The organism is Mycoplasma sp. CSL10166, assembly GCF_017116885.1.
Lineage (GTDB): Bacteria > Bacillota_I > Bacilli_A > Mycoplasmatales > Metamycoplasmataceae > Mycoplasmopsis.
Genome location: NZ_JAFIRF010000001.1, coordinates 1 through 57,671 on the forward strand (window position 1 = coordinate 1; position 57,671 = coordinate 57,671).

General features: G+C 25.6%; 36 protein-coding genes, 3 tRNA genes, 2 rRNA genes and 1 CRISPR repeat array (1 of these 42 running past the window's edge). Of the genes, 16 read left to right on the forward strand and 25 right to left on the reverse strand.

Annotation, left to right across the window (positions count from 1 at the left end; all coding sequences use genetic code 4):
- A 16S ribosomal RNA gene (locus tag JXZ93_RS00005) occupies positions 1-82 on the reverse strand; the annotation flags it as partial.
- Between the two features lie 124 nt (positions 83-206).
- The gene (locus JXZ93_RS00010; RefSeq protein WP_205852372.1) at positions 207-1,040 is read right to left on the reverse strand and encodes a TIGR00282 family metallophosphoesterase; all 834 of its coding nucleotides are present in this window, start codon (positions 1,038-1,040) and stop codon (positions 207-209) included.
- Between the two features lie 223 nt (positions 1,041-1,263).
- Here JXZ93_RS00010 and JXZ93_RS00015 point away from each other — a divergent pair.
- Both JXZ93_RS00015 and JXZ93_RS00020 read left to right on the forward strand, forming a co-directional pair.
- Positions 1,264-1,349 (forward strand) — tRNA-Leu (locus JXZ93_RS00015).
- Between the two features lie 7 nt (positions 1,350-1,356).
- Positions 1,357-1,432, forward strand: a tRNA-Lys gene (locus JXZ93_RS00020).
- A 65-nt stretch (positions 1,433-1,497) separates the two neighbouring features.
- On the opposite strand, the gene JXZ93_RS00025 is transcribed toward JXZ93_RS00020, so the two are convergent.
- The 10 genes from JXZ93_RS00025 to JXZ93_RS00070 all read right to left on the reverse strand — a co-directional run bounded on the left by JXZ93_RS00025 (position 1,498) and on the right by JXZ93_RS00070 (position 13,878).
- Positions 1,498-2,982 carry an APC family permease gene (locus JXZ93_RS00025; RefSeq protein WP_205852189.1) on the reverse strand — a complete coding sequence of 495 codons (1,485 nt, stop codon included), beginning with the start codon at positions 2,980-2,982 and terminating at the stop codon, positions 1,498-1,500.
- Positions 2,983-3,094: 112 nt separating this feature from the next.
- Positions 3,095-3,171, reverse strand: a tRNA-Ile gene (locus tag JXZ93_RS00030).
- Positions 3,172-3,233: 62 nt separating this feature from the next.
- Complete coding sequence (gene rpsI, locus JXZ93_RS00035) at positions 3,234-3,629, reverse strand: 30S ribosomal protein S9 (protein WP_174892553.1); 396 nt, start codon at positions 3,627-3,629, stop codon at positions 3,234-3,236.
- A 2-nt stretch (positions 3,630-3,631) separates the two neighbouring features.
- Complete coding sequence (gene rplM, locus JXZ93_RS00040; RefSeq protein ID WP_205852188.1) at positions 3,632-4,066, reverse strand: 50S ribosomal protein L13; 435 nt, start codon at positions 4,064-4,066, stop codon at positions 3,632-3,634.
- Between the two features lie 57 nt (positions 4,067-4,123).
- Complete coding sequence (locus JXZ93_RS00045) at positions 4,124-6,826, reverse strand: cation-translocating P-type ATPase (RefSeq protein ID WP_205852373.1); 2,703 nt, start codon at positions 6,824-6,826, stop codon at positions 4,124-4,126.
- Between the two features lie 44 nt (positions 6,827-6,870).
- Positions 6,871-7,800 carry an FAD-dependent oxidoreductase gene (locus JXZ93_RS00050; protein WP_241007085.1) on the reverse strand — a complete coding sequence of 310 codons (930 nt, stop codon included), beginning with the start codon at positions 7,798-7,800 and terminating at the stop codon, positions 6,871-6,873.
- A gap of 7 nt (positions 7,801-7,807) precedes the next feature.
- Positions 7,808-8,797, reverse strand: coding sequence for a prolipoprotein diacylglyceryl transferase (gene lgt, locus JXZ93_RS00055; RefSeq protein WP_205852186.1), 990 nt, complete (start codon positions 8,795-8,797; stop codon positions 7,808-7,810).
- A complete protein-coding gene (hprK, locus tag JXZ93_RS00060; protein WP_205852185.1) occupies positions 8,790-9,725 on the reverse strand; it encodes an HPr(Ser) kinase/phosphatase in 936 nt (311 codons plus the stop codon). Before hprK ends, lgt begins: the two co-directional genes overlap by 8 nt.
- 45 nt (positions 9,726-9,770) lie before the next feature.
- Positions 9,771-12,623, reverse strand: coding sequence for an excinuclease ABC subunit UvrA (gene uvrA / locus JXZ93_RS00065; protein WP_205852374.1), 2,853 nt, complete (start codon positions 12,621-12,623; stop codon positions 9,771-9,773).
- Between the two features lie 91 nt (positions 12,624-12,714).
- A complete protein-coding gene (locus JXZ93_RS00070; protein ID WP_205852375.1) occupies positions 12,715-13,878 on the reverse strand; it encodes a hypothetical protein in 1,164 nt (387 codons plus the stop codon).
- A gap of 911 nt (positions 13,879-14,789) precedes the next feature.
- Between JXZ93_RS00070 and JXZ93_RS00075 the strand changes: the two genes are divergently transcribed.
- Positions 14,790-15,836: a hypothetical protein gene (locus JXZ93_RS00075; protein ID WP_205852376.1), complete on the forward strand. Its 1,047-nt coding sequence runs from the start codon at positions 14,790-14,792 to the stop codon at positions 15,834-15,836.
- A 450-nt stretch (positions 15,837-16,286) separates the two neighbouring features.
- A CRISPR array of direct repeats spans positions 16,287-18,962; the repeat unit is 36 nt; unit sequence GTGTTGTATTGCTTAAAAATAGTATAGCACTAAAGT.
- Between the two features lie 31 nt (positions 18,963-18,993).
- Here JXZ93_RS00075 and JXZ93_RS00080 read toward each other — a convergent pair.
- From JXZ93_RS00080 to JXZ93_RS00120, 9 genes are all read right to left on the reverse strand, one after another.
- The gene (locus tag JXZ93_RS00080; protein ID WP_205852377.1) at positions 18,994-19,755 is read right to left on the reverse strand and encodes a hypothetical protein; all 762 of its coding nucleotides are present in this window, start codon (positions 19,753-19,755) and stop codon (positions 18,994-18,996) included.
- Positions 19,755-20,084 (reverse strand): CRISPR-associated endonuclease Cas2, encoded by a 330-nt coding sequence (cas2, locus tag JXZ93_RS00085; protein ID WP_205852378.1) that lies wholly within the window; start codon positions 20,082-20,084, stop codon positions 19,755-19,757. The genes JXZ93_RS00080 and cas2 overlap by 1 nt, the downstream gene beginning before the upstream one ends.
- Entirely contained in the window at positions 20,065-20,961 is an 897-nt protein-coding gene (gene cas1 / locus JXZ93_RS00090; RefSeq protein WP_205852379.1) for a type II CRISPR-associated endonuclease Cas1, read from the reverse strand. The genes cas2 and cas1 overlap by 20 nt, the downstream gene beginning before the upstream one ends.
- An 87-nt stretch (positions 20,962-21,048) precedes the next feature.
- A complete protein-coding gene (gene cas9, locus JXZ93_RS00095) occupies positions 21,049-24,621 on the reverse strand; it encodes a type II CRISPR RNA-guided endonuclease Cas9 (RefSeq protein ID WP_205852380.1) in 3,573 nt (1,190 codons plus the stop codon).
- A gap of 229 nt (positions 24,622-24,850) precedes the next feature.
- Positions 24,851-26,449, reverse strand: coding sequence for a DUF2130 domain-containing protein (locus JXZ93_RS04025; protein WP_205852381.1), 1,599 nt, complete (start codon positions 26,447-26,449; stop codon positions 24,851-24,853).
- 157 nt (positions 26,450-26,606) lie between these two features.
- Positions 26,607-27,044 (reverse strand): DpnII family type II restriction endonuclease, encoded by a 438-nt coding sequence (locus JXZ93_RS00105; RefSeq protein ID WP_205852177.1) that lies wholly within the window; start codon positions 27,042-27,044, stop codon positions 26,607-26,609.
- A gap of 3 nt (positions 27,045-27,047) precedes the next feature.
- Entirely contained in the window at positions 27,048-27,260 is a 213-nt protein-coding gene (locus JXZ93_RS00110) for an RNA-binding S4 domain-containing protein (RefSeq protein WP_205852176.1), read from the reverse strand.
- Complete coding sequence (locus JXZ93_RS00115) at positions 27,260-28,381, reverse strand: DNA polymerase III subunit beta (RefSeq protein WP_205852382.1); 1,122 nt, start codon at positions 28,379-28,381, stop codon at positions 27,260-27,262. The genes JXZ93_RS00110 and JXZ93_RS00115 overlap by 1 nt, the downstream gene beginning before the upstream one ends.
- A gap of 143 nt (positions 28,382-28,524) precedes the next feature.
- Positions 28,525-29,943, reverse strand: coding sequence for a DnaA ATPase domain-containing protein (locus tag JXZ93_RS00120; protein WP_205852174.1), 1,419 nt, complete (start codon positions 29,941-29,943; stop codon positions 28,525-28,527).
- A gap of 252 nt (positions 29,944-30,195) precedes the next feature.
- Between JXZ93_RS00120 and JXZ93_RS04030 the strand changes: the two genes are divergently transcribed.
- The 7 genes from JXZ93_RS04030 to JXZ93_RS00155 all read left to right on the forward strand — a co-directional run bounded on the left by JXZ93_RS04030 (position 30,196) and on the right by JXZ93_RS00155 (position 46,265).
- Positions 30,196-32,604 (forward strand): ATP-dependent RecD-like DNA helicase, encoded by a 2,409-nt coding sequence (locus JXZ93_RS04030; RefSeq protein WP_205852383.1) that lies wholly within the window; start codon positions 30,196-30,198, stop codon positions 32,602-32,604.
- Positions 32,604-33,158, forward strand: coding sequence for an aminoacyl-tRNA hydrolase (gene pth / locus JXZ93_RS00130; RefSeq protein ID WP_205852172.1), 555 nt, complete (start codon positions 32,604-32,606; stop codon positions 33,156-33,158). The genes JXZ93_RS04030 and pth overlap by 1 nt, the downstream gene beginning before the upstream one ends.
- Entirely contained in the window at positions 33,142-34,029 is an 888-nt protein-coding gene (tilS, locus tag JXZ93_RS00135; RefSeq protein WP_205852384.1) for a tRNA lysidine(34) synthetase TilS, read from the forward strand. The genes pth and tilS overlap by 17 nt, the downstream gene beginning before the upstream one ends.
- A gap of 22 nt (positions 34,030-34,051) precedes the next feature.
- Positions 34,052-36,067, forward strand: a complete 2,016-nt coding sequence (gene ftsH, locus JXZ93_RS00140; RefSeq protein ID WP_205852170.1) for an ATP-dependent zinc metalloprotease FtsH — start codon at positions 34,052-34,054, stop codon at positions 36,065-36,067.
- 141 nt (positions 36,068-36,208) lie between these two features.
- Positions 36,209-44,239: an ABC transporter permease gene (locus tag JXZ93_RS00145; protein ID WP_205852385.1), complete on the forward strand. Its 8,031-nt coding sequence runs from the start codon at positions 36,209-36,211 to the stop codon at positions 44,237-44,239.
- Positions 44,239-45,195 carry an ABC transporter ATP-binding protein gene (locus JXZ93_RS00150; RefSeq protein ID WP_205852168.1) on the forward strand — a complete coding sequence of 319 codons (957 nt, stop codon included), beginning with the start codon at positions 44,239-44,241 and terminating at the stop codon, positions 45,193-45,195. The genes JXZ93_RS00145 and JXZ93_RS00150 overlap by 1 nt, the downstream gene beginning before the upstream one ends.
- Positions 45,196-45,290: 95 nt before the next feature.
- A complete protein-coding gene (locus tag JXZ93_RS00155) occupies positions 45,291-46,265 on the forward strand; it encodes a ribose-phosphate pyrophosphokinase (protein ID WP_205852167.1) in 975 nt (324 codons plus the stop codon).
- Positions 46,266-46,724: 459 nt separating this feature from the next.
- Here JXZ93_RS00155 and JXZ93_RS00160 read toward each other — a convergent pair whose 3' ends face one another.
- The 3 genes from JXZ93_RS00160 to msrB form a co-directional block, all read right to left on the reverse strand.
- Positions 46,725-47,756 carry an endonuclease gene (locus JXZ93_RS00160; protein ID WP_205852386.1) on the reverse strand — a complete coding sequence of 344 codons (1,032 nt, stop codon included), beginning with the start codon at positions 47,754-47,756 and terminating at the stop codon, positions 46,725-46,727.
- A gap of 88 nt (positions 47,757-47,844) precedes the next feature.
- Positions 47,845-49,776, reverse strand: a complete 1,932-nt coding sequence (locus JXZ93_RS00165; RefSeq protein ID WP_205852387.1) for a type IIA DNA topoisomerase subunit B — start codon at positions 49,774-49,776, stop codon at positions 47,845-47,847.
- A 66-nt stretch (positions 49,777-49,842) separates the two neighbouring features.
- On the reverse strand, positions 49,843-50,265 hold the full coding sequence (msrB, locus tag JXZ93_RS00170) for a peptide-methionine (R)-S-oxide reductase MsrB (RefSeq protein ID WP_205852164.1): 423 nt from the start codon (positions 50,263-50,265) through the stop codon (positions 49,843-49,845).
- 505 nt (positions 50,266-50,770) lie between these two features.
- On the opposite strand from msrB, the gene rrf reads away from it, so the two are divergent.
- The 3 genes from rrf (at position 50,771) to JXZ93_RS00185 (ending at position 52,732) form a co-directional block, all read left to right on the forward strand.
- Positions 50,771-50,876: ribosomal RNA gene (gene rrf / locus JXZ93_RS00175) — 5S ribosomal RNA — on the forward strand.
- Positions 50,877-50,946: 70 nt separating this feature from the next.
- Positions 50,947-52,056 carry a DnaJ C-terminal domain-containing protein gene (locus JXZ93_RS00180; protein ID WP_241007086.1) on the forward strand — a complete coding sequence of 370 codons (1,110 nt, stop codon included), beginning with the start codon at positions 50,947-50,949 and terminating at the stop codon, positions 52,054-52,056.
- Between the two features lie 94 nt (positions 52,057-52,150).
- Entirely contained in the window at positions 52,151-52,732 is a 582-nt protein-coding gene (locus JXZ93_RS00185; RefSeq protein WP_205852163.1) for an FMN-dependent NADH-azoreductase, read from the forward strand.
- Between the two features lie 51 nt (positions 52,733-52,783).
- Here the strand turns inward: JXZ93_RS00185 and JXZ93_RS00190 are convergent, their stop codons facing one another.
- A complete protein-coding gene (locus tag JXZ93_RS00190) occupies positions 52,784-53,533 on the reverse strand; it encodes a phosphotransferase (protein WP_205852162.1) in 750 nt (249 codons plus the stop codon).
- Between the two features lie 63 nt (positions 53,534-53,596).
- Here JXZ93_RS00190 and JXZ93_RS00195 point away from each other — a divergent pair, with 63 nt between their 5' ends.
- From JXZ93_RS00195 to JXZ93_RS00205, 3 genes are all read left to right on the forward strand, one after another.
- Positions 53,597-54,382 (forward strand): type III pantothenate kinase, encoded by a 786-nt coding sequence (locus JXZ93_RS00195; protein ID WP_205852161.1) that lies wholly within the window; start codon positions 53,597-53,599, stop codon positions 54,380-54,382.
- Positions 54,383-54,529: 147 nt separating this feature from the next.
- On the forward strand, positions 54,530-55,591 hold the full coding sequence (locus JXZ93_RS00200; protein ID WP_205852160.1) for a phosphatidate cytidylyltransferase: 1,062 nt from the start codon (positions 54,530-54,532) through the stop codon (positions 55,589-55,591).
- Positions 55,592-55,601: 10 nt separating this feature from the next.
- A protein-coding gene (locus tag JXZ93_RS00205; RefSeq protein ID WP_205852388.1) for a PolC-type DNA polymerase III crosses the window boundary here: on the forward strand, positions 55,602-57,671 show its beginning. Its footprint extends 2,316 nt past the window's final position; 2,070 of the gene's 4,386 nt are visible here — the first part of the coding sequence; the start codon lies at positions 55,602-55,604; its stop codon lies beyond the right edge, outside the window.

Consider the following 57,671-nt stretch of genomic DNA (forward strand, 5'->3'; position numbering starts at 1 on the left):
GTTCCGAAGAACTCCGCTCGACATGCATGTATTAGGCACACAGCCAGCGTTCATCCTGAGCCAGGATCAAACTCTCGAAAAAATTGACTGTCATGTTTATTGTATATATCTAGTTTTCAAAGAACTTAATGCATCATTCTAACTTATCGTTTTGAGTGATTGCCTAACTATTATAACACCATATTTAGAAATATAAAAATATTTTTTTATTTTTTTTCATAAATATCGATATCAAAAATATTTATCTTTTTAATTGAGTTTGTTTTTTTCTTCAAACCGTTTTTTTGTAATGTTATTATCACTGCATTAAATTGTGTATTATTTGGACTAACTTGAAATCTTTTTCTAGAACTAGGATCCAACATCTTATCACGCACCTCTTGAAAATTTGCACCAATAGCTGAATCAATTGGTCCAACAGTACCTGCATCAGTTATATAACAAGTACCTTTTGGTAAAATATGGTCATCATTTGTTTGAACATGAGTATGTGTTCCGCAAACTGCATCTATTGTTCCATCAACTTCTAGTCCAAGTACATATTTTTCACTTGTTGTTTCTGCATGAAAATCGATAAAGTGAAAATCTGTATCATTATATTCCATTAATTTATGTGCTGATTTTAGAAACGGTAAAGCTACAGACTCATTTCATGGATGGTTTAATTCGTTAAAAGTATTTCCGAGTAATGAACTAACTCTTAATAAAAAATCTTTTACTTTAAAAACTGAAGTGCCGTGCCCCGGATAACTAGAATCAATATTGAAAGGTCTTATAATATCTTTATTATTTATAATATTATATATATCTTCATTCGCTCAAACATGGTTCCCCATTGTGAAACAATTAACACCAATTTTTTTTAATTTATTATAGTCCTCTTGATCAAGACCTTTTCTACCTGTTACATTCTCACCCTGAGCAATAACAAAATCTATATTATTTTTTTTAATTAAATCTGGTAATATCTTTTCTACCGTTAATATTCCAGGAGCTCCAAAGATATCTCCTATAAAAAGTATATTTATTTTATCTTGCATTTTATTCCTAACTATATTATAAAAAAATAATTTAAATAGTCTGATTAATTTAATCTTTGTTAATATTATATAATTTAATTAAATTTAAATAATAGAGATTTTATTTTATTGTTCTAATTTATAACGTTAATTTTTTTAAATTTAAAAAATAAAAAAATATTTTTAAAATTTCTTTGATTTTTTTTTATTGTGTTATAATAATTTAGCAACGAACGCAAAATATGCCCAGGTGGCGGAATGGTAGACGCAAGGGACTTAAAATCCCTCGATTGCAAAATCGTGCTGGTTCAAGTCCAGTTCTGGGTACCATTGTTATGCGTCCTTAGCTCAGCAGGTAGAGCAAATGGCTTTTAACCATTGGGTCAGAGGTTCGAATCCTCTAGGACGTACCATTTCAAGAAATTGACCAAATAAGCCATCTGGCTTATTTTTTTTATTAAAAAACTACACTGTTTATTTAGTGTAGTTTTTTAATATGACTAATTAAATCTCTTTTAAAAATTATTTTTTCCAAATAATAATTTAAAACAGGTATAGATATAGCAAATATTATAAATACAAAATAAATCATTAATTCAAATCAACCCGGAAATAATATATTTGATCCTTTGTAAAAAACACCATAATTGTTTTTAAATTCTGAATTTAATAAATTAGAAAATATTGTCGAAAAATATGCTAATTCAATTGTTATGATTCCTAAAAAAGAAATTATTGATGCACTATAAAAAATAACTTTATTTATTTTGTTTGTCTCATTAATATTTTTTCTATTTTTAGAATATAAAACAATAATATATAAATATACTCCAAAAAATAAAACCGTAGGATAATTACTAAATAAATCTAAAAAAGCATCTGTATCTAATATTGAGCTTAGGGTGAATAAAATTATAAAGTAAAACAAAAATATAACAGAACAATAAAGTAAAGTACCTTTTTTTAGGCTCATTTTTTTTAAAACATAATTTGAACCAAATAATAATTCATTTGAAACCATAGATTCAATTTCGTTTTTATACGCAAATGTTAATCCATTAATAACACCAAAAGTAGAAATTAATAATAATGTGTAAATAATTTTTTCTATAACCTTACTTAATGATTGTGGTAAAGAATCTAACAAAATATCTTCAACTGTCTTTGCGTTATGCAATATAGAAGATAAAGCTATCAATGTATATAATATAGTAATTGATACCATACCAACTATAACTATAATTGGCAATCTTTTTTCCGATTTTTTTATTTTCTTACCGAACGATCCTACTAACAAAAAAGCATCATAAGAAAATAATACGGCGGGCAACGCAATTATTACACCCTTAAGAGTAAATGAACCATTTATGAAAGCATTTACTGGTTGATTTTCATTCGATAAATTGTGGGTCTTTGCTAAAAAAATACCAATTAACATTACTGCAAATAGCGGAATAAACTTTAAAATTGTAACTACTGATTGAAATATACCAGACGCACGTTGAGAGATTAACACTAGCGATAAAAAATAAAAACTAATAAATGCACCAACAATTAGATGAATTCAAATTTTTATTTTATTAAAATCAATTATTTTCATAACTGATAAGAAATAAAAAAATATTTCTGAAGCAAAACTACCTAATATTGTAAAAAGTAAACCAAAATAGAAAACTGCATAAGTTACCGAAATACCGTAAGATGTGCAACCAGGCTTTAATTTATGTATTCAATTAGATATTCCTGAAAAACTTTTGTTACGCATTGATCCTATTTCAGAAAAGCAAAGAGCAACCGAAATAGATATTACTCCTCCAATAATTCATGTTATTAATCAGCTTAAACCGTTATAATCTACCGCTTTTCCAACGGATATATTTTTGAAAAAAATCCCGATACCTACAACTGTACCAATTAACATCATCAATGATAGTAAAAATCCTATTTTTCTGTCACTCTTCATTTTACTCCTTAAGAATTATAATATTATTATAACTTTAAACAGGAATAACTTTATTTTTTAATTAAAAAATAAAAAAATAAGCCAAACGGCTTATTTGGTCAATTTCTTGAAATGGTGCGAACGAATGGACTCGAACCATCGACCTCACGATTATCAGTCGTGTGCTCTAACCAGCTGAGCTACGCTCGCATATATTGCTTTACTATTATAGCATATAAAGCACAATAGCAAAGCATTTTATTATTATAAAATTAACGTTTTGAGAATTGTCTTGCACGACGAGCAGCACGAAGTCCAGGTTTTTTACGTTCTTTAGCTCTAGCATCTCTTGTTAGCATTCCAGCTGCCTTAAGAGTTGAACGATAGTCAGCACTTGCTTCTAATAAAGCACGAGCGATACCTAATCTAATTGCTCCAGCTTGACCGCTTAATCCACCACCCGCAACAACTACTGAAACATCAAATGTTCCTTTTGTTTCAGTTAAATCAAATGGTTGGTTAGCGTCTTTTAAGTAAATATCTGATGTTAAGTATTCACGAGCTTCACGTTTATTAATTACGAATTTACCTGTTCCTGGTGTTAATCTAACACGTGCAACAGATGATTTTCTTCTTCCTAATCCACGATATTCAATATTTTTACTCATAATTATTTAACCTCTAATCTTTCTGGGTTTTGTGCTTGTTGTTTATGTTCTGGTCCTGCATATACAAATAAGTTACGACGTTGTTTGTTACCAAGTTTTGTATGAGGAAGCATACCACTTACAGCTTTTTCGATTAAAGCTGTAGGTCTTTTTACTCTTAATTTAGCTGCTGTGATACTTTTTAACCCACCAGGGTATCCTGAGTGTGAGTAGTAAATTTTTTGTTCTTCTTTTTTAGCAGTTAAAACGATTTTTTCAGCGTTAATAATAACTACATTATCACCCATGTCAGCATTTGGAGTAAAATCAGGTTTATTTTTTCCTCTTAATACAGAAGCAACATATGCTGCTAAACGCCCTAAAACTTGACCTTCAGCATCAATAACATATCACTTTTTATTTGCTTTTTGTGTATTAACAATTGTTGTTTGTCTCATACAACCTCCTACGTTAATTTTGAATTTTTTATGTTTTAATATTAAGTTGCCTTTTTATTATATCATAGATTTATTATTTAAATAATTTTTAATAACAAAATATATTTTTTTAAATTCTGAATAAATTACTAGGTTAATTGAAAGAATTATTGGTACAAATCAATATAATCAATTTTGACCATAAATATCTAACGAAATAATTTTAAAAACGCTTGATATTCCTGGTATAAAAGTGACCATTAGCATAGACAAAACAGAAAATGAACTTGCAAGATAAACTAACTTATATTTTTTAAATTTTGAAAAAACAATTGAAGATTTACTCATTAAATTTAATGAATTTAAACTTGCGCCTACGCCTAATGTAATGAACATGGCACTTGAAGTTAATTTAACAAAATCTTCTGAACTTATCTTTGTATTTTTTGCTAACATTCCAACTAATCCGTATGATAATAACGAAGCAAAAGAAAGAACAATACTTTGAATTATAAGCTCTTTAAACATACCATTAGCAAAAATACTCTCATCTCTCTTTGTGGGTTTATTTTTCATAACATTCACATCTGTTGGAGTCATACCTAATGCTATAGAAGGTAAACCATGAGTTAATAGATTTATCCACAATAATTGAGATGCAGACAAAATTATTACATCTGTGTTTTTAAATTCTTCTTTAAAAACAAAAGAAAATACAAATAACCCAAATAACATAACAATAATTTCAGTTATTGAAGAAATTAATAAATTTAATATAACAGATTTTATTCTATAGTATGTTTCTCTCCCACTTTTAACAGCTTTAACTATTGTACTAAAATTGTCGTCGGTTAAAATCATATCAGCAGCTTGTTTAGAAACATCTGTCCCGGTTATACCCATTGCTATACCACTATCACTACGTTTAAGAGCAGGAGCATCATTTACACCATCACCAGTCATAGCAACAACTTGGTTATGTGATTGTCAAGCATTTACAATTCTTAACTTATCTGAAGGAGTGACACGAGCATAAACTGAAATATGTTTAACTTCATTTTTTAGTTCTTCTTCATCCATGTTCGACAATTCCAAACCAGTTATTGCTCTATCTCCTTCAACAAAAATACCTAATTCTTTTGCAATTGCAACAGCTGTTGTCAAATGATCTCCGGTAATCATTATAGGCTTAATTCCAGCTTCAAAACCTTGTTGAATGCTTTCTTTAACTCCTGCTCTCGCAGGATCAACCATTGCAATCAAACCAACAAATTCTAGGTCATTTTCGTCATCAAAATCAATAACATCTTTTTCTATCATTTTTTTGGCAATCGCCAATACTCTATAACTTTTATTTGATAATTCTTCAACCTTTTCTTTGTATGATTTATCTAAATTTTTTACTTTTGAGAAAATAACATCAGGAGCACCCTTTGTTACTAAAAAGTTTTGATTATTTTCTTTTAATAATACTGACATTAATTTTCTATCACTATCAAACGGTAAAGAATGTATTTTTTTAAAATTATCATAAATATTTTGGTCATTTATATTATGATCGTTTGCATAATATAAAATTCCTATTTCTGTTTGATCTCCGACTTCAACGAATTCACCTTTTTCGTTTTTATGAATTGTCGCGTCACAACACGCAACAAAGTATTCTAAAACTTTATTGTCAGTTAATGTTTTATTGTAGTTTATGAAATCTACAACTTTCATTTTATTTTCTGTTAATGTGCCTGTTTTATCAGAACATATTATGCTTGTAGAACCAATTGTTTCTATCGCAGAGAATGATTTAATAATAACTTTCTCTCTAGTCATTCTTGCTACACCAATAGCTAATAAAACTGTTGTAAATGTTATTAAGCCTTCGGGTATAGCAGCAACTGCTAGAGATATCCCTATAACTGTTGCGTTTGAATATAATTCTGGTCTAGTTCAATTATTTGAAATAGATCCTTGTATAACTATTTGTAGTAAAGCAGTAACAAAAAGTAAAATAATTCCCGCAATACCAAAAATTTTACTTAATTTGTTTAATTTTATTTGTAACGGTGTTAAAGGTACTTTTTGCTCTTGAATTAAATTATTAATTTTACCTATTTCAGTTTGATCTCCGATAGCTGTTACAACCGCAATCGCTCTTCCTTGAGTTGAATATGTTCCTGAAAAAATTTTATTTTTTTGTTCCGCTAAATTGGTAACTTCAGTAGAAATAAAATTTGCGTCTTTTTCAACCGAAATTGATTCGCCTGTTAATGCGGATTCAACAACATAGAATGAATATGATTCCACTAATTGAGCATCAGCTGAAATAATATCTCCTGCTTCAATAACTATCAAATCACCCACCACTAAATTGGATGAAGGAATAGTTATCAACTTACCTTCACGATAAACTTTAGAGTATAATTCATTACTTTTAGAAAGCGCTTTTACCGCTTGATTACTCTTTATTTCTTGGTAAGTGCCTAACATCGCGTTTAATGCCACCACTATAAGTATTATAAATGGTTCAATGAAAGAAATTATTAATTCTGATGTTTTTTGGTTATTGTTGGTTATAGCTTCATATATCGCTACTCCAAAACTGAACGCAGAGGCTATCAAAAGTAAAATAATCATAAAATCTTTAAATTGTTCAACAAACATTTTAAAGATGCTTTTTTCTTTTTTTACACTAATTTTGTTATAACCATTTTTTTTGATTAACTCTTCAACCTCTTTTGTCGTTAATCCTTTTTTATTGATTATATATTCTTGATTAATCAACATTCCTCCTTAATATTAATAAAATCATACTAAAAAGTATGACTTCATTATTTTTCTGATAATAATAAATCAGAAACACGTCTTGCTGCTATTGCACCATCAGATGCTGCAGTTACTATTTGACGAATTTCTTTTGCTCTAATATCACCTGCTGCGAAAACCCCAGGCAAAGAAGTTTCCATAAATTTGTTTGTAACAACAAAACCTTTATCATCTAAAATTTCTTTATTTTTAACAAAATCTGTTGATGGCTCCATACCAATATATGGGAAAAATGAAGCTACTTGAATTGTTGATGTAGTTCCATCTTTATGTTCTATAATTGCATTTTCTAATGTTCCATCACCTTTAAGTGATAGAATTCTTGAATTTTTAAAAATGATAACATTTTCTTTTTCTAATAAATCGTTAACAAGTCTCTGTTCAGCTTTAAATTCTTCATCCTTAATTACTACATATACTTTCGAAGCAATTGTAGATAAATAACTAGCTTCTTCGATAGCGGAATTTCCATTCCCTAAAACCAATGAAGGTAACCCTTTAAATAAAGGGCCATCACAAATAGCACAAAAACTAGCACCTCTATTTAGAAAACTTTGGAAGTTTTCGATAAAATTAGGTTCAACATTTTTCATGCCTGTTGAAATTAAAACAGTTTTTCCATATATAACATCTCCGTTTTCTAATCTAACTTCATTATCAAACTTTTCGTTATGTTTTAATTCGACTACTTTACCGTATTTATATACAGCTCCGTATTTTTTTGAATGGTTAAAAAAGTTTAAGGCTAATTGTCAACCTTCTATATTTTCTGTACCAATTCAATTTTCAACTTTACTTGTTGTAGATAATTTTCCGCCCGGTGCACCTTTTTCAATAAAAATAACACTTAAATTAGCTCTTGATGCGTAAATTGCTGCATTAAGACCTGCTGGACCACCGCCAATTATTACTAAATCATAAATTTTGTTTTGCATAATGCTCCTATTTATTTTTGAATTTTGAAATTATCTTCTTAAAGATGTGTTTAAACGATGTTACATTTACATAAGATAAATAAATTTCAGGGTTGGCGTATTGATATGTTGTAATACTTTGTATTTCTGATTTCTTAACTCTAATATATTTAACTCTTCCAAAGAATTGATAATAAATTACCAAAAATGCACCAAAGAGCACAAAACCTAAAGCAACATATTCGTACAATTTATATGATTCTTCACGTAAAGGCTCCATTCCCATACGAATTAACCCGTACCAAACTAAATACATACCAATATTTACTCCTGGTTTAAAAATTCAGAAATAGTTAAATATTCATACTAGAATTAAATACCCAATTAAGTTTGCTATTGCCTCGTATAAGAAAAGAGGGTATCTATATGCAGCCTCAATCCCTAGCTGATTAGTTACAGCATCGCTAATATACATATTATCAGCAAATGTTTTTCCTCAAATTAAAGAACTTGTACCAGTTCAATCTATTTTTCCATAAACCTCATGGTTAGCATAATTACCAAACCGTCCAATAAATTGTCCTATTAAAATTGTAGGTATTATTAAGGAACCTGCTTTTCTAATATCAACTACATCTCTCTTTGTATAAACGTAAGCTAAATCAACTATAATTGTCGTTACTAAACCACCTTGGATACTTAATCCACCTTCTCAAATCTTATACCACGCAGATCCTTTAAAAGGTTCATCTTGATAAATTAATTGCTCTATAATATAACCGAAACGTGACCCTATAATTCCCATAGGTATAGTAATTAAAATTAAAGTATAAACAACATCCATCTTTAATTTTTCTCTACGTCAAAAATAGATAACAGTAAGTATTGAAAGTAAATAACCTAACATCATTGTTAATGAATAGGTTTGGATTTCAAAAGTCCCAATTTGGATTAAAGGACTTCAAGGTCTACCTTCAAAAGCTGGTTGTGAAGGGATATATGATGCCATATTAGTCATTGCTTTTTAACCTCCTTTTTTCTATCTCATCTAAAACATTAACTCCATCATGTCGAGAAAGATACGAACTCACAGCCGCCTCAATTAAAGAAGCTGTAGAGCCACCTTCTTTGATTGGTATTTGTATTTTCTTAATGTTTCTTCCAAATATTGAATACTTAAGAAAATCAACACCTAAGCGATCGAATTCTTGTTGTTTGTCAGTTCTAACCAATTCAACTACTAAATTTATAATTGACGAAGGGGCTACAGATCTAATTCCATAAGTATATTTAATATCAATAATTCCAATACCACGTACTTCTAAAAAATTACGTGTTATTTCAGGAGATCTACCAATAAATAAATTTCCGGTATCTTTAATTAAAACAGAGTCATCACTAATTAGAACGTGACCCTTCTGAACCAATTCTAAAGCTGCTTCAGATTTACCAACACCACTTGAACCAATTATCAAAACCCCGGTTCCACCAATTAAAACTAAACAACCATGAATTTGTTTTTCTTCTGAAAAAAAGTTGTTTAAATATGAACCGACATTTGTTGATATATACGAAGAACTAGTTTGCGATAAAGTTACAGGAACATTATAAGTATCTGCAACCTCAACTATCCACTCTAAAGCTGGTTTTGTAACACCTTTAGAAAGCATAACCAATGGTGGTTTTTGTTTAAAAATATGCTCCAAAGCTTCACAAGCTCTAAATTTACCAATGCCTTGAAATCAAAGTGATTCGGTAGTACCTCAAGCAATTACGTTATTGCTAATACGATCGCTATTAACTTTTTCGGCCAAATCTAGACCTACACGCTTAATTGCTGGTTGATAAATATCGTTATATTCAATACTTTCTTTATTTTTGTTAATTATTTCCAAATTAAAAAAGTTAATTATTTTTTCGACATTAATCTTTTTTATATTTTTCATTAGACCTCGTTTATAATATTAAATTTATATTAATTATACTTTATTTTAATTATTTTTACTTAATATTTTATTAAGGAATTGACCTGTATAACTATTAGTATTTAGAGCGACTTGCTCAGGTGTTCCGCTAGCAACAATTCTACCCCCGTTAACTCCACCATCAGGACCTAAATCAATGATATAATCACAGTTTTTAATTACATCTAAATTATGTTCAATAACTAATACAGTATCTCCGTTATCTACAATTCTATTTAAGATAGTAATTAATTTTTTAACATCATGAACATGCAAACCTGTTGTTGGTTCATCAAGAACATACACAGTTTTTCCTGTTGGTCTTTTTTGTAAATATGTAGCTAATTTAACTCTTTGAGCTTCTCCGCCAGACATTGTTGTTGACATTTGTCCTAGTTTTATGTATCCTAAACCAACGTCCTTTAAATATTTTAATTTATCAACTATTTTAGGATGTCTTTCAAAGAATATGAAGGCATCATCTACACTCATATCTAAAATATCATTAATATTTTTATTGTGATATTTTATTTCTAAAGTCTCTTTATTATAGCGTTTTCCGTCACATTGATCACACGCAATGTAAACATCAGGTAAGAAGTGCATTTCGATTTTTTGATATCCATCTCCTGAACATTTTTCACATCTACCACCAGGTGTATTAAAACTGAAACGACCTTTTAAATATCCTCTTATTCTAGATTCTTCTACATTTGCATAAACATCTCTAATATCATCAAAAACACCTGTATATGTGGCCGGATTGCTTCTTGGAGTTCTACCTATTGGTGTTTGCGAAATAGGAACCACTTTATCAACATTAACTAATCCTTTGATACTATCAAATTTAATTTTTTTGTTTAATTTAGATGAATCTTTAGAAATCATATGTTGGATTCCTGATACTAAAATATCGTTAACCAAGGTACTTTTTCCTGAACCTGAAACACCCGTTACACCGACCAATTTACCTAGCGGTATTGTTACATTTATATTTTTTAAATTATTTTGTTTTGCTCCTAAAATTTGAATTTTTTGACCATTTCCGCTTCTTCTAGTTTTAGGAACCTCAATTTTTCACTCACCTGATAAATATTTTCCGGTAATTGAACTTTGTTCATTAATAATATCTTCTAATTGTCCGTTAGCAACAATTTGTCCACCTTCTGCTCCTGCAAGTGGCCCGATATCAACAATATGATCGGCGGCAAACATGGTATCTTCGTCATGTTCAACAACAATTAAGGTGTTACCTAAATCAACCATTTTTCTAAGAGTATCTATTAGTTTTAGGTTGTCCTTTTGATGTAGACCAATTGAAGGTTCGTCTAAAACATATAAAACTCCACTTAAATTTGATCCAATTTGCGTTGCTAATCTAATCCTTTGAGCTTCACCACCTGAAAGTGTTTCAGCACTACGATCAAGTGTTAAGTATTCTAAACCGACGTCTTTTAAAAATTTTAAACGATCTAAAATTTCTTTTACAACAAGTGAACTAATTTTTGTTTCTGAATCATCTAATTTCGAAACCGCATCTTCTACTTTTATTAATAAATCACCAATAGTGCTTTTAATATAATCAAAAATATTTTGATTATCTACCCTAACACTTAAAGCTTCTTGGTTTAATCTTGCTCCTTTACATTTTAAGCAAGTAAATACACCCATATATTTTTTCAGATAATCTCTACGATTATCTGAAGAAGTTTCGTAATATGCTCTTTCTATCATAGTCATAATTCCGGGAACAGATTGTTTTTTACGATATTTATTTCCTGAAGTTGATTCTAAAACAAACTCTATTTCATCTTCTTCACTACCGTAAAGTATTCTTCTAAACTGCTCTTCACTCATCTCGTCAATAGGTAAATCAAAAGGAACTTTATAATGTTCTAGCATCCGTGCGTATCTTTGTCATTCCAAATTTGATGTATTAACTGTATTTTCGAAATATTTAATTGCGCCATGTTCGATAGTTCTTCAAGTTTCAGGTATTAATATATCAACATCAGGTTTGAATTCAACACCTAAACCTTTACAATTCTCACACATTCCATAAGGAGCATTAAATGAAAATAATCTTGTTTCAATTTTTTTAATTGAAAAATCCTTATAAATACATGCGTGTAATTTTGAAAATAATTCAATTTTATTTGTTGAAAGATTTTCAACTTTTACATAACCTTCTGATTTTTCGGTCGCAATATCAATAGCTTCCGAAATTCTATTATAGTTATCTTCTTTTACAACTACACGATCGATAACCAAATCAATGGTATGTTTTGTATTTTTATCAAGAATAATCTCGTCATCTAATTTATATAAAATTCCATCTACTTTTACCCTAAGGTACATTTCTTTTCTTAGTTTTTCAAGTAAATTTTGGTGAGTACCTTTCTCGTTATCAATTAATGGAGCATAAATAATTAATTGTGTGTTTTCGCAATATTCATAAATGGATTTTAAAATACTTTTTGTTGTTTGTGAAGTTATCTCAATATTATGTCTTGGACAATAAGCTTTACCAATAGTAGCAAAAAGAAGTCTAAAATAATCATATATTTCTGTTACTGTCCCAACTGTTGAACGTGGGTTATTATGAACCGTTTTTTGCTCAATAGAAATTGACGGGCTTAATCCATCAATTTTATCTACATTTGGCTTTTTAGTTCCGCCCAAAAACATTCTTGAATACGAACTAAGTGAATCGACATATCTTCGTCTACCTTCTTCATAAATAGTATTAAAAGCAAGTGAACTTTTACCACTACCACTAAGACCTGTAAATACAACTAATTTATTTTTAGGGATTGTTAAATCAACATTTTTAAGGTTATTCTCTCTAGCACCTTTTATAACTAAAAAATCATTTTTCATATCTTTTTACCTCTTTAATATATATTTTAACAATTATTTAAATAATAATTTATAAATTAAGCCATTACTTTTATTAAAAAAACTAACAAAATTAATTTTTATTTAATACTGTTAGTTTTTTTAGTTTATTAGCATTATCAGCTAAAATTTTGATTTTAGATATAATTTTGCTAATAGCCGATGAACTCATACGCTCCATTAATTTATCATCTAATATTCAAGCATTATAATCCATAAAAAATTCAATTGAAATACACTCTAAAATGATACCTTTTTCTATTCGTTCTTTTAAAAAATGTTCTTTATCGTAATTCGATAATTTAAATGGTTTTCCATCCGCTACATAGGCGTTGTTATATCAAACATAATAAATATTGTCTTTGGAGTAAATTTTGTATTTTTCAAACAAAAATAAAGATGCTTTATCATAATCAATGCTTTTTTTATCAAAAGTTAATAATTTTTTATAATCATTAACTTTAATTTCAATCATTTTATAATATTCATTTGATTTAATACTTTTAAAAATTAAATTATCAATTTCTTCATGGTTTAAAGGTTTCTCTAATATAAATTCATTGATAACTTGCGCTAATCTCTCGTAATCTTGGTCTTTAAATTCATGATCATTTTGAAATTGATTAATAATATTTTTATTAAATTTAGAAAACCTAACAGTACCTCATTTTAAATTAGTAACATAAGCTCATAAGTTAACTGCTCTTTGCTTGTTAACTTCTTTATCAAACTTATCAAAATAATTTAAAACACCATTAAAAGCTGCTCATTTTTTGTCATAAATCTTTGCAAATAAAATATCTATTGTTGGTAATTTTTTATCAAAATTATTGTATATGTAAGTAGATTTAATAATGGTAACTCTATTAGTTAAGACTTTTGCTTTTATTCCTGATACTGTAGTATAAACACTTTTATCTTTGTAATTTTTAAGAGTTGCTAATGTTTGTTTAAAATAAAAAGTAAATGATCTTTTTTTATGATCATATGTATAAACCAAGTTTGATAAATAACCATCGTTATAGAGTTTTTTCAAAAATGTTACCGCTCTATAATCATCAATATATATACATAATATTTTTTTATCTAGCTTAGATGATATAGTTACATCTACATTTAAGTGATTTAGAATTTCTTTCAAAGTTAAATCATTTATATTATCTATTTTGCTATCGTTTTTTTCATTTAAAATGTTTGATAATCCAGGTCAAACGCTCAACAATTCTTTATTATTCATATTGTAATATCCTTTAAATTTGACTATTACTAGTATTATATCAATTATGTAAATATAATAATCTTAAATAAAAAAGTTATCATAATCAAATGTCTTGATTATGATAACGACTTTGTTGAATTGCTTAAAAATAGTATAGCACTAAAGTACTATTCTTTTTTACTATTAATAATCTATAAAACCAAAAAGAATTAATATATTGTAAAAAAGAGACTTTAAAACGTTTTTTATGATATAATTTATTATCATTTAGTATAAAAATAATTATGAATAGGTTAATAAAATATGAAATTAATTAAATTAATACTTTTTTAGGTTGAGTGTAATTCCTTTAAATTTTTTCTTGTCAAATCTAAATTAAACATTTGAAAAATAAAAAAAATCAGATCCTAAAATTTAAACAAAGAATTGAAGATTTTTAAGAATTTTATGAAAAAGAACAGTTTTCAAAATATGTTAGATAAAATACTAAAAATTTATCATTAAAACAATTAACATTAGAATTAATTTAAAGTGATTTACTTAGTTTAGAAAAGAATAAAGTTGATTACAAAAACAATTTACTTAAATAAGATGTTGTTAAATCAAATTATGAAAATATTATTAAACTTTCAATTTATTTATCAAATGATAAAAAAGATAAGATTTTACATTTACAAATAAATAATCCAATTGAAGATTTAGGATTTAACTCTTTTGTTGAAACTATAGAATCTATAAATTCGAAAATTTCAAATCATAAAGTAACATTATGAAAGATTGAAATTGAAATGATATCAACAGACAAGTTAAAGATATTTCAAATAAGAAGAATATCTCAAACTTTATGATATTAGTTCCTATTCTTTTAGCAATTGCTATACTAATCATTAAATTATTATATGTTGTGAGTGCAAAAAGAAAGAATAAAAATGAAGAAATTAAATATTATATTACCAATTTTAGGGATTGCAACTACTCCAATTTTAACAATTTCATGTTCTCCAAGTTCAACAAACGCAACATCAAAAGAAAAGATTGAAAAAGAAGATACTGAAAAAACTACTTTATTAGCAAAAGTTTCGGATTTAGAATCAAAATCAAATGAACTTACAAATCAATTACAAGCACTTAGCGGAATTAATGGTGTTTTAAATACTAAAATTAAAGCTTTAGAATCCGAAGCTGCTACTAAAGATGAAACAATTAAAAACGCAGAACTTCACACTTTAAAAGAAGTTTTAACCAATAGATCTAATTTAGTTTCATCATACAAATCAAAAACAGCTAATTTTGATGCTGATTTTGATAATTTAAATGAACCTTTAGATTTAAATGTTTCAAATTATAAACATTTAAATACTTATATTGATGAATTAATTCAAGCAAATTCTTTTGTTGAAGAAGATACTATCGAAACTCTTAAAACAAAATTAGGAAGTTTAATGATGGGATTAACTCAGAAAGAAGCAGAATTTGAATTAATGGGTAAAAAAGTTGTTGAATTATTCGCAAATGAAATTGCTGAATTATTCAAAAAACAGGGTGGTGCTAAATCATATTCAGATATTTCATCAAAATATTTAGTCAGTTGAGTTGTTGAATTTACAAAAAATAGACCAGATTCAAATGATGTAGCTTACTTTACAAAAATGTATGACTTACTAAAACAATCATTAGAAAAATGAAACAAGTTTAAAACAGCTAAAGAAAAAAGAGATACTGATTATTCTAAATATGATATAGAATCTCAAAAATTTGAAGCCAAACTTAAAGAAACAACTTCTTCCGCTCAAAAACAATTCTTTACAAATCAAAAAGCATCAAACTTTATTAAATTGGCAAGAGCAAAATATTCAGAAGTTGAAGGTTCAATTCCTGAAAAACTCACAGCTTACGATTACGAAGGTGCTGCCGAAATATTTAAACAAGCAACTACTTATTTAGAAACAGAATATGCTAAATTAAATCAAAAATAGTAAAATAAATCATACTTATTAAAAAGTATATCCTAAAAGAAATACCAAGCGCGACACTTTCGTGCTTGGTATTTTTATTATGTCTTAATGATTTAAAAATCAATATTGTTACTTTTTTCAAAAAAATAAAAAATTTGCTTCTTTAGTTTTAAAGAAATCCACACTTCGATAAAAAGTTGTTTTAAAATTTTTGTTATATTTTTTATTGCTTAAACCTTAAACTAAACTTTCAAAAGTAAAGATTTTAAAAGAATTTTTTCATTTTAAAATTCCTTTGGCATATTGTCTGTTTTAGAAACATTTTCTTGTAAATAACCAAAATTTATAGAGTTAAGTCAAAACATTTTTTAAATTTTCTACGTATAAGTCTATTTTAATTTTCTATTGATCCATGTTAGAATGATGCATAAGTTTTGCAGTATATCTATAACAGTTTAGAGTCTTGAAATAGTGTTGTATTGCTTAAAAATAGTATAGCACTAAAGTCCGATGTTATAATTAAATTTGAAATTTCAAGTGTTGTATTGCTTAAAAATAGTATAGCACTAAAGTTAGTGTTGTTAAAACGTATCAACTCTTTTTGTGTTGTATTGCTTAAAAATAGTATAGCACTAAAGTACTTTAACTTCAACACTTTAAATTTATTTTGTGTTGTATTGCTTAAAAATAGTATAGCACTAAAGTACTTTAACTTCAACACTTTAAATTTATTTTGTGTTGTATTGCTTAAAAATAGTATAGCACTAAAGTCTTTTACATAAAAAATGGGAGAGTGTCGATGTGTTGTATTGCTTAAAAATAGTATAGCACTAAAGTAATCATTAATTTCTTCAATAAATTCAAGTAGTGTTGTATTGCTTAAAAATAGTATAGCACTAAAGTAACCGTCAACCTTTCAAACTACGCTCGAACGTGTTGTATTGCTTAAAAATAGTATAGCACTAAAGTAACCATTCGAAAAAACACTAACAACATTCAGTGTTGTATTGCTTAAAAATAGTATAGCACTAAAGTAGTATCACCTTCACAAAGATGAAACAATGCGTGTTGTATTGCTTAAAAATAGTATAGCACTAAAGTTATAACAAAAAGAACAACAAATAAAATTGAGTGTTGTATTGCTTAAAAATAGTATAGCACTAAAGTCAAAAAACTGTCAAGGGTCGTATAAAAGTTGTGTTGTATTGCTTAAAAATAGTATAGCACTAAAGTGAACCAGAACAAAACGAAATTACAAAAGATGTGTTGTATTGCTTAAAAATAGTATAGCACTAAAGTTTAGATCTGTTTTAAGTTTTTCAATTGTAGTGTTGTATTGCTTAAAAATAGTATAGCACTAAAGTATCACAAAACATTCACACTAAATCGTTTTTGTGTTGTATTGCTTAAAAATAGTATAGCACTAAAGTGCTATATCAAGTTTAAAAGACTTATAAAGAGTGTTGTATTGCTTAAAAATAGTATAGCACTAAAGTTGAAGGCTATTTATTGGCCGACTTGGTAGAGTGTTGTATTGCTTAAAAATAGTATAGCACTAAAGTTAGACCCGCAAGTTATAAAAGATAAGTCAAGTGTTGTATTGCTTAAAAATAGTATAGCACTAAAGTGCGAGCGGTAAAAATTGAATAAGATTGCTTGTGTTGTATTGCTTAAAAATAGTATAGCACTAAAGTATTGTAAATTTGTAAATCATCGTATCCTTTCGTGTTGTATTGCTTAAAAATAGTATAGCACTAAAGTATACTATATATTCTATATCATTTAATTTATGTGTTGTATTGCTTAAAAATAGTATAGCACTAAAGTGAACCAGAAGAAAACGAAATTACAAAAGATGTGTTGTATTGCTTAAAAATAGTATAGCACTAAAGTATACTATATATTCTATATCATTTAATTTATGTGTTGTATTGCTTAAAAATAGTATAGCACTAAAGTTAATTTCTTTTTTAATTTCGGTTTTTAATTGTGTTGTATTGCTTAAAAATAGTATAGCACTAAAGTTCTATATATTCTTCTTCCAAAATATAAATAGTGTTGTATTGCTTAAAAATAGTATAGCACTAAAGTATATGAAACAAGATTATTAGAATTGATTAAGTGTTGTATTGCTTAAAAATAGTATAGCACTAAAGTTATAATATTCATCGACACCCCTTTATTTTTGTGTTGTATTGCTTAAAAATAGTATAGCACTAAAGTATTTTTATTTCTTTCTTTTCTTGTATTATTTGTGTTGTATTGCTTAAAAATAGTATAGCACTAAAGTTATGTTTGTATTAATATTTTCAATATTTTTGTGTTGTATTGCTTAAAAATAGTATAGCACTAAAGTTTTATTTTATAAAAACAACGAGGAGAAAATGTGTTGTATTGCTTAAAAATAGTATAGCACTAAAGTATTCAGATGAAATTTCATTTTGTTCAACTTGTGTTGTATTGCTTAAAAATAGTATAGCACTAAAGTAATCAAAACGATGAACACAATTACATAAAAGTGTTGTATTGCTTAAAAATAGTATAGCACTAAAGTTTGTTATATTTAACTGTAAGTTAGCCAAAAGTGTTGTATTGCTTAAAAATAGTATAGCACTAAAGTTTATCTGTTTTAAACAAAAAATTTTTTTCTGTGTTGTATTGCTTAAAAATAGTATAGCACTAAAGTGCTCAAGGGTTTATTAAAAATAATAATATTGTGTTGTATTGCTTAAAAATAGTATAGCACTAAAGTGCAACAACATTTTTTTGTATCTTAAATAAGTGTTGTATTGCTTAAAAATAGTATAGCACTAAAGTAAAGCATTGCTGCTTGTCTGCGCTGTGTTTGTGTTGTATTGCTTAAAAATAGTATAGCACTAAAGTTCCACATAAGCAATCAAGTATGATTCCGTAGTGTTGTATTGCTTAAAAATAGTATAGCACTAAAGTAAGTTTTAGAAACGGCAATTAATGCTTTGGGTGTTGTATTGCTTAAAAATAGTATAGCACTAAAGTTTATTTTTCGTTAAGAAATGGACCTATACAGTGTTGTATTGCTTAAAAATAGTATAGCACTAAAGTATTTAGTTTGTGGGTGTCCAAAATTTTTTTGTGTTGTATTGCTTAAAAATAGTATAGCACTAAAGTGTCAAATTTAATAAAAAACATAAAAATTGTCCTAATTAATGTTATTTAGCAACTCAATTATTAAAAGATTATCATTTTTTAGGATGCTAAAACTTTCGTCATAACTAAGTTGAAAATTATTAATTTTATTTTCAATTCAAGTATGTAAAGGTAAATACGAATCTATTAGCGTTAAATTTCTGTTGTTTTCTAACGAACATATTTCTAATTCTTGATAATCATCAACTAAATCAAATAAATCATTATTAATTATTAATATATTGAATTTATTTATATATTTTTCTAGTTTATTTATTTTAATAAAACTTAAATCCTTTAAAATAACAAAAGGTTTATTAGTAGAATCATAATTGTCCATTCATTTTGAAAGAGTTCTTTCATCAATAAAAATACTATCATTTAATGAAATTAACGATTTTAAAATTTTAATTTTATCGAAATTCAAATCTAATAAGTTTTCTCCTAATAGAGTGTTAATTAGATCTAAAGAATTTAAAAATTTTGTTTTATCAATATTTGATTCAATATTTAAATTGTCTTCATTAGTTATCATTTTAGTCAAAATATTTTTTGATGTCAAATTGTATAAATCTGTTAATTTTGTCAGATTTGATATTATAATCGCATCTTGTATTGAGTAACTTTTGGAATTTATTAAGAAAACATCTTCGTTATTTTCATATTCATATTTGTAAAAATCCGAAATTAAACTATCACTATTTTTTGTTTCAATAACAAAAATCCCTTGATATTCTATTTCTCCGATTGTATTCAAATTTCTTATTTTTAACATTATAGTTCTATATACCTTTCTTTTTCGTTATAAATTTCGTTAGCCGACTTTTCACCAGATAAAATATCAATATTAGAATATTGAGTCTCTGTAATCAATAATATTCTAACATTCGATCTTTTCGGAATAATCTTTATTAGTTTTTGCTTTTCATATTCATATATAGTCTTAAACCCTATTGTTTTAACATATATTGAATATTGAATCATTATGTAACCCATTTTTAATAAATTGTTTCTGAACCTAGCATAATTAGTTGTATTGTCTTCGTCCATAGAAACATCATACATTAATATTATTTTCATATATCTATTTTGAAATTCAATCAATTTCTAACTCCTTTATGTCTTTATGTTCTAATAAACCTCTAATTAATAAATTAATATAATCAACCACTTTAATTCTTTTAGAATTTACAAAAATATGTTCTTGTAAATTTTCAAAAAATCTTTTTTTAAAGTCTTTAAAATTTATGTTGTTATCTTCTTTTTGCATTTCAATTATTTCATATGTTATTTTATCTACATAACATCTAATTGGTTCTACAATATCACAAGCTAGCGGAATATTGTTATCGAATCTTTTGTGAAAAATACCGATTCTATTATCAAATCCTTTTGAAACTAATGCTCTACTTACATACGCAATCATTACAGTATATCCATAGTTGAGACAAATATTAACAAAGTCTTTTGCATTATTTTTGTCCCTTTTAAAATCTTTACCAAACAATAGATTAAAATAAACCTTAGCCGCGTGACCTTCTCTATTAGATAAATCATATGGTTTAATATCTTTTTGATATTCAATTAATTTTTTTATCACTTCAATTGAATCAGGAATAATAGATTTTATTAAATTTTTAGAATTTAATATTTTTAACTCAATAATATGTTTTCACGTATTACCCTTATATTCATCATTCCAATTGATTTGCGAGTTAAAAACTTTATTATCAAAATAACCACTAAATGGTATTATTTGAGCAATTGGTAAATGTTTGTGGTCACAAAAAATAATATTAACTCCTTGTTCAATTAATTTGTTTATCAATGGCATACTAATATTTACTCTAGTATTCTCGAATATGACAGTTTCAATGTCGTTAGTTGGTATTGTAATTTTGCCTTGACTATTTTTAACAATTAAATTGTTTAAAAATAATGATACATATTCACTTTGTGATACATCAATTATTTTTTTCATTTTCCTCCTTTGTCGTAATTACGACAAAATAAGATTACTACAAATAAAATAAAAAAGAGACATAATTTATTATTATGTCCCCTAATATTAACCTAAAACAGATTTATTAATCTTCTTAAACGTACTTAAAAAAGAATTTACCGTTAAAATATTTCTTTCTTTTTTCTTAGTAATATTTGTTTTTTCTTTATTATCTACCGAATTTTCTTTTATCTCTTCTTTTTTAACTATCATAGCAGAGTAATTATATTCTATAGTATTTAATGAAGAACCTGCCCCCACTATATGGACTAATTTTTTATTATCATCAATTTCGTTTTCGTTAATAAACATCGTTCCTTTGTAATATACATCTACAATCTTATTGTCTAAAGGAATATTTTTTAATTCTTTCTCTTTAATTAAGTTTTCTTTAATAAATACGGATTCATCAAAAAAGTTCTCATTTTTATTATTAGTAAATTTATAAATTTTTGCGTTAACCGGTATTAAAACATAGTTATCTTTTTTATTCTTGTAAATTAATAAGGCTACTCATTTAAATGATTCTTTAAAACTTTTATTATTTTGATTTTTAATAAAACTTACGTTATCTACATTAACTTTATCAGAAAACATTTTTATATTCTTGATATAGTCAAAGCCTTTTTTATTTCTTATAATTAACGCTTTTTTACTATCGTTATTTATAAAGTTACGAGCTTCTCTTTCTCAATTTTCGGGATCAATACATAATTCTTCTTTGTATTCTCTAAATAAGTCTAAAGTATAGTCTAAAAATGGATTTTTAGAACTTTTATAATTGGCTAAAATATTTTTTATTCTATCCAATTGTTCAGGGTTAGTATGTTTCATAACAATATTATCTTCTTTTTTATTACCAATATATTTTGTAATCTCAAAAATTGATTTTTTCTCTATCTTTCTTAAGTTTCCATTTTTATCAACTTTTGTGCCATAGGTTGTTTGATTAAATAATTCTATATTGTAGTCTTTCTTAACTTTTCTTGAATAACGAACTTTTTGTATTATAGAATCTTTTGTTTTTGTTAATTTAGAATTTTCATCACCATCTTTTTCACTCATTTTTTCTTTTACTATCTCGGAAATATTATTTAAATTAAGTGTAAATTCATTTAATGAACCGATGCTTTCTCCGCTTTCTCTATCATACACTTTACCTTTTTCTATAAAATATTTTTCTGGTGTAAATAATAACTTTTGCATATTAGGTTTATAGTTGTTTGCTGAAATAGCCAATAAAGAAGCATCTATAGCGTGATGTGAAAAATGATCTCTATCTTTTGGTGATAAACCTCCCATTTTTCTTAACATACTTGTATATTTTCCTCTAAATGTAACTACATTAAATTGCTTATCATGACTTTTAGCGTACTCATTAAGTTTTTCTAAGAAAACCTTACTTGAATATCTAGTATCATTTAAGTTTCTATTAGCAAATTCAATTTTGTCTTTATCATTGATTTCTAGGCGTAATAAATTCTCTTTCTTGCGATCGTATTCTTTATTTTTAGTATCAAAGAAATCGTTCTTTTTGTCATTATTTTCTATTCAAAAAGATTTGAATAATTTAAAATCTGTTGTATGAACCCCTAAATATTCACTTGGCAATTTATTGGATTTAGCTTGATTTGTACTTTTAAGAACGACAACTTTATTAGTCATAGAATCATCATAACTAATACTATATGGTATTATATGGTCAATTTCTGTATAACCTGGATCAAATATAAGTTTTTTAACATCTATTTTATCTTTAACATTATACGCATCATAACCGTCTTGTTGGAAATATAAAAGTAATTTTTGTTTTGTTTTAAGATTTATTTCGTCTTCAGATATACTAATTCTGTAACTATCTTTTAATATAGAAATTATTTTTTCTAAACGTTTTTTGTTCTTTTTGTTTTGTTTATCTATTCCTTCTCTTTCAGACTTAAGATTATTTTCTTTAGGCATTTCAAGACCTATTTTAGTAACTTTATATTTATTTTTATATTCTTTTAAAATTTGATTGAATACCTTAATTGTTTCAGCTAAAGATGTTTTAACAGCTGGACTAATAACTGCATCACGTAAAAATGAACTATCCATATATTTAGAATTAGAAGTAATTGATAAAAGACCTTCTTTTTCTAAATTTTCGTTATATTTTTTTATTTCTTTATACAAATTAAAATCTTTTTCAAACTTAAAATTAGATAAATTTTTAGATGTATTTAATAGATCCTCGTTAACTAAATAAATTGCCTTAAAAGATAAAGAATGAGTTTTTGAAACTTTAAATTTAGGATTATTTGCTATATCTTCTATAAAATTATTTACTTGTTCTTGAGTATCAAGATATTTACTTAAAAAATCTATATTTTGTTGAGTTCTTATATTTTTGATTCTTTTTTCAACTTCTTTATAGTTGGAAATAACAACAAAAATATTATCTAAACCTTTAGCAAACTCGAATATAGTATCTACATTTAAGTTATCTAATTTTGCACCATTCTTAATAAATGTTTTTATAAAAATAATTGTAGATTCTAATGCAGTTATTTTTTTATCTGCATTTTTAAATTCGTCAGCTTTTAATTCTAAATTAAAATCAAGGTTTCAAGATTTTAAATATTTTAAAATTGTCTGATAAGTAACATTTTTAACTTTACCTTCATTCAAGTTGTCTTTAATTAAATTATTTATAATATCTCTTTTATCGTTTTTTGATAAAACTCACTCATTAGCTAAAGTGTGTCTAACATTATTTAAATCAGATAATAAATTATACAATTCAACACTCGGAGATTGTTGTGGCGCTCTATTTTCATTCACGAAGATACTACATTTTCCGATAGTTTTGTCCCAAATGTTATTATATTTTTGATATAAAGTTTTTCCGTCTTCTTTATAATCATAAATACCATATTCACTATAACTATGTTCGCTACCAGGTCCCTTAGCATATTCACGTATCGAATCATAAATGTTTATAAATTCTAATACAAAATCATTAAATTGTTTATTTTCATATTTTTTAGATTGAACATCATTTAAAACGTGTTCAATTTCACTCTTTCATTTTAAGTGTGAAAATTTAACATCAACATATTGCTCTAAACCTTTAAAGTAACCGAATTTATTAAAGAATTTGAATTGTTCTCTTGTTGGAAATTCAAATTGATTCGTATATGATATCTTTTTACCTTCAGAACTTTCTTTATTTTCTTCTTCAATAACTTCATAAAAGAAACCTCTATTTTGTAAATAATCGTGTAATATTCATACTAATTCTTTACTTTCTACAACTTCATCTAAAGCTTTATTTTTAACAAAAATTATATTTGGATTTTTAGAAGACATTTCTTGATAAATATTATTAACTTGGTGTCTATTTTCAAGTTCTAACCCAAACATATCTTTGTATTTAAAAATTAATTTATCAAATTTATCATTCTTGTATCTTTTTCTCCTAATGCTTCTCCTAATGCTTCTATATCCTCTACGATCAGTGGCTAAACTAGGTTCATCAAACAATCTTGAACCTAATTCTAACACCTCATTATTTGAATTATCCACTATAGACCACCCTACAGAACCAATACCTAAATCAAAACCTAAAGTAACATCAATTATTTTATTTTCTTTATTCATAATTAAACCTTTCAAAATAAATCTATTTCATATATAAAATATTTTACAACATCTAAAAAAATGTGTTATAATAATTATGTACTAAATCTATTGTATTGCTTAAGAATAGTAAAGTGCTAAAACAAGGCGACTTTAATAGTCTGCCGAATTTGCCCCGAAAGGGGTTTTTTAATACTTTTTTATTAAAGAAAAACTCTAAACAAAATAGGTATTTAGAGTTTTTTAATAATTATTCTTCTTTTTCTAATTTAAGATATGAATCTAATTCCAAATATTTAGAATTTTCTTTAGTTAATCTTGGTTCAATATTTTTAATGTTTTTGTATAATTTACTTTTTGCAGATCCTACAATTGCTTTGGAAAAGCTGTCAATGTGCTTACTAATCGAAATTTCTAACGATCCTTTTAAATCATCTAAGTTTTTTTGGATATTTTCCACAAATTTATTTATATCATCAAAATCATCTTTTATTCTAGCCATAGCTTTAACGATAGCTTTAAAGTGTTTTTCGTTTCAAGCAACAATTAAATTACGTTGCTCTTCAATATCTAGTTGTGTATTATCAAAATTAGATCTTTCTTTAATAAAGTTAATTAATAATTGCAGTAAAGGTTTTAAACCTTCAAATCTAACTACAAAAATGTTTGGATATTCCTCGTAAACTTTAAATAAAAAGTTATGTTCCGGTTCAAGTTCTGTTACTAAAACACCAAAAGTTCCTTTGTAATTCTTCATGTCTTTTAACAATTTAGGTAAATGCTTTTTGTTTGTTGTACTTCCGGTTTCAGTTTGTTTTGATTTTGCTTCTATAATAATATTTCCGATATTTTCTTTATCTTTAAAAAGATTAATTTCAAAATCAGGTTTTGTTCTATCTATATTTTCGGTTGTTTTAGAAAACTTAATCTCGTTACCCATAAAACCAAAACTATCTTCTAAAAGATTGTAAATACTATTTTCAAAATTTTCACCAACTTGTTTAGTTGAAAATCCAACATTTTTATTTATGATATCTAAATGTTTTTTTTCAGATATTTCTAATGCATTAATTTGTTGTTTATATTCATTTTCTTTTTGTTTTAAACTCTCGTTATCAAACTTAAGTTTTTCAATGGTTTTTTGATATTCAGATGCCATATTTAATTCTTTATTATGGAACTGTTCTGTTAATTTTGCTTTAATTTCATTTAATTGTGATTCGTATTTATGCGTTTCTTGTTCTTTAACAATTTTCAATTGTTCTTCTAGTTTATTTTTATTTGTTTCTAATGTCAATATTTTGTTTTGATATGTATTATTTATTTCTGTTGTTTTTTGAGAAATCAACACTTCTTGTTTACTTAAAAGTGTTTGAATTTCTTGTTTTTTAACAACTTCATTGTTTTTTAACTCTTGACTAAGTTTAATATTTTCTTCTTTTAACTTGTTTATTTCAAAGTTTAGTAAATCTTTTTCTTTTACTTTGATAATTTGAATTTCTTTAGCTAATTCTTCTTTAAATTTATCTTTTAAAGCGTTAATTTCGTTTTGTTTTTGTTGTTCAAGTTCTTTTTTTGTTTTTACTCTTACTTCTTCTTCTTTTTCTTTTATTTTTTCAAGTAACTCAACCTTTTTAAGGTTATCATATTGTACTTTTCATTCTTTTTCCCAATTATTCTTAGATGAATCAGTTATCTTTTTAATTAAATCTGATTTTGCACTTTCTATAATAGATTGTTGGTTATCTAATAAATCGCTTAATGTAAAATAATCTCCCTTTTTAGCATCTTCTTCAACTATGAATTCTAATTTTTCTATATCACTTATTTTAATTTTTATTTTTTTCATAAATACCTCCATAATATTTTATATAAAATATTATATAAAATAGTAAAAACTGTTTATTTAAAAATATATAAAAGTTTTTATTAAAATATTAAAAAAACTAAACATTCTTTCTTTAAAAGAGTATTTAGTTTTTTGTTTTATTTATTTTTTACTTTCACTAAAGAGCTATATAAACCAACATATATACCAAAAACATAATCGATAATATTTTTAATTTGATTTTTTGAAATAATTTTAAAAAACCTATTTCTTTAAATAAAAGCATATATTTATCTATTTCGATATTATTTTTTTTAAAAATAATTTTATCGAATTTATTCTCCTTTTTGTTATATAGATTTAATTCATTCTTTGTAATACCTAGTAATATAGGTAAAACTTCAACAATTTCGTTATATTTTTCAACCAAATTTTTAAATTCTTCTTCTACTTCTTCGATACTTCTATTTCCGGGTTTAATTAAAGAATTTAAAATGTTTAATTCAATTCACTTTTCTTTAATTTTATTTTTAATTAAATTAAAATTAATAGTTATTAAAAAATCTTTATTTTTATCTTCAATAAAAAGATCAAACAAATTTTTAAAATCATCCATCTTTTAATCTTCCTTAATAACTTTTATTAAAGTATCATTTATTCAAATAGTATCACCTACATGTATTTTAGTTGAACGTCCCACGGGTTTTATACCATTTATTTTAATATCATTGTTTTGCAAAAAATATTTAGATTCACCACCAGTTGATATTTCTCTAATTTTCTTTAAAAATTGACCTAATTTAATTGATTCATCTCTTATTTTTACTATCATTAAAACTTCCTAATTGGTGTTATTAATTGAATATTATCTTTTTCGTTTTCAGAAATTAAATATATTTTATCATCATTTTCTGTTATATATAACTTTATAATTCCGCTTGATAAAACAGAAACCGCATCTTTTAAAAATTGATAATCAACATCAATTTCAAAGTCTTTTCCAACTAAATTGTGTTTGTTAGTAGAAACTTCACTAATTCCTATTTCGGGTATTTCAAAAGTAATATTTATAGAATTTTTAGAAATGCTAAATTGTAATTTTTTAGCTTTTTCTGTATTGTGAAATACAACTTTATTTATTAATTTCAATAATTCATCTTTATCTATTTCAATAGTTTTATTATATTTTATTTCTAATAAATTATTTAAATCAATAAAATTGATTTTTGATATTGATGTTTGTATAATTGAACCTTCATAAGAAATTCCAAATTTATCAATATTGTAGAAAATATTTATTTTTTCCGGAACGCCTTTTGTTATTAATTTTTTTAAATTTTTAGCATCGATATTGATATTAATATCATTTATTTTGTTAATTTTTATTTTTTCAGTAGATAATCTATATGAATCAGTAGATAAGAATCTTAAGTAACCATCACTTTTACTGCTTATATTTATACATCTAAAAACAGCAACATTCAATCTTTCGTTATTTGTTGAATGAGCGGTTGATATGTAAACATCATTAATAACTTTGTTTAATAATTCAGAACTTATTTCAAATGAATTCTCTGTATCTTCAAAATTAATTTTAGGATACTTATTATAATCTAATTGAGTAATTGTATATTTTGTTTTATTCTCAAATATATTTACAACATTATCTTCAACAGAAAAAGTAACTTCTTTATCAAATTTTTTAATTATATTTTTTAATATTATTGAATTTAATAGTGTTTTACCTGTTCTTTTTATTTTTAAATCTTTTTCATCAACTTCAATTATTCTTTTTCCTGAAATAGAAGAACTAGTACTTATTAATGTTAATTTTTCGTTATCTAATTCTAAATATATTCCTCTTTGTGGTAAATAAGAGTCACTTTGATCTATAAACGAATATAAAAATTCTATTGCTTCGTCTATTATTTTTTTACTAATTGTGAAATTCATGTTTTCTCCTTAATATTTTTTTAAAATAATTATATTTTGTTAATATGTTAATAAATAACTGAAAAGTTGAAAAAATGCTCTTTTTTAACCATTATTTTAACTTTTACAAGTTATCCACAACTTATTTAATTGTTAATAACTAGTTATTTTTTCCCATATATGTCCTTTTTTAATTCGTTCATAGTTTTATTTATAGATAGAGCTTGTGCCTCATCATTTAGTTTATTTAAGGCACTCAAAATAGTTGTATGATCTCTGTTGAATATTTTACCGATCTCCGTAGAAGATTTGTTTAAAATATTTTTTATCATTATTATTGATAAATGCCTTGCGATAACTATTTCTTTTTTTCTAGATTTTCCTAATATTTCTTTTGAACTTACTCTATAATATTTTGCAACGTGCTTAATTATATTTTCGTGAGAAATGTTATCGTTATTTTTTATAACATTCTCAAAAATGTTTTTAATAATACCTTCTACATATTCGTTTTCTTTAAAAGAACTTTTAAATAAATTTATTCTATTGGCAGCACCTATTAAAGATCTTATAGAACCAATATGATTTCTAACTATATAATTTATTGAATTATTATCTAAAATGGATGTATCAAAATTTCTTTGTTCTAATAAGAAAAGTAACATTTTATTCATATCTTCTTCAGTGGGCGTGTTTATTTTAGTAACTAATCCGGATTGTAATCTTGTATATATTTTATTTTCAAATTGATTTTCTAATTCGAATAGCTCATTTTCAGATGATATTATTGTTATTTTATTGTTTTGAATTCTGTTATCAAGTATTTGATATATAAAGTTTTTTGTTTGTTTTTTTTGCCCTTCTGCAAACACTTGAAAATCGTCGAAAATAACTATATCCAAGTTAGAAAAGAAATTTAAAAGACTTGAAATCTTCTTGGAATTATTTTCTGTATACATTTCAGAAATTTTTCTTGTAAATAACTCAGGGCTTATATATACACCGTTTTTATTATTGTTCTTGAATTCGTTTCCTAAAGCGTGCAGTAAATGGCTCTTTCCTAAACCTGATGACCCTGAAATATATAGTATATAAAACCCATTATTGTCATTTATTATAGACTTACATATATCTATGGCTTCTTTATTGAAATCTAGTTTTAAATAATTATCAAAGGTATAGTTTGTTTGAAAGTTATTTAATAATTGATTTTTTTCTGCTTTCGTAGCAATATTAGCTTTTATACTATCTTCTATTTTTTGTTTTATAAGTTTTTTAGTTTCTTCTGATTTACTAATGTGGGTTAATTCGTATTTTGCCTGATTACCAAAAATTTTAATAATACATTTTTGGTATAAATCATCAAAGTTTTTTTGATGACCTTTTAAAATATTTTCATTGACGTTGGGTATATATATTTTTACCATGTTTTGATCATAACTAGTTATACTTAAATTTTTTATAAAAGTTTTTCAAATCATATTATCATTTATTTGTTCTTTCATAAAATTTTTGACTTGTTCAGTATAGTTTGATAAAACGTTTTCTTCGTTTTCTTTTGAATATTTATTTATTAAATTCATATACTAATTTTATAACTTTTTTTGCTTTATAAAAACTTAATAATTTATGTAAAAATTAATTAACATAGTTTTCATAAAGTTATCAACAACTTTTTGGTCTATAATATAGTGTTTTTATAGATTTGTCCACACATTTAAAAATATGTTGATAAATATGTTATTATCCTTGTTATAAATATGTGTATAAATATGTGGAAAACCAATATTTATTTTGTTAAGTAAATTTACAAAAAAAATGTATAATTTAATAATATGATATTCGAAAAAGAAGATGAAACAAAAAACAAAAACGACGAAACTTTAATTGGAAAATTTACCGACAAACTTAAAGGACCAGATAACGGCTCTTGAGGTTTTTTTAAATTTAAAAAAGATAATTCAAGAGAACATGTCATGATTTATTGTTCAGGATTAGAAATGCCTGAACTAAACAAAAAATATGAGGTGACAATTGTAAAAGCACAAAGAAATTTTAAATTGATTAAATATATTCCTGTTAAAGTTGAAATAGATATTAATTCTGAAATTAATACTCACCTTAACAAAATACCATCAGTTGGTAAAGCGACAAGTAAAAAAATATTAGACGCTTTCGGTAAAGATGTTATAAAAGTTTTTTTCGATGAAAGCAAAGCTATCGAAATTTTAAAAGTAATTCCAAAGAATACTTACGAAAAGATATTGAGTTATTTTAAGAAGAACGAGAAGCAAATGCTAAAAATCAATGATTTGATTAATCAAAACACAAAAGAATACCAAGAGAACATCCAATTCTTTTTCGGTAATGATTTACAAAAAATATTTACATTATTAACAAAAATTCACGAGAATGATTCGAACCCAAATTTTATTGAGTTATATAAATCCAAGAATCCATACGATTTATGAGAACAATATGATATACCTATCAATGATGTAGATACATTCGCTTTACTTTTAGGTTATCAAACCCTTTCAAAACAGAGAATTTATGCTTACATCGATTACGCAATGTTTAATTTGGAAGAAAATAATTCAACTTTTATTAATATTAATGATTTGATTATTTCTGTAATTAAATTTGCTAATTTATCAAGCGATATAGAAATTAAAGAAATAATCAATAGTTTTATAATAAACAAGATTAAAGATGGTAAACTTTTTATTAAAGAAAATTGTGTTTCAAGAATAGAAATGAGAGAGAAAGAAAAATTTATTGTTGACAAAATAAATTTTATCAATCAAAATAGTGTTTTAATTCTCCAAAAAGAACCACAAAAAGAATTAAAGTATTTATCTGACGATCAAAAAATAGCATATCAAATGGTTTCTGACTGTGGTGTAAGTATAATTTCCGGTATGCCTGGCACAGGAAAAAGTTTAATAATAAAACACATTTATAGCACCTTAAAATTAAATGATTTTAAAGAAGAAAACGATTTTTATATTTTAGCACCTACGGGTAGAGCAGCCTCAAATATTTCAAGTAAACACGGAATTCCAACCAGAACAATACATAGTTTTTTAAAGATAAAAAATGATAAAGAGGAAGTTCCTTCTGATATAGATTTTGATAATATTAAAATTTTAGTTATAGATGAATTTAGCATGGTGAATATTAATATTTTCTATAAAATTTTAAGAGCTTGTTCCAATTTACAAAAATTAATATTAATAGGTGATTCTAATCAATTGCCTGCAATCGGACCGGGTGTGATTTTAAATGATTTAATTGAAAGCAAGAAAATACCATGTGTTTTCTTAAACAAAATTTATCGAAGTGATTCCGAAGAGATAAAAAATTATATAAATTTTATAAATGCTTTAGGAGATTTGAAAAACCCTTATTTTATCGATTTTTTTAAATTTTTCATAAACAAGAAACTTATAGAGTTTATTTCTGACAGAGAAATTATTGAATATTATAAACAAAAATTATTACTAAATCCGGAAAATACGTATAAAGAATTTGTTTATAATTTTTCTGATTCGTGGATTGAATATATAGCGAAAGGTTTTACAGGAAATCAAGTTAACGTTTGAAATAGTAAAAAACCTTTTGATGATTTATCATCATTATTTATTGAAAAAGTTAGCAAGTATGGAATTTTTAATACAGTTATATTGTGTCCTATTTATAGAGGTAGTTTTGGTATTAATTCTATTAACAAAGCTATTCAAAATAAATATAATCCAAGCGGAGAGGTTGTTCATGTTTCTAAAATTAATGGAGAAACTATTGAATATAAAGTCGGAGATAAAGTGATACAACTAGTTAACAAAAACGAAATAGGCATTTCTAACGGTGATTTAGGTGTTATTAGTTATATTGATGAAACAAAAGCAGAAAAAGAAATTTTTGTTAAATTTAAAATCGGTGAAAAAGAAATAGATGTTAAATATACTAAAGAAGATTTTTCGGCAGAAATTAATTTAGCATACGCTATAACCGTACATAAATTTCAAGGAAGTGAAAATGAATCTGTTATTTTTGTGGTTTATAAAGAACATTCAGGAATGCTCAACAGAAAGCTTGTTTATACCGCTGTTTCTAGAGCAAAAAAAGATTTAACTATTTTTGCGCTTAATGATAATATTTATTCATCAATTTTTGTTAACAGGTTTTCAAAAAAAGAACATAAAATAACAAATATGCAAGAATTTTTAGATTTGGAGGAATAATGAAATTAATAGTTGGTTTAGGAAATCCGGGAGAAGAGTATAAATATACTAGACATAATGTTGGATTTTTAATTATTGATAGAATTTGTGAAAAATTAAATGTTAAATTAAACAAAGAAAAATTTAACGGAGTTTTTGTTAAAGTTGATGACATAGTTATTGCAAAACCTATGACATATATGAATTTATCAGGTACTTTCGTTCAACAATTAAAGAATTTTTTCAAAATAGATAGTACTGATATTATGATTATTCATGATGATAAAGATTATGATTTATCAAAAGCAACAATAAAAATAGGTGGTAGTGGAGGCAGTCATAATGGTGTTAAAAGCATTATAGATAATTTGGGTACCTCAGATTTTAAAAGAATGAAAATTGGCATTAATGCTCCTCATCAAGGTCAACTTAAAGATTTTGTTTTAGGTAAATTTTCTTCAAGCGAAATGGAAAAAATTTTACCTATTATTGATTTAGCGGCTGAAACAGCAATTTCTTTTGGTTTTAATGATATTTATACAATAATGAACAAATTCAATGTTAACAAGAAATAAAAAATATTTAATTGCTGTTTCTGGCGGCCCGGATAGTATGTTTCTTTTGAATAAATTTAAAAACAAAAACGTTGTTGTAGCGCACGTTAATTATAATCAAAGAAAAGATAGTTATGAGGACCAAAAAATAGTTAAAAATTTTTGTTTCGATAACAATATAGATTTACAAATCCTTGAATTAAAAAAGGAAGATTATATTTCAGGAAATTTTCAAGAATGAGCAAGAAATGAAAGGTACTCATTTTTTAAAGAAATTTATGATAAGAAAAAATGTGATGTATTATTAGTTGCGCATAATATAGATGACTTTTTAGAAACTTCTATATTACAAATTAATAGTGGTAGAAAACCACTATATTACGGAATAAAAAGAACAAATAATATTTATGGAATGAATATTATTAGACCGTTATTGTTTAAGTATTTTAAAAGTACAATAGAAAATAAATGTCTATCTAAAAAAATTCCTTTTCATATTGATTATACAAATTTAACAAATAAATACTCACGTAATAAAATAAGAAATGTATTAAAAAAGAAATATAAAATTTACAAATTATTTTTATTAGCCAAAATAATTTTTAAAAATTCATTTTTAAAGTTTAAAAAATACAAAATATACAAAGAATATTATGAATGAGAAAAGAAAGATTTTTCAATTGATTTTTTTAGGTCATTAAAATATAAACATGAAGTTCTTTTTAAATTCTTAAACGAAAATAATCATGAAATAAATTTATCGAATCAGAAGATAAATAGTATTATAAAATTTATTTTATCTAAAACAAATAATAAAATTTATAAGTTAAATAATAATTTTTATTTGAGTAAAAAAAATTGAAAATTATTTATAAAAAACTCTATAATTTAAATAACATATATGAAAGGAATAAATGAGAAATAAAAAAATATGAACAGGTATTTTGTTCGTTGTTGTTTTAGGCATTATTATTTATTTTGTTTGAAGTCAATTGACTTCTGGTCAAAAATACGAACAAATTTCACTTACAGCTTTAGCTGATAAGCTTAAAGAAGCAGCTGCAAATGAAGGTGACGACAAATATTTTATTGGTATAAACGTAAACCAATTCGAAAATACAATAATAGGGTCCTTTAATGATGGACAATTAGGTTTAAAAACTTTTCAAACTTACGGATCTTTGAGTTTGCTTAAAATTGTTTTAGGTGGTTCTGATACTCAATCTTCAGAATTAATTAATAATTCATTTTTAGGTGCTAATAGTGAAGTCTTATCAAAAACTTCCGAATCATTAATTGGTTTATCATCAGTAAAAACTCCGTCCCAAAGTATGTGAGGTTCATTCTTTATATCTTTAGTACCGACTTTGATTTTAATAGGTGCAATTGTGTTATTAACTAGATATCAAATGAGATCAATGAACGGTCAAGGCGGAGGAGCTTTTGGTGATAAAAGTCCTGCCCAAATAATCAAATCAGATAAAAAATTTAGTGATGTAGCAGGGAACAAAGAGCCTATTGAAGAAATTTCTGAAATAGTAGACTACTTAAAATTTCCAAAAAAATATGAAGAATCTGGCGCTAGAATGCCGCGCGGAATTCTTTTAGGCGGTCCTCCAGGGACAGGTAAAACTCTATTAGCAAAAGCTACCGCCGGTGAAGCTAACGTTCCATTTTATTTTGTTTCTGCATCTAGTTTTGTAGAGCTTTTTGTTGGAATGGGTGCAAAAAGAGTTAGACAAGTTATTGCGGAAGCTAGAAAAAATTCTCCTGCAATTGTTTTTATTGATGAGTTAGATGCTATCGGTAGAACTCGTGGTTCTGGTATAGGTGGAGGCCACGACGAAAGAGAACAAACACTTAATCAATTGTTAGTTGAAATGGATGGTATAAAGGAAAATTCTGGATTATTATTCGTTGCGGCTACAAATAGAACTGACGTTTTAGATCCGGCTTTAACTAGACCAGGTCGTTTTGATAGGGTAATTACAGTTGGTTTACCTGATGTATCAGAAAGAGCTGAAATTTTAAAATTACACGCTAAAGGGAAAAGATTTTCCCCAGATATTGACTTTAAAAATATTGCTAAAAGAACACCAGGTTTTTCGGGTGCTCAATTAGAAAACGTAATAAATGAGTCGGTCTTATTATCTATTAGAGAAAAAACTAATTTGATAACTTTATCAATAATTGATGAAGCAATTGATAGAGTCATGGCAGGACCTGCTAAAAAATCAAGAACAATTACAAAGGAAGAATTAACTTCTGTTGCATATCACGAAGCCGGACATGCTGTTGTTGGATTAAAAACACCCGGTGGAAACAAAGTTCAAAAAATTACTATTATACCTAGAGGTCAGGCTGGTGGTTATAATCTTATGATGCCCGAAAACGAAAAATACAACTATTCTAAAGAAGAGTTGCTTGCTTCGATAGCAAGTTTTATGGGTGGTAGAGCAGCTGAAGAGATTATTTATGGTAAAAATAAAATTTCAACCGGTGCATCTGATGATATAGAAAAAGCCACAAATATAGCAAGAAGAATGGTTACAGAGTTTGGGATGAGTGACTTAGGACCAATTAAATATCAAAGCGAAGAAGGTAGTCCTTTCTTAGGAAAAACTTTAGCCACAAATAGTAGTTTATCAAATCAAATAAGCCATGAAATTGACTTAGAAATTAGAAAAATTATCTTAGAAGCACAAAATCATGCTCATAAAATTATCAATGAAAATATGGAACTTTTAGAATTGATAAAAACATCATTACTTGAAAAAGAAACAATTATAGCCGAAGAAATTGATTATATAGCTAAGAATCTTAAATTACCTGAAACAGTTTCTGAAGAGTCTATAAATGAAGAAAATACACTAAGTTTAGACGAATTAATAAAAACCACAAGTGATAGGTCAGAAGATAATAATAATTAAAGTTTAAACTTATAAGCCTACACACAAGGCATAAAAGAATAAAAAAGAGGTTTGAACACCTCTTTTTTTACACCTTATTATTACTATTAAATTTATTAGAAAAATATATATAATTTAAACTATCATTATAAAAGGAGAAATATGATTAAACTTTTTAGAGAAGTTTTTAGGTCGCTATTTAAAAATAAAATTACAGTAGCGGGTTTAACAATACTTATTTTCTTAACTTCGGCTATTTTCACTATGCTTAATGATACTTCTAAAGGTATTCAAAAGCAATTTGATAAATATAAAGCAGTTTCAAAAAAACACGATTTAACAGTAGACTTAAATTTACCTACTAATGGTAATGCTTTTAATGATGGTTATTTTATTAATGGTCTAACAAGATCTGAGGGTGGACCTAGTTATGATAAATCAATTCGGTACGAAGAAAAAAATTCTACCGAACAAAGTAATGCTATTAATTTTGAATTAATTAACCAAAAACATATTAAATTAAATAATTTTCAAAATGACCAAATAGATGTAAATTTAAGAAACAAATATTTACTAAGTCATGATTTTAAAAATTTGATTAATAGTTATAATTCTGAACTTTCAAATGAGTCCCAAGACTTATTATATTTAGACTATTCAGAAAATGACAAAAAATTAGTATTTAAAAATGATATAACATATCCTCTTTATTCTGTTGACTCAAACGGTAGTTTTGTTCCATCAACTAAGACAAAAACAATAAATACCAATAAAGAATTTCGTTTTGATAAACAATATACTTTATCTGACGTTTTATTAATTTCAAGCAATCCTGAAGGGTATTTATTTTCTCAATTACAATCATTGTTTATTAACCCTGATACACACGAAATGACATTTGACGTTTTGAAGAAAGATCAGTGAGATGAGACGGTTCAAGTCATAAGACTTGATAAAGATAAGACGCTACAATTATTAGGATTAAAAAAATCTAAAAATAGTGATTATGTTTATATGATTGATGATAGTATATCACCACAATTGTATAACAAGCCCGCAAATGAGAACGATTATGATTCAACAAATTTAAAACAAAATATTAATTATGCGGATCTTTTTGGTATTGATTCTGTAAATTATTTTATAAAAGAAAAGATTACTTTTAAAAAAGGACAAGAATACGTAATACCACTTGAATGAGCAGTTAAATTAACAAAAAAGACATTTTATAATAGAAAATTATATGAAACAACTTTTGTTGAAGGTAGTGCGGATAAGTGAAGTGGTGCTTATAAAAGTTATGTTGAAAGTTTGATTATAGAAAATGGCGGACAATTACCTTTAGATTTTAGTAAATTTTCATACTGAAACAAAGAAATTTTAGTTTATACATCAAATTATTATAATGACAATGGTCAAGTAAAACTATCTGATAAAATGACTTTACTTAGTGAACAATATCCAAATATTTCTTACGATGAAATTAATACTAAAAATATAACATTATCAGAACCATCATTACAACCTCAAAATTTTAAATTCTCTTTATTTAATAAAGACTTTTCTAATTACGGAAGTTTAAGAGAGTATAAAACTATTTTACAAATTGAAAAAATACCCACTTTAAATAATGATATATATACTAAGCTAACCGATAAAGATGTTGCTAAAAACGCGATTCAAAAAATTAAAGACGGAGCCTTAGAAATTGTAAAAAAAGAAATTTATAATTTTGCAGAAAAAAAGGTAACATCGCAAAATATAGGTATTAGAGAATCGATAACAATAGATTCATTTAATGACAACGAGGGTAAAAAAGTTTATCATTTTGTGAATTTAGGAGATTCAAACAGAACGATTGATGGAATACAAAATAATAACGATTTATTAGTAAATGAACAATCAAAACCTACACCAATAAACAATATTTCAGAAGATATAGCTAAATATTTTAGAAGTAAAGAAATACCACCTTATGTTGCTTCTGTAATTATTAAGCAATCTTTTGATAATATATTGCCTCATAATGAATATATTAGTCCGGATTTTTCTTTTGACAATGTAGTTTTTGTTAATAAATTGAATAACGAAGTTAATGTTGTAAAACAAAAAGTTTATAAATTAGCTTTTTATAGAAATGACGCTAATTTAGGATTTGATCAATATAATGTTTTCGCTGAAATTGGTATATCTTTATCAAAAGATAAAAATAATAATTATATTATTAATTTATTATCTCCAGAATATAATAAAAGTGGTCAAATAGTTGGTTGAATTAATTCCAAATATAGCGATGAATATGCTAACGACGGATTAATTTTATATCAAGATTTTTTAAATTTTTTAAGAAAACATAGTTTAACCTTAAAAGTAGAAATAAACAAACCTGTTTGGGCTGAAATTTCTCCAAATTATAAAAATAATGTTTATGTACCTTTTGGTTTTAGAGGTCCAGAAACCGAATCTTTTAACCAAGCTCTAACACAAAATACACTTAAATTAGCTGTTGAAAAAATTGAAAAGAATTTTCTTAAAACAGATATAGTTAGAAATGGATTTATACAGAAAGAGACAATTTATGCTTTTACAGAAGCTATACAAACAGCTTTTGATAAAAACGATTTTGCTAAAATATTTTCAAGTGGTGAAATCAATTTAATAGTATTACCTAAAATGATTTTAGATGGTATTTATGTTATGTCACACAATGAAAAAGGTGATTACTTTAAAAAGTTTTTGATTGATATATTCCAAAAAGCAAAAGAATACATTAATAAACAACCAGAAGAAATAAGAAAAGAGTATGTAGCGGCAGAATTAAGTAAATTATTTAATTTATTTAGTTTATTTTCTCAATTTAACATAAACGATGTTATAAACACTTCGTTAATAGCAAAAATTTCAAAAGATCCAATCTTATTTATTGATAATATTATCAACTTAATAAAATCAATTGACTTTATTAAGTTTACTGATCAGATGGAAGATTTTTTTCAAAACAAATATAATAAAGGTGAAACAGATAATAATGGTATTGTAAGACAAAGAAAATTAAGTGTTTTTGAAATAGTCATATCATTATTAAAGTCGATAGATCAAAAATTATTAAAAACAAGCTTGATTAATATTTTAGATAATATTGATACTTCGTTACTAAAAAACGAAGAATCATTAAAAAATATTAGTAAAAGTCTATTTGGAAATATTCCATCTAAAATAATTGATTTAGTCCAATTAATAGATGTTAACAATAACAACGACGGGAAAAAATTTGAAAATACAATTAACGGTTTAAAATTTTTTATTAAATTATTTGATTTAAATGTATTTATAGAAACAATGGAAAGCAAAATAAAAGTACTTCCGTTTGATATACAAGCAACAGAATATAATAAATTATTTGATGATTATGTTGAAGTAACAAGATATTACTTAGCAGGTTCCTTAAATACTTCAGATATAATTTATTCTATTATAAAAAGTTTATTTCATCTTCCAGGTTCTAATAAACGTATTAAGACAGAAATAGCTAATATGCTTAACCTATCCTTTAAAGGTTCGAGTGTTGAAATAGGAGAAAATGAGTATTTAATAATTCCTTCAAACGACTCTGAAAAACTAGATTACTTTGATTTACTTGGGTTATTAAGCGAAAACGACAAGAATATTGATACTAAAAATAATCCATCAGAAGTTGCGAGGCTTGAATCAGGTGATTATTTTAGTCAAATACATAATTTAATTAATAAAATTCAAAAAAACGAAGTATTTGAATGAGAAAAGCTTACAAGCAATGATAAAAATGTAGCAAATTTTATTTTTGATTGAAACAAAGATACAGATATTACAAGCCCAGAATTTAAAAATAAAATAAAGGTTTGAACAGATGTTGTTAATTCGTTTGAGTTAAATAAACAACATTTATTAAATGGTAAATTTAACGAGTCATTATCATCTTTATATAACTTTTATGCTTTTTATCAAAATATTGATAAAAATTTAATTCATAGTTTGATATCAAAAACTTTAGGTAAATTCATTACTTTAAAAGAAGGTTCTTTTAATTACTTAAAAGATTTTTATCCAATATTTAAAATTTGATTTGATTTATTTGGAATTGAAAATTCTAAAATTACTATCGAAAGAAAAATGGAGTTTGCTGATAAATTATTATCACTTGCTAATAATGATAAAATTTTAGAATATATTAATTCCTTTAAATTATTTGAACCATACGCAAATATTGCTTTAGCTGAAGAAACTAAATTTGGTATTACAAAAGGTTTATCTAATTCTTTTAAAATTAATGATGAGCTTTTTGTAAAAGAAAATAATAGATATAAAAACGAATTATTTGCTAATTTAATTATTGAATTTCCTGAATTCGAAACTTTCTTCAAAGAAAATGAATTTGCGCTTTCACAACAATTTTCATATATTGGTGCATCTAAATTGTACTCAAAATTAAATAGTGATATCGATCAAATTGATGGCGAAACATTAAGATATAATGATTTACATTCTATAGTTGTTGATAATTTGATTCACAAAATCTTTTCAAATAAATATATTTATGAGAATATAGACAAAATCAATAAATTATTAAACTCTGAATATAAATTTAATTCTATTGAAAAACTTGGGATTTCAGATGTTTTAATAAATCCTTTATTAACATTAAAATACCCACAAGTTGTTTTATGATTATTAACAGACGTAAGTAGAGATAATAAAGGCGCAATCAATAACTCTAATATTGGATATTTCTTGATTAATAAAACAATTGACTTAGAAGAATTACTTTCAAAAGGGGAAGAGTCAACGTACAAATTTATAAATTCCTTTTTCAGTGAAAACGTTATTATTCCTACTATTGAAAGTGATTTAACTTATAGTATTGCCTTGGATAATGACTTATTTGTTGATTTAATTAATAAGACAAACAAAAATCCAGAGTTATATAATATTTTTGAACTTCATTTAGTTGATGATATATTTAAATTAGTTAATTCAATAACCTCTTTGACAAAAATCAATAATATACTTGTTTTTGATCAACCATCATCATATTTAGCAAAAGTAAATTACGCTTTCTTATCTAGAAATAATAAAGAAATTTATAACGGTTTTATTCCTAAAGATCCAATTGAATTATTAGAACTTGTTAACTCATTACCTGATAAATATTTATTAAACATCAATGGTTCTAAATATATAATTGTAGGTGATGATATAACTTTTGATTATCTATACCCTATTCAAGATGAAAATAATATTCAATTGAATGTCGAAGATCAAGCGATAGTTTACGTTAACGATAAAGGTTTTGATAGAATTAGAAAAGCGAATGCTGGTAATTTAGTTAAAGAATATTTAACAGTTAAAAATGATACTAATCTAAGTGGGCTAACTAATGAAGAACTTAAAAATGAATTAGAAATATTTGTTCAATCAAAAATTGATAATACTGTTAATTTACAAAGAGTCTTTCTTTATAATGAGCTAGATCCAATCAATCCTGAGCGTAGTATTAGAATTACCGCTATTGAAGTTATAATCAACTCAGTTTCAAAGGTTTCTACTATACTATTAATTATTTTGATAACACTTGTTGTGGTATCGATAGTATTTATTATTAAAAGATATATATCAAATAAAAATAAAGTTATTGGTATATTAGTAGCTCAAGGTTATACACCTTTAGAAATATCTGCTTCTATGGTAGTTTTTGCGTTCTTTACAATTTTTACTGGTAATTTACTTGGATATATAACTGGTTTCTTAATGCAATCAGTTTCATTAAAAATACTTAAAAATTATTGAACAATACCAATAGAAACTCTTGATTTTTCACCTTTATCATTAATAGTTAACATTGTTGTTCCTTTATTATCTATGTCACTTTTAATAATTACTATTTCTCTGCGTTCTTTAAGATATAAATCAATTGATTTAATGTCCGGAATAGTAGAATTAAATACTGGTGAATTTTATAAAAAATATATTTCATTATTTAAAGGACGAAGCGTTAAAACTAAATTTGGAGCCTCTTTAGTGTTGAATAGTTTTTGAAAATTAACTTCATTTGGTATAAGTGTTGTTTTAGCAAGTATAACCACAACGTTTGGTTTTGCAACATTTGGTGTATTTGAAAAATCTATTCAAGATACCTACAAAAATAGATCATATAATTATAAATTTGATTTAGTTTCACCGACAGATCAAGGCGGTCCTATTAATACGATAGATCCTCAAAATATTGGTAATAATATTTATGTTCCAGTCGGTGATGTTAAAGAAATTAGTTCATACAATGCTGATTATTTCAAATCTGGTGTTTCTGAAGAGATAAACATAAATAAAGATGGTATAAACAAAAACGGTATCCCTAATCCATTTGATGGTCACCTAATTACCCAATTCTCTGTTAATATAACAGTTGATTCGGCAGTCTCTATTAATCCTTTTGAAGTTGTTTATAATTCATTACCTGATTCTCAAAAATCTAGAGTTATAAAATCGCATGATAATGTTGGGTATGCATTAATGTTGACACAAAAAGATATTGTTTTTAAAGAACAACAAAATGCAAATGATACACCTAAAGTTGATGTTGAAAAAACTAGAAAAAAAGGTATTAAAAACTTTTTCCTTTATGTTCCAGATAATAATGATGTAATTAAAGGCAAGTTTTACTACATGAAATGAAACGATGTAGAAAAAGCTTACACACATGAAAATATAACTACATCAAAATACAGAGACGAATATCGTGAATTTTTAGTCAATGCGTATAACGAAATTTATAAAATAAATAAAGATTTTGATTTTATGGTTTCGTTTAATGGTATTTATTTTGACAAAAGATTTGATGAGATATATACTTATGTCGATAGTGTTATTAATGATGAAAAAATCAAATTATATGGTTATAATGAAGATAGCAAGCAAATTAAAATAATAGATCAAAATGATTCTAATTTACTTGTTGATATTAATAAAATATTTGAAAATCAAGGTAAAGACGTTTCTAAACCAATACCTTTAATTATTAATTATGTTTCAAAAGAAAAATATAAATTGGATATTGGAGATATCGTTAATTTAAAGGTTTTAAACACAACAAATAGATATACTTCAAAATTCAATGAATTGTTAAATAAACCTGTAGAAGAACAATTAAATAATTATAAATTTAAAGTTTATGCAATTAATCCAACATATATCAATAATGAATTTATTATTCCTAAATATGCAGCGGATAAAATTACTGGAATCACAGATTTAGTGGATTCAAAATTTGAAAAAATAAAAAATACTAAATATGCATCATTAATTAGTAACTTAAATCCAGAAGATTATAAATTTAATGGTATCTTATCTAGACATAAATTACCTATTCAATTATTATGGTCTACAGGGCTATACTCTTTAAGTGGTTATTCACCTAGTGCTAATTCATTTTCAACAAAATCATTAACACAACAAGATTTAAACGATTTATTTGATGGTATTTTTGGTTCTAAGGAAGTATTACCAAATAACTTAGTAGATAGTGCTATGGTTTCACTAGGATATGATATTTATGATATTGTAAAATTTTTAGATCCAAACTTTAATAAAAAAACCGATAATTTTGCATCCGTATATAATAGAGTAAAAACAACAGCGGCCGCTGATTCTATTGAAAAGTTTGCAAATATTTTTGAGGATAAACTTTATGTTCCGTCGGCCTATACAATAGATTCTAAAGATATTGAAGTATCATTTACTTTAAATATTGCAAAAACAGTTCAGACAATTGTTACAATTGTTTCGTCTTTAAGTTTTATTATTTCTATAATAATATTAATTATTATTTCAACAATATTAATTAATGAAAATGAGAAAAATATTGCTATTTGATCTATTTTAGGTTACAACAGTAAAGAAAAAATAAAAATGTTCTTTGGTATTTATGTGCCATTTATAATAATTTCAATTTTAATATCATTGCCAATTGCTTTTGGTATGATGGTAGTATTCACTTCCTTCTTAACTACAGCGGCATCAATTTCAATTCCACTAATATTGTCGCCATTAAATATATTATTAACAAGCACTGTAGTATTAAGCATATTTGTGCTTACAGCTGTTTTATCATGATTTAATATAAATAGAATAAAAGCCATTGACTTATTGAAAGGAAAATAATGACTGAAAAAAACGATAAAAATATAGAATCAACTTCAGAGATTAACACTTCAGAACCTATTGTTGTTTCTAAAAAAAATTTAAATCAAAAAATTACTCGTAAAAATGTTTTTGAAGTTCTTGATTCAGATTCTAAGAATTCAAAAATGATTGTTGATCGAGCAATTGCAAGAAAGCTTAATAGGGCAGCAAATAAAAGAAGACCTAAAGATGAATTCAAAACATTAAAAAATGACCCAGGTAAAATAATTGAAGTTAGAAACGTAAGTAAATATTATTTATCAGGTAACACCGTAACTCGTGTTTTGAAAAATGTTTCTCTAAGCATTAATAAAGGTGAATTTGTAATGATTTTTGGTAAATCAGGAGGAGGTAAATCGACATTATTAAATTTAATTAGTGGTTTAGATCGTCCTTCTCGTGGAAACATTATTGTTTCTGATACAAACCTACCTTATTTAAGCGATTTACAATTAACATTATTTAGAAGAAAAAACGTTAGTTTTATATTTCAAAACTATAATTTATTACAAAATTTATCTGGTTACGATAATGTTGAAACAGGGGCTTATTTGCAAAAAAACAAAGAAAAAAGATTAAATATTGACCAATTGTTTAAAGATTTTGATATGGAAGATGTAAAAAATAAATATCCTTCACAAATGTCTGGTGGTCAACAACAACGTATTTCTATTTTAAGAGCTCTTTCTAAAAATTCAGATATTATTTTTGCAGACGAACCTACCGGTGCTCTAGATGATAAAACTACTAAATTAGTTTTAAGTTATTTATATGATATTAATAAAAAGTATGGAATTACAATAGTTATGGTTACTCATAACCAATATATAGAGCGTATAGCTGATAAAGTTATACATGTAAGAAATGGTAAGATAACCGGAGAAACTATAAACAGCAATCCGACCCATCCAAATTTATTAGATTGAAAAGAATAATTAATAAACGTAACTATTTTATAAAGTTGCGTTTATTTTTTGCTTTTATTGTAAAATATAGTTGTAATATTAAGAAAAAGGAATAAAAGAAGTAAATGAATAAAAAAGATTGTGTATTATTCGGAATGAATAATTCTACTAAGTTAGCAACTAAAGTTTCAGAATTACTACAGTTGCCACTTTCAAAAGTTGAAAGAACAGTTTATGCAGATGGAGAAACAATGTTAGTTCCGGGTGAAACTGTAAGAAATAGGGATGTTTTTGTGATCGCAAGTACTAGCAGACCAGTAAACGAAAATGTAATTGAATTATTACTTTTTATTGATGCATTAAAAAGAGCAAGCGCTAAATCTATTAATATTATTTTAAGTTACTATGGTTATGCAAGGCAAGATCGTAAAGCAAGTGGTAGACAACCAATAGGTGCTAAGTTAATGGCTGATTTATTACAAACTGCAGGAGCAACAAAGATAACATGTGTAGATCTACATAACCCATCAATACAAGGTTTTTTTGATATACCTGTAGATGATTTAAAGGGGCAATATCCTATTGCTATTGCACTTAAAGATATGAAAGAAAAATTCACTGTTGTTTCTCCGGATCACGGCGGAACTGTTAGAGCAAGAAAATTAGCAGAATTAATTGCTGACACTGTTCAAATTTGTATTATTGATAAAAGAAGAACCGACGTAAATAAAACTGAGGTTATGGGTATTCTTGGTAATATAGAAAATAAAAATGCCGTTATTATTGATGATATTATTGATACAGGTGGAACTATTTTGAAGGCTGTTGATACATTAAAGGAAAATGGTGCAAAAAAAGTTGTTGTAGCTGCAACACATGGAATTTTCACAAAAGGATTTGAAATGTTTGAAAACAACCCAAATGTCGAAAAAGTAATTATTACAGATAGTATTGATAATTATGAATTAGCGTCAAGATTTACAAAATTAGAAATAATTTCTCTTTCAGAATTTTTATCGAAAGTTATAAAGGCTTCGTTTGAAGATGAAAGTATTTCTCAAATTTATCAAGATTATAGAACTTTAATCTCTAAAATGTAGATGTAAAACCCACTCATATTAAAAATGAGTGGGTTTTAAAAAAACTCCTAATTAAAGGAGCTTATTAATAAAATGTAAATACTGTTTACAATTCCTGACTAATTAAAAACTAAGGAAAAAGAGTAATAATAATTACTATTATTTTATTTGAAATTTATAAAGGCGAGAAAGAGAGAGTATTTGACCTTTAAAAATAAACAAGAAAGAAAAACTAAAATATTTTAAATTTTTAAACTATGACTAATTATTATGTAAGAATTAGCCAGGAATGTACCAAACCTATTGCTAAGCTTGGAACATTATTATATAATATTCACACCGAAAATGCTAAAAATTTATTATTTTTTATTGTTTTTCATATTTTTTACCTTTTTTAATCATTTTTTTAAATTAAAACAAAATAGTTTATAATAATATATTTACTTATTTTTTAGATTAAAAAATAATACGATTAACGTATTATTCATGAATTGAAACTAAAACACCCTTATTATGGAATGGTTTAGGATTTTCACCAAAAATATTTTCGTATAAATTAGGATAATCGATAAAAGGGTTTCTCATTTCTTCGAATTTTGCTGTTTCATTGTTTCTTGTAATATCAAAGATGTCTACTGTATCATTTTTATCTCAATCTTTATATACATCTAGGAAAAATGCATCTATGTAAGGGAATTTATTTTTGAAAATACTATTTCTATTTAAGATATTTTTATCGTTATATGTTGCAATAAAATATAAATATGCTCTAGCTATGTCTCCTTTAAATTTATCTACAGGTTCAAAAACAGTTTGTTTAAGACTATCAGTACCTAATTTAGATCCATTTTGTGAAGTGTAAGATGCTTCAACAACATTACCGTGCGGATAATTACTTCTTCTATTATTAACTTTTATATCAGTTGGTCATACAAATTGACCATCATTTCTTAATGGACTTTCTTTATTGAATCATGATTGAGGAATTATATGTTCTCTATTAGTACCATCACCTTCTCTCCCGCCGTTTTTAGTCATATATTCTTTAAAATTATATGGATCTTCTCCGTCTGGATTTTCAGAGTATACATCTAATATAGTGTCATCTTTTTCAAAATAAATATCTCTAAAGGCGTTTGTTGTGTTATAAAGTTTTTTTAGATCGTTATAAGTTCCAATACCTTTCATGTGTGATTTTTGAATTCTAATTATTTCATTAAGTAATTCTTGGCCTGATAAACCATCTGCGCTTTCATAATAATCATTTGTATCATCGTACACATATTTTTTTGAAATATTTAAATTATCTTCGTTTGATTCTTTTGTTTCTTCGCTAGTTGAATTAGATTCTGGTGTATTTGATTGTTCGGTTGTTGATTTTGATTCTTTATTTTCAGATACTTTATTTTCTAAATTATCTTCTTTTGAACTATTGCAAGATATAGCGATAATTGGTAAACTAGAACTAGCAATAGTTAAACCAATTATTTTAAAAAGTTTTTTAAATGTCATTTGACCTCGTTTCTTAATTTTATTATACTATGTATATATTTATTAACGGAATTAAAAGTAAAAAAAGAGTGCATTTTAATATATCACTCTAATTTATGTTTTTCATTTTTTCCATAAAATCAGTATCTTCTTGTGTAAAGTTTACATTTTTATCAATTCATATTTTACGTTTTGAAGCATCTTTACCCATGAAAGTACTTACTCTTCGTTCTGCTAAACTAGCGTCTTCTATTGTAACTTTTATTAATGTACGTGTTTCAGGATTCATTGTGGTGTCTCACAATTGATCTGCGTTCATTTCACCTAAACCTTTATACCTTTGTAATTCTATATTTTTTTGATTTTCAATTATCCTATTTAAATCTTCATCATCTCAAGCATACTGTATTGTTTTTTTGGTCTTATTAGTAATTTTATACAATGGCGGAATTGCAATATAAACCATTCCTTTTTCTACTAAAGGTTTCATGAATCGATAGAAAAAAGTTAATAATAATATTTGTATATGGGAACCATCAGTATCAGCATCAGTCATTATAATAACCTTATTATAATTAGATTTTGTAACATCAAAATCACTACCAAACCCGGCACCAATAGCGTTTATAATTGTTATTATTTCGTTATTTTTAAGTAAATCTAATGCTTGGCTTTTTTCAGCATTAATTACTTTACCACGTAGAGGTAAGATAGCTTGAAATTTACGATCTCTCCCACTTTTAGCAGAACCTCCAGCAGAGTCTCCTTCGACTAAAAATAATTCTTTTTCAGATGATTTATTTGACGTTGCAGGAGTTAATTTATCGCTTATTACGCTTTTTTCTTTTAATTTCTTTTTGGAAACTCTCGCATCATCCTTAAGTTTTCTTTGTTGTAATCTAATTTCATACGCGTTTTTGATTTTATCTAAAACGCGGTTCATTTGATATTTATTTTCATAAAGCCAGAGACCTATATGTTTATAAACTATATCCTCAACAACACTGGTTGCTTCAGGTGTACCTAATTTATCTTTTGTTTGACCCACAAATTCGAGGATGTTTTCAGGTATTTTAACTGATAAAATACAAGTTCAACCCTCTTTGATATCGTTCAACTCAAAATTAGCTTTATTTTTTAAATAACCTTCTTTTTGAGCATATTCGTTTATTATTTTTAATAACCCTCTCTCAAGTCCTTTAATATGAGTTCCACCATCTCTTGTTTTAACATTATTTACAAAACTTAACATTACATTTGAGTATGAATCTGTTCATTGAAATCCGAATTCTACTTCAATATCTTTTTTTTCTTCTTTAAAAGAAGCGGGATTTGTGAGATATTGTTTACCATCGTTTATAAAATTTAAAAAAGAATTAATTCCGTTATTATATTGATATATTTCGTGAAAATTAGTTTCTTCTTCTAAAACCTCAATTTTTAAGTTAGAAACTAAAAAAGCACTTTCTTGTAATCTTTCAGAAATTGTATGAATGTTTAATTTAGCCTTTTTAAAAATTTTATAATCTGGCCAAAACTCTACAGTCGTTCCGTTTTCTTTTGAATTTCCAATCACATGTGTTCTTTCAATTATTTTATCCTGTTCAAATGCTGTTCTATATATTTTTTTATCTCTTGAAACAGTTACAATTAGTTTGGTAGATAAAGCATTAACTACCGTTGATCCGACACCGTGTAAACCACCTGCGGTTTTATATGTACCAGAATTAAATTTACCACCCGCATGTAGGTCGGTAAATACAATTTCAACTGCGGTTTTGTTTTCACCTTTTTTCTTATCAACAGGTATACCTCTACCGTTATCTGAAACTAATACCGAACCATCTTTTCGTAATATAACTTTTATATGGTTAGCAAAACCTGAAAGAGATTCGTCAATAGCGTTATCGACTATTTCTCATACTAGGTGATGTAATCCATTTACATCGGTTCCTCCGATATACATTCCAGGACGTTTTCTAACTGGGTCCAATCCTTCTAATTTTGTAATACTATTTGCATCATATTGGTTTTTTATCATAACTAAATTATATGTTATTTTTTACTTAATTTCAATAAAGAAAGAATACAAAAAATACGTTAAGAATTATTTAACGTATTTTTTGTATTCTGAATAACCTTCTTGATCCATTTGTTCAAAAGGTATAAATTTAAGAGATGCAGAGTTAATGCAATATCTTAAACCACCCAATTCTTTTGGTCCGTCTGAAAAAACGTGTCCTAGGTGAGAATTTGCATTTTTTGACTTGACCTCAGTGCGTTTCATGTTATATGAATTATCTTCTAGTTCTTTTATAATTTCGTTATTTATAGGTTTACTAAAGGCTGGTCAACCACATCCTGAATCAAATTTATCTGTTGATATGAATAATGGTGTACCATCAACTATATCAACGTAAATCCCTTTTTCGAAATGTTTGTCATATAAATTATCAAAAGGTTTTTCGGTATAACCTTCTTGAGTTACTTTGTACTGCAACTCAGTTAAATGTTTTAGTTTTTTATCCATATGTCTCCTCAAACAAGAATTATAATTAATTTTTAATTATACAAAAATTATTTAATATCTCTCTTTTAGGTTTTAATCACTTGCAAAATTACTTGTTATAAAAACAAAGTTTAAACTTTTTCTTGTAACATAAAACATGTATAAAAAGATCAAGTAAAAATTTAAAATTTTATTTTTAAGGAATACTTTGCATATTATTATCTTCCCTCTTATCTTATTTTGTATATTAATATAAAAAGGAAGTGATTTCATCCAATACAAATCAAAAAATCATTTAAAATTTAATATCATAATTTTAATCGACGAATGAAGTGAAGTGTTCAATTAGAACAATATATATAATAAGTAAAAAGAAATTAATAACAAAATTAGAAAATTATATCTTTGCATTTACTATGATCGTTTATTTTGACATATTCAACATATTTTCGCTTTGTGTAATCAAATTAAAATAATAAAAAAAATAAAAATTTTTTTGGTTTTTAAATTTATAGTGTATACTATTATCAGTAGCAATAGCAAGAGGGTCCACCTGATACCATTCCGAACTCAGTAGTTAAGCCTCTTTACGCCGACGATAGCCACTTGGTGAAAATAGGGAGCTGCTTTTTTTATACCCTTTTTTAGTTAATATATATTATTTATTAGCAAATAAATTATTATTATGCTAAAATTTAGATTATGAGTAAAAAAGATTATTATGAAACATTAGGTGTAAAAAAAGACGCAACACAAGCAGAAATAAAAACAGCATATAGAAGTTTAGCTAAAAAATATCACCCTGATAAATTGAAAGATGGAACAAGTGACCAAAAAATGCATGAAATTAATGAGGCTTACGAAATTTTATCTAACGATGAGAAAAGGAAGATATATGACCAATATGGAGCTGATGCTGCACAAGGAAGAGCTGGAGCAGGAGGTTTTGACGAATCTTCATTCGGAGGTTTTGAAGATATCTTCGAAAATATTTTTGGTGGTAGTTTCAACTCTAGAAGAAGTCAAAGAAATAGTAACGAGCCTAGAAAAGGAAATGATAAACAAGCTTATAAAACTATTACTTTTATGGAAGCGTTTAATGGTGTTCAGTTTAAGGAAAAATTAGATAAATACGAATTGTGTTTACAATGTTCTGGTACAGGTGCAAAAGATAAAAATTCTTATAAAACTTGTTCAACATGTAATGGTACAGGTGCTGAAACAAAACAATTTAATTCTTTTTTTGGTAGACAAATACAAAAAGTTGTCTGTTCGACATGTAATGGTCTAGGAAAAATAATAACAGATAAATGTACTTTATGTAAAGGTCAAAAATATACAAAAAGTTCAAAGGTTGTTAATATATCTATACCAAAAGGGGCATCTAATAATTTAGTTATAAAAGCTGAAGGTTTTGGAGAGAAAGGTTATAACGGCGGAAGACCAGGAGACTTGTATTTACAAATATATGTTCAAGAACATCCTTATTTTAAACGTGATGGATTAGATTTATATTTAAACTTTGACGTTTCATTTATTGATATTTTCATGGAAAATGAAGTTGATGTACCTACTCCACACGGTTTAACCAGAATTAAGATGAAAAAATCATATTCAAATGGTAAGATAATAAAAATACCCGGAAAAGGTATGATGAACTCAACAAGAACTGGTGATTTAAGAATTCAAATAAATATTATTATTCCTGATTTAGGCAGAAGTGATAATAAAAAGATTAACAAAGTTTTTGAAGATATAAAAGATAAAACAAATTATGATTTTGTAAAAAATGTTAATAATACCTTAAAATAAGAAAAGATGTAAAAAATACATTAAAAAGATACTTTTTATGTGTTTTTTTATTTTTTTATGTATAATTTAATTATTAAAAATGAAAGGATTTTAAATGAAAAAAGTATTATTTTTAGACGGTGCATTCTTCACAAACGAAGGATCATACACAACAACATTATTAAATGAATTTGAAAAGGTTGTAGAAAACCCTGAAAGAATTAATTTATCAGGTTCAGAATTTGATAAAACACATTTATCACAAACACATTTCCCATCATTTTACGCTGATGTTAATTCAGATAAATGAATAAACAAATTAAAAGAAACAGATTTATTAGTATTATCATCTACAGTTGTTAATTTTACAGTTCCAACACTTGTTAAGAACTTTATAGATGCAATTGCTGTTGCTGATAAAACTTTTTCATATAAATTATCAAAAGACGGAAATCCAGTTGGATTATTAAACAATTTAAATGTTGTTATCGTTAGTTCACAAGGTGGTCCTCAAGCAGAAGGAACAGAATCATTACAAAATCAATGATTACGTTCAGCTTTCAAATTTGTAGGTGCAAAAACTATTAACTTCATAAAAGTTAATGGAACAAAAATGCCGGATCTAATCAACGGTGATCGTGTTGCTTATGCAAAATCACGTGTTAACGAATTTAAAGAAATTATTGATAAATTATAATAAAATTGGTATTTTAAAAATCTAGATTTAAAAATATCTAGATTTTTATTTTTATTTTTTAAATAAGTTGTTTAACTTTTTATATTCAAACTCTTTTACTGTTTCTTCCAATTTTATTATAGACGGTTTATCATCGAATGGTTTAACATCTTGAACATTAATTCATAAAATTATTAAATAATATATAAGTATTTTTTGTTGTATTAAATATTCTTCTCAATACGATTCGTATCTATTCAAAAATATTTCTTCTTGTTCTTTATTTAAAAAAGAGCCGGTTATAAAATAAGCTAAATCAAAGTGTTTATCGCCCATTGAAGCATATTCTCAGTCTATAAAAAATATTTTATTATCTGATGTTCTCTTAATAATATTTGCTGTGTATAAATCGTTGTGAAGAGGTCTATTGTGTTGACTTTTCGACAATATTAAATTAATACGTTTATAATACTTATCTAAAACTTCAATTTTAATATTTCTTTCTTTTAAAATTTGACGATATTTTTTAATTCTCGCTGAATGATTTGATTTAGGAAATTTTAACTCAGAATCATGCAGGGTTTTTAAATTATCTGCAATAGTTTCTAAATCATCTCTTGTAAATTCTGGATTTTTACCTTCAATTCATTGTCATTCAAGACATTTTGGTGTATCATCAACTAATTTAGGAACAAAATCAAATTTTTCTAATAATTTATAATCTAATTTGTGATTAAATCAATTATATTTTTTAATTTGATAAAAGTCGCCATTATCGTTTAAAAACGATTCATTTGTAAAGCCTATGTTTATTTTTTTCATTTTGCCTCTTAATTAATTATTTTTATTTGATTATATCACAATACAAAGTACAATTTATAATATATGATAAACTTTTTTGAAAAAGAAATTAATAATGAATATGTTGTATTTGATATAGGTAACTCTTCTATAAAGTATGCTGTTTATAATTGGAATTTTAAGCTAATAAAATATAAATTTCAATTAACTAGTAATTTAAATCAAAAAAATATTTTAATAGATAAAATGAGAACTTTTTTAAGTGAAGCCATCAATTTAGAATGTAAACAAAAATTAATTCTAGGTTTTGTAAACGAAGAAATGTATATGTTTTTTAAAAAAATTCTCTTAGAATATTTTCCTGATTCTAAACCTTATATTATTAATAATAAAAAGAAATTCAAAACAGATTTTTCTGATGTAGATATTAATGAATTAGGGATTGATTTGATAGGATTATGTGAGTCAAATCATCATAAAAATGCTGTAATATTTAGTTTTGGAACCGCTTTAACTACAGTTGTTATAAAAGATAATAAATTAATATCGGTAGCTATTGCACCCGGGTTTTATGAATCGTATTCACACCTTTTTGATAAAATAAATAAATTAGATAGAAAATACATGAGAACTAATTTGACAAACGACAAAGGAAACGACACTCATTCGGCATTAAATTTAGGTTGTAAAGCTCAAGTTTATGGATATATACAATATTTCTTATCTAAGTATTCTATAAATGAATTTCAATACAAAATTACAGGAAATGATCAAATAATAAATCAAATTAATATTCAAAATATTGAGCATGTTAAAACCGAAGTAATGGATGGTTATTTACAAATATTTATTAATAACAACTTAAAATAAATAAATTTAAAAAGATTATAACTTTTCTATGTTTTTTAGTTAATGATATTAATTTATATTATAAAATAACATGAAAATGCAATAAAATAATAACTTTTATATGTAAAATATAATAACTTTTAATTAGTAATCGTTTATAATATAAATATGATTTCAAAAAATGAAAAAATGAATGCTCTTATTAGTCAAAGAATAATTCCCGCAATCATTATTGCGGTTATTTTTATAATGTTTATTGCTATAAATAGATATAGCTTTTATTATAGTTATAATTTTGAACTTGTGCCATTTTGAATATTAAGGATTTTTTCTTTAATATTAATTTCTAGTTTTTTGTTCATTTTGTTATTCGAACTTACAAAAGCTTATTTACAAAAAACGAAATTATCAATTTTAATATCATTTATCGGAATTATTGGATTATTTGTTAATGACAAGTTTTTAATAAATATACTTATTTTAAATGGATCTAATCCTATTTTAGGTAAGGAGTTATTAGAAAACGGTCTTACCGACAGCATATTAAAGAGTAATATTTTTAATTATATATTAGGTAGTTGACAAACTTACATATTTATTTTATTATTAACAATAATATTTATGTTATTTAGATATTATTCCAATGATAATAAAACTAATTATTTAGCACTTTTACATAGGGGTATAAGTTTTTTCTTGTCAATTTTTGTTGCTATTAACTTTATAAAAACCTATATTTATTTAAATACTTTAAATACAGGTTTAGAATATATCATTATTTTCTTTATTTTTTCGGTTTCTTATGACACGGGCGGATTTTTTGGCGGCATGTTTTTTGGAAATAAACTATTTAAATCTAAGATGGCGCCATTAATTAGTCCTAAAAAAACTTGGGAAGGGGCCATTATTGGTTATGTGTTTGCTATTTTAATTGCTTTAATTTTTGTTTGAAGCTATTATAGTGTTACTCAAAAAAGTGGTGATAATATTTTGTCAGAATTAGTTTTTGATAAAGGAATTAAAAAAATAAGTTTTTCATTATTAATTATCGCTTCGCCTATTTTTGCATTGTTAGGTGACCTATATTTTTCATATATAAAGCGTAGATTGGAAATTAAAGATTTCTCTAAAATACTAAAAGGACATGGTGGTATTTTGGATAGATTTGATAGTGTATCGTTTGTTTTTGTTTTATGAAGTTTAATCGGAATTATTGCTTGAAGAAGTTAGAAGGAGCCATATGTCTAAATTTAGAGATCACTTATTAAACAGTTTTGCTATTTATTCTGGTTTAAAATATGACCCAGAATTAGATGATGTTATTCTTGAACAAAATAGTGAAAAAGAGTTTACCTTTGTAATACATTCGATTTTGAATTTTAAAACATTCAAAAATTTATTATGAGCTACAAAAAATTCAAAAATTGCAAAAGAAAATAAATTTAATTTTATTGTTAAAAATTATGTATACGAATCCTTAGAATTTAGAGAATATCTTTTAAACATAATACCCGCATTAATTAAAAAAATACCAAAAGTTGCCGAATTAATTAAAAAAAATAGTTCCGCTTTAGTATTAAATCCAAATAATGGAACATATATAATAAAGCATGAATCAGACATTTCCGAAGAGGAAATTACTGAAGCTAGAAATATAATCAAAAATGATATGATTCGTTATGGATTTAAAGATTTTCAAATTGATTTTCAATTGGTAGAAACCATTAATAGTTTTAATCATATTGAAGAACATGATAAAGAACTTCAAAAGTATATAAAAGAACTTAACCAAAAAGAGGTTAATATTCAAAAAACAAATAGTTATAGTTCAAATTTTTATAACAACAATAATAATTCTAATTTTAGATTTAATAAATTTTCCAAAAATACATATAATCATGTAACGATAAAAGAAATGTCAACTTTCTCGGAGTTAGAAACAAATAAAAAAGTTCATTTTGAGGGCGAAATTTATCGTCAAGAAATTAGAAGGCTAGGTAATGTCTACGTGGCAAAATATAGTTTAACAGACTATAAAGATACCATAACAGTTTCTCACTATTTAGGTGAAGATAAAAACAATGCGACAATTTATAAAGTTGGACAATTTATTCTTGTTGATGGATTATTACAAATAAACAGATATGGTTTTGACTTAAATAAAAATGTTAGATCAGATAAAATTATTGTTGGAGATAATCCTTATCATAATGTTACTTTGGATAATTCAATAGAAAAGAGAATTGAATTATCAGCAAGAACTAAAATGAATACCATGGATGGTATTTTATCTGCGACAGATTTAGTAGAAATTGCTAAAAAACATGGTCACAAAGCCGTTGCAATACTAGATTCAAATTCGGTTCAAGCGTTTCCTGAATTTACACAAGCAGCAAAGAAAAATGGCATAAAACCCATTTATGGTGTTTCTTTTGATATTATCGAAAAAGGAAATAATATTATTTTAGGTGATTTCGACCCTAGTATAAATATTAACGATGCGGAATTTGTTATTTTCGATATAGAAACAACTCATTTATCTCCAAGAATTGGGGAATTGATAGAATTTGGTGCAACTGTAATTAAGAACGGCGAGATTGTCAATAAGTCACAATTTTTTGTTAAAGCTAAAAAACCTCTATCTGCATTTACAACTAACTTAACAGGTATTACTCAACAAATGATTGATTCTCAAGGTATTCAATTAGACGATGCGCTTGATAAAATTTATGAATTATTCAACAATAAAATAGCGGTTGCGCATAATGCAAAATTTGACATGAACTTCTTGATACAAAAGTTTTTAGAAGCTAATAGAGAATTACCAAAAACAACATATATAGATACTCTTATGATTTCAAGAATTATTTTTGAAGATAAGAAAAAACATAGTTTAGGTGAATTTTGTAAGAACTTCGATGTTATTTATGATACCGAAGTTGCTCACCGAGCTGATTATGATGCGGAAGTTTTGGCTAGTGCTTTTAAGAACTCTATTTTTTGATTTGTCGATAACAATGTAGTAACATTGAGCGAGTTGAATGAATTTACTAGAGATGAAAAATTATTTTATTCTAAGTTAAATACTACTTTTAATCAATATTCAGTAATCGCTTTGAACAACGATGGTTTAAAAGAAATTTTCCAAATGATTTCAAAAACATTAACAGAACGTTTTTGAAACTCTCCAAAAATGTTTTTTGACGATTTACCAAAAAGTAAAAATATATTAATTGGTTCAAATGGTTTAAGGGGTGAATTAATTGATAAACTACTTTATTCGAATGATATAGAGTTAGAGAAAATCATT